We start from the raw sequence: 57,346 nt of genomic DNA on the forward strand, positions 1-57,346 counted from the left end.
CACGTAGAGTTTCTCGGCGAGCTGTTCTTGGGAGAGCCCCATCGCCTCGCGCCGCGTCTTGATCTGGTTGCTGATGTCCATCGTCACCTCCCGGTCGTGAAGGAGCGTCCCGCGAACACGCCGGGTGCGCTATCGAATCTGTTGTACATCATATGCGGCAAGGCTTGCCGGGCGCTGCAAAAACTGTTTTGCACGGGGTTTACCTGCATGATTGTTGCTGCGATGGCTTAGCGATGTTGTCGAGCAGTCATCCAAGTGTACAGGCCCATGGCGGCGTAGCCGATTGCGGTATAGGCGACCCCATGGAACGCAAGGTCCTGGCTGCCCTCGACCTTGAGGGGAAACAGGACCGCGGGTCCGATTCCGAGCGCCGCGGGTATCCAGAAGAGCGTCCTCGCGGAGTTTGCGGCGAGCAGGCCGAGGGCGATCGCAGTTACGGGGAGCACGAGGTAGATCAGCGCCATCATGGCGATCATGCCGGCATCGGGTGGGACGACCCTCACCAGGAGGACGGGGATTGCCCAGCAGGCGCCAACGATTGCGATCAATGCGATGAGGGACGCGCGTACGGTGACGTTCATGGGGCACCTCCTAACGGGAATCGCCCCCATTCTGGCATACATCTTCAGAATGGGGGCTAAGGGGGATACCATTTCGGGGAACGGGTGCGTACCCGCGCTTTTAACTCAGCATCTTGGCGAGCATGCCGATACCGACGCCCACCAGTCCGCCGGCGATGGCGCCGATGATGATCTGCACCGCGTTGCGCGTGCCCTTGACCCAAGGGTTCATCTCGCGCTCACGGCGCCCCTCGAGCGTGTCGCGATCGACCTGCTCGCCGCGGCTAAACGCCAACACCTCGCGGTACGTGACGAGGTCGTGCTGCTTCTTCATGCGTTCCATATACACGAACGCCATGAGCATCACGACGAGCGCCACGGCGGCAAACGCCGCGGTGGGCGCGATGTGCATGCCCCAGCCCCATTCGAACTGGAACGCCGCCCACGCGCTCAGCACCAAAAACACGACCGCACTCACGACCGTGATTGTGGATAGGGCGTTGTACTTCTTGACCGCTTCGTTCATTACCTGTGCCATGGTTTCCACATCTCCTTTGATGAGGGAGTCCACGGTCACCCCGAACACGTTGGAAAGCAGCAGCAGGCTCTGGACATCCGGATACGTACGGCCGCACTCCCAGTTGCTGATGGTCTGGCGCGACACGTAGATGCGCTCCGCCAGATCGTCTTGGGACAGTCCGAGCTCCGTGCGATGCTCCTTGATGTGCGAGCCCAGCTCCATGCGTTTGCTCCCTAGAGGGTCGGGGTGACCCCTGTCGAGAGCCACCATGTCATTGACGCGAGCATCGTACCATCAAAGGTCTTTATATTTGACCCCCACGGGGCAAAATCGAGCTGTCAAAAGGCTTTATATACGACATCTAGCTGGGAAAAGAACGGTCCCCAAAGGCGGATGCCTCCGGGGACCGGTTGGTGCGTATAGAGGGGGCGAGCTTGCTTTGGGTTGGTGTTGGCCCCGCCGCTCGGCTCGACTTTGGAGCGGCGGGGCTCAGCTCTGCCTCGGCGCTGGCGAGGCAGAGCGCGGCTTTGTCCCGACGTCGGCCGCGCCCGAGCCCTGTCTTCCCGGCTTAGCCCTCCTCGCCTTTGGGCGCGTCCTTGAACGAGGGCTCTTTCTTTGGCAGCCTTCCCGCGCGTTTGAGGGCGTCTCGCAAGATCCATTCCACCTGACCGTTGGCGCTGCGCATCTCATCGTCCGCCCAGCGTTGGACGGCCTCCCAGATAGCGGGGTCTATACGGAGTGGATACTGCTTGCGTGCCATGACGTGCCTTCTTGTCGAATGTGCAATTCTGCACCCGTCCCCAAATTACTCATTGGTGTTGGGGTTAGTACAGCGAGCCTGCGTTGAGCACCGGGTGCGCCTCGGATTCACCGCAGAGCACCACCATGAGGTTGCTGGCCATCTGCGCCTTGCGCTCGTCGTCCAGCTCGATGGTGCCGCCGGCGGCCATCTCCTTCACGGCCATGTCGACCATGGAAACCGCGCCCTCGACGATCTTCTTGCGCGCGGCGATGACGGCCTCGGCCTGCTGGCGGCGCAGCATCGCCTGGGCGATCTCGGGGGAGTAGGCGAGGTGCGTGAGACGTGCATCGTCGACCTCGACGCCGGCGGGCGCCAGGCGCATCGCGAGCTCGCGGCGCAGGGCTTCGGAGACCTCTTCCACATTGGCGCGCAGCGTGATGGCGCCGGCGGCATCGGACTCGTCCTCCAGGTGGTCGTAGGCGTACACGCTCGCCACGTGGCGCAGCGCCGTCTCGGCCTGCATGGCGACATAGCTCTGGTAGTCGTCGACGTCGAAGAGCGCCTTGGCGGTATCGGCGACGTGCCACACCACGACGGTTGCGATCTCGATGGGGTTGCCCATTTTGTCGTTGACCTTCAGGCGCTCGCCATTCAGGGTGCGCACGCGGGTGGAGATAGTGGTGGGGTTGCCCTTGGCGGCCTTCTGCGCCGCGGCCTTGGCGGCCTTGGAATCGCTCATCTCGAGCTCGATCATCTCGCCGATCCCGGCCGATCCGCCCATGCTCTTGCTAAAGAACGGGTTGGCCCAGAAGAAGCCCTCGTCGCGGACGGTGCCCACGTACTTGCCGAACAGGATGCACACGCGCGCCTGGCCGGGCTGCAGCGAGAAGAATCCGTTGAGTGGGATGAACCACAGGCAAAACGCGAGGATGCTGAGGCCGAGCCCCCATCCGTAGACTGCGGGCGCGTCGACGCCGTCGGGCGTGCTCGCGAGCCCGATGGTGCTCCAGATAAAGAGGCCGATGATGACGATGAGCGCCACCGCCACGGCGACGAGCATGCCGTAGCCCGACTTGGCCTTGAGTTGCTTTTCCACGCTCATTGTGAGTTCCTTTCATGACTGCGCCGGCGTTTGCGTGACGTCCCTGGCGCCGCGCTCCAGATTGCGATGGGGAGGAGGCGAGTCCCCGAGCAGTCCGTGCGACTGCTGATTGCATTGTGATATCACATTGAGACCAAGTCAAGGAGAATCGGATGCCGTCTCTCATGGCATAAGTGGTTCGGGGCGCCCGGCATCTACGCTCCGTAGAGGTCTTCCTGTTGCATCTTGGCTCGCAAGTCCCTATAATAGCCCCACTCACGGCTGAAGGTTTACCTCTAGATTTGGAAAGGGGAGCTGCACCATGCTTGCTTCCATGAGGATTTGGCTCTAGCCACGGTCGCGTGAGCGACCGGTACTTCGCTGCATACCACCGATCGCATCAAAGGATTATTCCATGACACAACCGAATCCCTGCGCTTCTTGGAAGCGCTCGCTCGCCATCGTCTGGATCGGCGAGTTCTTCTCCGTGCTCACGAGCTCCATTCTGCAGATGGGTCTCATCTGGCACGTCACCCTCACCACCGGCTCCGCGAGCGCCCTGTCGTTCGTGAGCCTGGCGGCCTTCTTGCCCATGGCGCTCCTCGGCGCCTTCGCGGGCACCATCGTGGACCGCACGTCCATCAAGCGTCTCATGATCGGCGCCGATCTCTTCATCGCGGCCGTGAGCCTCACGCTTGTCTTCGGCTCGCTTCGGGGCGACCTTTCTGTCGCCGTTGTGGCGGCGGTGCTGTTCGTCCGTGCGCTGGGCAGCACGCTCCATACGCCCGCCTTCAACGCGCTCACACCGCTCATCGCCCCGCCCGAGGTGCTCGGCAAGCTGGCGGGCATGCTGCAGTTCATGCAGTCGGGTAGCTATATCATCGGCAACGCCATCGCCGCGGCGGTCTACCCGGCGTTTGGTCTGACTTTCATGATCGCGCTCGATGTCGCCGGGGCGGTGCTCGCGAGCATCGCGGTGGCGACCTCCGGCATCAAGACGCCGGCGCCCGAGCGCCATACGCCCGAGGAGAACGCCGAGGCGTCGCACCGCGCGGTGCGGGCCTTCCTATTGGAGACGGCCAACGGGTACCGCGAGCTCAAACGCCATCACGGTCTGTTCGCCATGCTCTGGATCGGCTTCGCCTTCTCGGTCCTGTTCTCGCCCATATCCGCGCTGTTCCCGCTCATGGTGTTCGACCATTTTGGGGGCACCACTACGCAGTCGGCTATCGCGGAGATCGCGTTCTCGGTCGGCATGATCGCGGCGAGCGGCTGGATCGGGGCGACGGGTGGCCTTAAGAACCGCGCGCTTTCGTGCACGCTGGCCATCGGCCTCTTCGGAGCGGGCACGCTCGCGGGCGGCCTCGTGCCCCCTTCCGCGCTCGTTGTGTTTCTGGGGCTTACGTTCGCGATGGGGGTCTCGAGTCCGCTGTACAGCGCGCCGCAGATGGCGCTCATGCAGGAGCGCGTCGATCCCGAGTGCATGGGCCGCGTCTTCGGTCTGTACGGAGCGGTCTGCAGCTGGGCTATGCCCGTGGGGCTCGTCGCATCGACCTTGTTCGCGGACGCCATCGGCGTAAGCGCGTGCTTCGTGCTTATCGGTGCTGCAATGGTGATCCTAGCAGGCATCACCTGGGCGATCCCGAGCATCCGCAAGATTGGGTAGCGCTCTGGCGGAGTGCGTTTCGTTTCGGACGGCTCGTAGGGTCGCTGCGACGTGAAGGGTGGTCGACGGTGCGCCTGCGAGGGCGCCGTCGACCACCCTTTTGTTTAATTCGTCTGGCCCGGCGCCGATCATCATCTGTTCGCCGGGCGATTGCGATGCCGCCGCTTGCCGATACGCGGCTCCTTACGTTGTGCGCATCCCATCGTTCTGGCAGCGTTTCCTGCAGTTAATCTCCAGAGCCCAAGGCGGTGGCCCCTATGAGTAATCTGCTCGAATCCATTCTGCGCGTCGGTATGACCGTGTTCATCGTCGGCCCGCTCACTGCATGGGTCGCCCGCCGCGGCGCGCGCGAGCGCAGCGAGGCAACGGACAGCCTCGATTGCTTCACGGTGCGCATGCCCGCAGCCATCCGCACGATCATCGCCTGCTGCGCCGTCGCGTTCGAACTGCTCATGCTGGGTGTCTACGTCTGGCAGGGCGTCTCGCTGGGCGAGTGGGACCACGAACTTGTGTGGTTCGGTCATGCCATGGCGCTCGCGGGTATGGCTATCTGGGCCTTGCTGAGCATCCCGCGTATCGACGTGGACGGTGGGCGCATTCTCTCGCGTAACGCCTTCGGCATCCGCAAGGAGACGACGTTTGGCAACATCACCCGTGCAACGCTTCACGCGCAGATGATGAGGGTCGACCTGTTCGAGGGCGACCGGAAGTTCTGCTCGATAAGCCTCGAGGGGGTGTGCTCGCTCAACCTCCTCGCCCGTCTGGAGGAAGAGGGCATCGAAGTCTCGGACGCCGTCGACGGTCCCATGACCAAGGCGGGCCTGTGTTGGTCTGCCATCAAGCCGTTGACGATTGTTTTCAACGGCATGGCCCTCGTCTTCTCGCTCGTCCTCGCCTTCATGGCGGTCTTCACCGACGAGGGTGCGCGCCTGCTCGTGCTCATCCCGTTCCTGTTCCTGTTCATAGGGGGGTTCCTGCCCCTGCTCATGCTCGGCATGCCGGCCCGCGGCATCCTCGAGATCGGCAGGCAGGAGCGCGCGCTCGGTTTCTCCTTCTCCGAGGAGATGGCAAGCCGAGGTGCCACGGGTACTTCGCTTGTCGATGACGATTGGTTCATCGAGATCAGCAACGCCCGCGTCGTGGCGTTTCGCCGCGATTACCTCAAGAAGATCACGGCGCACGAGAACAGCGAGAGCGGCGACCGCTGCACGGTGACCACGAGGGGTGGTCGCAAAATCAAGGTGTATGCAAGCGGGCAGCACGCTCGAGGACCTGCGCACGTGGTTCAAACAGGGTGCCAAGGTCAGAAGCACACTCGACCGCGCGGGGGACGCACTCGAGGCGACCGTTTGATTGGGTTGCCTGCCAAGGATCCAAAACGGGAAGGGGCGCTGTCGGCGCCCCTTGTCATACCAGGCCCGCTGGCCAGCGAGAGGCCTGCAGGTCGACATGTCCGTTGGCGAGGAAGGCAACGCCTTCGTCCTCGAGCAGTGTGCGCTGCGCCTCGGGCCCACCGAAGGCGAACCCCTCCGCGAGGCGTCCGTCGGCGAATACGATGCGATGACAGGGGATGGTGCCGGGTTCCGGATTGACGTGCAGGGCGTATCCCACGTATCGGGCTCGACGGGGCTCACCAACGAGCTTGGCGATCTGACCATATGTGGCAACCATGCTGCAGGGCACCTGGCGTACCATGTCGTATACGCGGTTGAAGAATCCGTCGGTGTCCCGGTCTGCCATGCCGCCCTCACTTTCAATCGATATCGCCATTGTAGTCAAGAAAGGCGCCCCACATGCGCGGGGCGCCATTCCAAAGAGGTGTTGCGCGAGGGGAGGGAAGGCGCAACGTTCGTGTCGAAGGTCTTTAATTCGCCTGTGCCTTCATTAAGTTAACTATAGCTAATTCTCTGAGACCCAAGTCGTAGACCGACGAGCACACAGCCTCTCCATAAGTTAATCAAGGGTTACAAATAGAAAGACACAGTGACATGTGGTCGTTGGGGTTCAAGGAATCGCTCGATGAGTTCGGAGAACGCACCCTCAGTCCCAGCCGTTTCAAGGACGACATCGCAATACGGCCGCACGTCGTCGGTGACATTCGCCACGCCGACGCCCAGTCCCGCCGCCTTGATCATGGAGAGGTCGTTTGCGGAATCACCAACGGCGATGACCTCGGACATCGGAATTCCCAGCATATCGGCAAGGCGCGTGAGCCCCGTCCCTTTGTCAACGCCTGCGGGCATGAGTTCGAGGTAGCGCTTGGAGGAGAAGGTGATGTCAACGCCGAGTCGCTCGGCCATCGGCGCGAGCTTGCGGCCCAATTCCTGCAGCTCATCGAAGTCCCAGTCGACGTACAGGATCTTCACGATGCCACGGCCTTCAAGGAATGAGAGGTCGGGATGGTCAGATCCGCGAAAATGAGTGACCCCGGTGATCGATTCCAGATAGTCGCGCTCCCGTGTGGGTGCGTCATTCACGAACACGTGGCCGTCGGCGACGTTGACGTGCATGCAGAGTCCGAGTTCGAGCCCCTTTGCATAGATCGCGTTCGCGCATTCGTTGGAAAGGCCGCAGGTGGTGAGCGGGGTGGGGTCTCCCACGCGGTTGATGAAGCCGCCGTTATAGGAGAGCACATAGCCGTCTTCGATCAGCTCGCGGGCCTCCCCCGAGAAGTTGTCCATGATAGAGGAATACCATCGCCCGCTCGAAGGGACGAACAGCACACCGAGCTCCCTCATGCGTTTGAGTGCTCGGAGATTGGACGCCGGGATGGCGTGGTCGGCATCGAGAAACGTCTCATCCATATCGCTGGCAACAAGTCGGTACATGCAATCCCCCATACAACGTAAAAAACGAGGCGGGCTTATTATCGCCCACCTCGTAAGACCTTGGCTATGTCGAAGGCGTGGACACGTGAAGATGGCCCATTCGCGTGTCGCGGCGCGTTTCCGCGAGCCGGATGGCTTAGTACACCATTCCCATGGCTTCGCGTACCTCGGCGAGCGTGGCCTCGGCGACCTCGTTAGCGCGGCGGTTGCCCTCGCGTAGGACGTCCTTGACGTAGTCCATATCCTGCACGAGCTCCTCGCGGCGCGCGCGGATGGGGGCAAAGTACTCGTTCACGCTTTCGGTGACGTACTTCTTGAGCTGGCCGGAGCCGCCCATGCCGATCTCTTCGGCGATCTCGACCTCGGAGCGGCCGGTGCAGATCGCGGCGGTGGAGAGCAGGCCGGACACGCCGGGGCGGTTCTCGGGGTCAAACGTGATCATGCGCTCGGAGTCGGTCTGGCTCTTCTTAATGCGCTTGGCCGTCTCCTCGGCGGTCATCGAAATATTGATGGCGTTGCCGTAGGACTTGCTCATCTTGCGCCCGTCAAGGCCGGGCAGCAGCGGCGTGTCGGACAGCAGCGCGTCGACCTCGGGGAACACCTTGCCGTAGCGGTTGTTGAACTTGCGTGCGATGGTGCGGGTGAGCTCGATGTGCGGCAGCTGGTCGCGCCCGACGGGCACGACGTTGCCCTTGCAGAACAAGATGTCGCACGCCTGGTGCACGGGGTAGGTGAGCAAAAGGCCGGTGAGCTCATGGCCGCTGGCCTCCATCTCGGCCTTGACGGTGGGGTTGCGCTGCAGCAGGGCCTCGGAGACGAGCGACAAGAACGGCAGCATGAGCTGGTTTGCCGCGGGCACGGCGGAGTGCGTGTAGATCATGGTCTTGTCGGGGTCGATGCCGCAGGCAAGGTAGTCCATGACCATGTTGTACACGTTGTCCTGGATGTGCTCGGTGGTGTCGCGGTCGGTGATGACCTGGTAGTCGGCGATGAGCACGTTGGTCTTGGCGCCCATGTTCTGCAGCTCAACACGGCCCTTGAGGGTACCGAAGTAGTGGCCCAGGTGCAGACGGCCGGTGGGGCGGTCGCCGGTGAGCATGGTGAACTTCTCGGGGTGCTGCGGCAGGTCGGCGCGGATCTGGTTGCTGCGCTCGAGGCTGACCTCATAGCTGAGCTCGTTGGGCATGCTGTCTCCTTTTGGGTTGAGTGCCTGGCCGGCATTGTCGGTCTTGGTTGAAGATGAAGCTACCAGAGAAACGGCGTCTCTTGCCGGAATCAACGATGGTTTTCGCCGTGTCGTCCCGCAGGGCCGTTTCCCTTCTTGGGAAGGAGCCCCTCGATATGCTCGAGCCGCTCCTCATGGGCCACGTGCGCCGCGCGCTCCTCGGCGGCGAAAGCGGGGTCTTCGGGCGTGACGGTCTCATCTCGCTGTCGACTCTGGTACCACCGCGACGGCGCTCCTGAGCCTGCTCGTCGACAAGCCGGTGACTATCTACACCACCAACGGCTATGCATGTCGGTTTACGGGCGAGCTTGCTGCTAAGGTGGTGGTAATTGGCGGCGACTTCAACCCCGTTACCTGCTCGCTCACCGGTCCTATGGTTGAGAGCGCGCTGCGCGAGCTGTACTTTGACCGGGCGTTTATAGGTGTCAACGCGGTGGACGAGGACCGCGGCATCATGACGCCAGGTTATCCCGAGGCTATCAAAAAACGTATCGTGATGCAGAATTCCCAGGCGAGTTACGTACTCGCCGATAGCTCCAAGTTCCACGTGTTTTCAAATGTAAAGGTGTGCGACCTGGAGGGCTTTACTGTTATTTCCGACAGGCGCGACTCCAAAATCGGCGAACGCGTCAAAATGATCACGGCCTAGGACACTGGGGCATCGCATCTTGCCCTCAAGCCGTTGCCCACGTAACGAAGCGTGGGGCAAATGTGCGCCCCATTCCTGATTTGGGGACTAGCTTAGTTCGTCGGCTATTTGGTGCTCGTAGAAGGCTTCTACTACGGCGTTAAAGTCGCGGGCGAAGTCTTCCATGGTTCCACGCCAGGTGGCTCGGCCGGGCTTTCCTTGGCCCACATAGGCGGTTTGAATGCCGCAGTCGGGGCTGGGGAAATCGCGCTTGGGGTCGTTGCCCACCATGAGGACCTCATGTGGCTCGAGCCCCATGACCTGCAGCTGCTCTAGATAATATGTGGCATCGGGCTTGCAGCGCGTGGCGTTGCCCATGTGCGTTACGAGCTCGAAGGGCGCGTCTGTCAGCTCGCCCCAGCCCATGCGGCACTCGATGGCCCCTTGGGGAAAGCTGGGGTTGGTGAAGAGCGCGCAGCGCAGCCCCGCGTCCTGTACGGCTTGAAGCGCGGCGTGCGCACCCGGCATGGCTTTTGCGTTGATCATGTCATCGTTCTTGTACGGCAGAACTTCGTGATCGTAGTAGGTAAACGCCTCGTAGATAAGTGGGTCCGAGAGGCAAATGCCGCACCGGCGCTCGACCTCGGTCTGGTAAAACTCAAGATTGGTGCGATTGTCCGTGCTGCTGCGGCGATTGGCGTTGAGGTCGACCAGGATGGTGCCGAGGCGCGCCATCGTGCCCCCGCGGCTGCGACGTCCGATATCCGCGAGCATCGACGAGACATCCTTAAAATAGCGAAGGATGAACGCGTTGAGGTTGATGCTAAGAAGCGTCTCGTCCATATCGAAAACGACTGCTTTGAGCACGCGGGCACCTTTCTCGAAAAATCGTTCCAGAATCGTATGTCTGGGATACTTTACCCCAAAGCAGTGTGCCTAGCTGCTCATCGTCAACTTGTGGAGACAGTCGTTCACAAGATTGCGAAAAAGTCTCCATACGAGTAAAAAATCGCAGTTCACGCTTGAAATCGAAGCGATTTCCCCGTAATCTATACGGACGTGATTGCATAAGCGTCACATCAGTATCTGTCGGCTCCCGAGTGTTCCTAAACGTTGTGTGCTTGTCGCACCCATCTGTAGGTCCTAGCAATCGGGGCCCCGTAGTTCGAAAGGGGTCCACCTTTGAGTGAGATTCAGAACTCGTCCATTTTCTCTCTTGACGATGTCAACGAGGAGGAGATGAACAACCTCATCGACGGTACGATTACCGACTTTGATGAGGGCGATCTCGTTAACGGCACTGTCGTTAAGATCGAGCATGACGAGGTGCTCGTTGACATCGGATTCAAGTCCGAGGGCGTTATCCCGGTCCGCGAGCTGTCCATCCGCAAGGACGCTAACCCTGCAGACATCGTTGCACTCGGTGATCCCATCGAGGCCCTGGTTCTCCAGAAGGAGGACAAGGACGGTCGTCTGGTCCTGTCCAAGAAGCGTGCCGAGTACGAGCGTGCTTGGAACCGCATCGAGGAGAAGTTCAACTCCGGCGAGAACGTCGAGGGCGAGGTTATCGAGGTTGTCAAGGGCGGCCTGATCCTCGACATCGGCCTGCGCGGCTTCCTGCCCGCTTCCCTCGTCGACCTCCGTCGCGTCAAGGACCTCACCTCCTACATGGGCACCCGCATCGAGGCCCGCGTCATCGAGATGGACCGCAACCGCAACAACGTCGTCCTCTCCCGTCGCGTCGTGCTCGAGGAGTCCCGTAAGGCCGAGCGCTCCGAGATCCTGTCCAAGCTCAAGTCTGGCATGCGTCTCCAGGGCACCGTTTCCTCCATCGTCGACTTCGGCGCCTTCGTCGACCTCGGCGGTATCGACGGCCTCATCCACATCTCCGAGCTCTCCTGGAACCACGTCAACCATCCTTCCGAGGTTGTCAAGGTCGGCCAGGAGGTCGAGGTCGAGGTTCTCGACGTCGATCTCAACCGCGAGCGCATCTCCCTGGGTCTCAAGCAGACCACCGAGGATCCGTGGCGCGCACTGGTCAAGAAGTACCCCGTCGGCGCTATCGTCGAGGGCACGGTGACCAAGCTTGTTCCGTTCGGCGCTTTCGTCGACCTGGGCGAGGGCATCGAGGGCCTGGTGCACATCTCCGAGATGGCCAACAAGCACGTCGATCAGCCTTCTCAGGTCACCCACGTGGGCGACAAGGTTCAGGTCAAGGTCATGGAGATCGACCTCGACCGTCGTCGTATCTCCCTGTCCATGAAGTCCGCTGCTGAGACTCTGGGCGTCGAGATCGAGGTTACCCCGCTGCCTTCCGAGAAGAAGGACGAGGAGACCGACGCCGAGTAAATCGGTTTGACGATCACTTGTTTTAAGGGATCCGTCCGTAATGGACGGGTCCCTTTTTGCATTTACTGCCGAGATGTTCGGTAGTGCCTGCGCGTAACGCTGCTTGGGCTATTCGCTTGCTATTGAGTTGTCGGTGCATGAAAAAACGCCGACATCCCGCCTCGGGGAGGAGGCGGGAACGCACCGAGTAGACGGAGCGGTGCGGAGCGCGGTCGCGTCTCGACTGACGACGTTGCCCATCGGCGTTCCTATTGTACTGCATGACATGGTTCTTGGTTTATCGTGTCGAGCGCTTGTGTTGTGCCGCTGCCTATGCTGACGGTGTGCTACACTCTTGCACTGCTGAGTGGGCCAGACGGTCGCGCGATGTGCTGCTTGCAGCACGCGTGAGGAAAGTCCGGGCTCCAGAGGGCGGGATGCCGGCTAACGGCCGGGCGGAGTGATCCGACGGAAAGCGCCGCAGAAAAGAAGACTCCCACCTGCGCCGCAAGGCGTAAAGGGAAAAGCTGAAACGGTGGTGTAAGAGACCACCAGCGTCGTGGCAACACGGCGGCTTGGCAAGCCCCATCCGGAGCAAGCGCGAATAGGAACGCTATGGGCCGGCCCGGTCCGCGTTCGGGTAGCGTGCGTGGAGCTGCACGGTAACGTGCAGACAAGATAAATGACCGTTCACGACAGAACCCGGCTTATAGGCCCACTCAGCACTTTGTTGACGCTGCGAACCCGTCAGCGCGGCAATCTGCCTTTCAAGCCTTCGGGCATGACCATAAGGTCAATGCCCTCAGCTTTCAAGGCACCTTGCTCGCGCTGACGGGTTCTCGCCTTCGACGGCGTCAGCTGGCCGATTTAGCGCTCATTCGTCGGTCGCCGCCATAAGGCGTGCTCCCTCCTCTTTCGGGCCAAATCGACTTAGCTGACGCCGTCTCGCTGTTTTTGCCTGGTCATCGGCGTCGCCGTTCTATTTACCGGGGTAAACGGTACGGCCTTTGCCGTATTATTGAGGCTGTTTGTTGCTTTGCTTGTTGTTGAGGGGCTTTGTTGGACAGCTATTTTACTCTGCAATCGAATATTGAGGCTTCGGGCGAGTTTGTGGACCGTAAGAGCCGGTTTATTGCCCAGCTGGTCCATATTGAGTCTGAGGATGAGGCGAATACCTTTATCGAGATGGTCCGCAAGCGTCATTACGATGCTCGACACAATGTTCCCGCTTGGATTTTGGTCGATGGACGCGAGCGTCAGAGCGACGACGGTGAACCGAATCGAACCAGCGGCATGCCGACGCTCGAGGTGCTTCGCGGTGCTGGGCTCAAAAATGTTTGCTGCGTGGTAACGCGCTATTTTGGTGGCACGCTGCTGGGGCCTGGTGGCTTGGTGCGCGCCTATACCGCGGCGACGCAGGCGGCGGTGGCGGCGGCTCAGGAGTCCGGGCAGATCGTCGAGATGACGAGCGTCGTGCCTGTTGACGTGCGTGTGGCCTATCCACAGTATGAGCAGGTGCTTCGCTTGGCGCAGGATTGTGGTGCCAAGGTTTCGGATACCGATTACGCGGATGCCGTGACGATTCATTTGGTGTTTAAGGCGGGGGAGCAGGAGTCGTTTTGCGCCAAGATGCGCGAGCTTATGGCCGGTCGCGAGGAGATCGAGGTCGGCGCTCCCGAATTTGCTGAGTTCTAACGGCGACGGCCGGCGTGCTTTTGGATGGATCCCAAGCGTGCCGGCCGTCGTTTTCTGTTGCTGCCGTTTACTCGGCGAGCTGCTTTAGCATATCGCAGGCGATCTCGACGGCATCGTCGATGCAGCCGGGGCAGCTGCGGAGCGGACCCTTATCCGATCCGATGCCCTTGAGCGTGCCGCAGACGGTCGTCGTGTTCTTCTCGCCAAAACGCTTGGCGATCTCGCGCGACAGCTTGTAGGTCTTGCCCTTGGACTTGGGGTTTTCCATGCCGTCGCTCATTACAAAGCCCATGATGGCCACGGCGCCCGAGATGGCGCCGCAGGTTTCGGTCATACCGCCCATGCCGGCGCCAAAGCCCTCGGTGAGGGTAAAGGCGACCTGGGGGTCGAGTCCGACGGCAGGCGCGAGCGTGCAGGCGACGGCCTGTGCGCAGTTAAAACCGCGGGCGTGGTATTCGGCAGCCTGAGCTTGGCAGGCGGCGGCGTCGAGCTGGGCAGTATCGATTTGCTTCATCGTTGTCTCCTTGATCACGGTGTACCTGCCTATGGTACCCTTGCTGGCGCACGCACTCATCGAGACCCCAGCGCATATCTTATTGTTTTTCGCCATCGAACGCTTTCTTAAGATTTGGGACAAATAAACCTGATTAATTTGTCCCATAACCTATCGGCGGGATGGGTTGAGAGGGGTGCGGGGTAGCGGTATCGTGAACCGAATAAAACAAAACCCAAGTAAGGGAGTCGGATATGAGCGAGCAGACCATCGGTACTACATGTGTTCAGGGCGGTTATCGCCCGGGTGATGCGGAGCCGCGTCAGGTGCCTATCTACCAGTCAACCACGTGGAAGTACGACACGTCCGAGCACATGGGCAAGCTGTTTGACCTGGAGGAGTCGGGCTACTTCTACAGCCGTCTGCAGAATCCCACGTGCGATCTGGTTGCCGCCAAGATTTGCGAGATGGAGGGCGGTACCGCCGCGATGCTCACGAGCTCGGGCATGGCTGCTAACTTCCTTGCGATTTTTAACGTGGCCGGCGCCGGCGATCACGTGGTCGCCAGTTCTGCCATCTACGGCGGTACCTACAACCTGCTCGCCCATACCATGGGTCGTATGGGTGTCACCTGCACCTTCGTCGCTCCCGATTGCACCGACGAGGAGCTCGAGGCTGCTTTTGAGCCCAACACCAAGCTCGTCTTTGGCGAGACGATCGCCAACCCCGCCCTTGCCGTGCTCGATATTGAGCGCTTTGCCAAGGCTGCGCATGACCATGGCGTGCCGCTGATGGTCGACAACACCTTTCCGACGCCCGTGATGTGCCGTCCCTTTGAGTGGGGCGCTGACATCGTTACGCACTCTACCACCAAGTACATGGATGGACACGCTGCCTACCTGGGCGGCGTGATCGTCGACCACGGCCAGTTTGACTGGATGGCCCATGCGGACAAGTTCCCGGGTCTCACCACGCCCGACGAGAGTTACCACGGCGTGACGTATGCCGAGAAGTTCGGTCGCGAGGGTGCCTTCATTACCAAGGCCACCGCGCAGCTCATGCGCGACCTTGGCCCCATGCAGAACCCGCAAGCGGCGTTCTTCTTGAACAGCTCGCTCGAGAGCCTGCATGTGCGCATGCCGCGTCATTGCGAGAACGGCCTAGCGGTCGCTAAGTTCCTGCAGAGCCATCCCAAGGTGCGCTTTGTGAGCTATCCGGGTCTGGAGGGCGACAAGTACTATGACCTGGCTCAGAAGTACATGCCCAACGGTACTTGTGGCGTCGTGAGCTTTGGCTTTAACGGTGGTCGCGCGGCGGCCGAGACCTTTATGAAGAGCCTCAAGCTCGCCCAGATTGCCACGCACGTGGCCGACGCCCGCACTTGCTGCCTGCATCCCGCTAACGCCACGCATCGTCAGATGAACGATGAGGAGCTCATCGCCTGTGGCATCTCCGCCGACATGGTGCGCCTTTCGTGCGGCCTCGAGGACACGGCGGATCTGATTGCCGACCTTGAGCAGGCGCTCGAGCAGTGCTAGGCTAGCGTTCGCATAAGTCGCCGATACTGGCAGAAAGCTTCGGCGACCTTTCGTTCCGATTCCGTAGGCGGGACCCCAATCGCGGCTGTTTGCAGGCGATCGGGGCCCCGTTTTTTGCGTTGGGCCACTCGAAAGGATGGATATGGAGAAAACTGCAGGGCAGCTGCGCCGCGAGCACATTGCCCTAGAAGGCGACACCCATGGCAAGAACAAATGGGCGATTCTGTTTACCGTGCTCATCATGACGTTTATGTCGTGTCTGGATTCGACCGTCGTGACCGTGGCGTTGCCCGTGATGCAAAAGGAGCTGGGCGTGGGCCTCGACCACATCCAGTTGGTGAGCTCGGTGTACCTGCTTGCGACATGCGTGGCTATGCTGCCGTTTGGCCGCTTGGGCGACGTGCGCGGCAAGGTGGGCGTATTCCAGCTGGGTGTAATCGTTTTTACGGCCGGCTCGCTGCTTTGCGGCCTTTCGAGTTCGCTCGAAGTTCTTATTCTGGCACGCATTGTGCAGGGCGTCGGCTGCGCGGCGGCAATGGCCAACAACATGGGTATCATCACCGAGTCGTTTCCGGCGCGCGAGCGCGGTCGTGCCATGGGTATTCTCGCGACCTTCGTGGCCCTCGGCATGATGTGTGGCCCCGTGCTGGGTGGCATGCTGGTGGCAAGCTTTCCCTGGGAGAGTATCTTCCTCATCAACCTGCCCATTGGCGTCATCTCGTTTATCGTGGGGCTCTACACGCTACCGCATGTTAAGCCGGAGGCCGGCGAGCGTCCCATGTCGCTGGCGGAGGCCGCGCGTCGCTGCTTTGCAAATTCGGCCTTCACCATCAACCTCGCCTGCATGCTCATCGTGTTCGTTGGTATTGGCGCATCAGAGTTTATCCTGCCGTTCTATTTTCAGGATGCCCACGGCTTTGGTTCCGGCATTTCCGGATTGCTCTTTTTGGCGCTGCCGATGGTGAATGCCTTTATCGGCCCGCTTTCGGGTACGGTTTCGGACCGTGTTGGCTGCGAGGGTCCCACGGCGGTCGGCCTAGGCGTGTACGTATGCGGTCTTTTTGCGGTAAGCACGCTCGACGAGCACTCTTCCATCCCTGTGATCGTGTGTTGCGTCGCGTTTATGTCGTGCGGTACGTCGATTTTCCAGAGCCCCAATAACTCGCTGTATATGGGCTCGGCTCCGCGCGAAGCGCTCGGCTTTGCGGGCAGCCTGGGTAGCCTGGCGCGCTATGCGGGTATGGCAGTGGGCATTACAGCGGCATCGCATATCCTGTATGGGCAGATGAGCGTGGCGATGGGCGAGGCCGTGACCAGTATTGTTGCAGGTCGTCCGGATGTGTTCCTGTTTGGTTTTCGCTCGGTATTCTACGTGCTCATGGCTGTGGCGGCAGCGGGCTTTGCGCTCGCCATGGTGCGTTTGGTGAGGATACGCGCCCGCCATTAGTGTGTTGAGGGGCTGTCTGCCACGATTCGCGCCGTCCCAAAAGACTGGTTTGTGGTGCGATGTGGCTTGTGGGGCGGGCGGGGGTCGGTCCGTGGTAGACTACCGAACAACGTTTATTAATCGCGCGGCATCCTTGCCGCGAGAAGGGGTTGCCTCATGCAGGAGCTTGAGGATCGTATTCGCCATGACGGCATCGTAAAGGCCGGTAACGTCCTTCAGGTTGATGCCTTCCTCAATCACCAGTGCGACGTTGAGCTGTTTGACCACATGGGCGCCGAGTGGGCCCGTCTGTTCGAGGGCGTCGAGATCAACAAGATCCTGACGATTGAGGCTTCGGGCATTGGCATGGCCTGCATCGCGGCTCAGCATTTTGGCGGTGTGCCGGTGGTCTTTGCCAAGAAGGCGCAGTCCATCAACCTCGACGGCGAGCAGTATGCCACGACCATCTACTCCTTTACCAAGCAAAAGGAGTACCCGGTCATCGTTGGTAAGCGTTTCCTGTCCGAGGGCGACAAGGTCCTGATCATCGACGACTTCTTGGCCAACGGCTGCGCGCTTGAGGGTCTTATCAAGATCTGCGAGGCTGCGGGTGCCGAGGTATCCGGCATTGGCATTGCGGTGGAGAAGGGCTTCCAGGGCGGTGGCGATAAGCTCCGCGAGCGTGGCTTCCGCGTTGAGAGCCTGGCCCGTATCGCCGATATGGACTGCGAGACCGGCGAGATCACCTTCGCCTAAGCGCGCAACACAAGCGATTGGTATGCGATGTGACAAAGGGACTGTCCCTTTGTCACATTTTTTTGTATGAGGGGAGGTGTTGATATGGATGAGAACAAGATGGGATGGCGCGAGTATGCGGGCTATGCCGCGATGTCGGCTGAGGAGTTGGCGCGCGATTGCGAGGTGCAGGTGTTTCGCGCGACAGGTCCGGGCGGTCAGGGCGTGAACACGACGGACTCGGCGGTGCGCATGAAGCATGTGCCCACAGGGATTACCGTGACGGCGCGCGAAAGCCGTAGTCAGTTCCAAAATCGCGCGAGCTGCCTGCGCAAGCTGCGCGCCGAGCTTGAGCGTCGCGGGCGTCCACCGTGCCGGCGCGTAAAGACCAAGGTGCCCCAGCGCTCTCGCCAGCGCAGGCTCAACGATAAGCACTTCAATGCCATTAAAAAGGCCAACCGACGCAAGCCGGGCAGGGACGAGTAGTCGCTTGTTCCACTGGTCTTGCTAGCGGGTGGGGTGCCAAACTTGGAGGGCGCCGCCGAGGACGTCGACCTCGATGCGCGAGGCGACAACGGGCTCGCCGTCAGCTTGGATGGGGTAATCGGGCTGCTCGAAGGTGAGCTCGGCATGGCAGCAACGGCGCATACGAACCGGCGGCAGCTTGGTGTGGTGGCCGTCCTTGGCCGAAAGAAACATGGGTAGGGCAACCGCGCGGGGGACGGGGCCGCAGGCGTAGCATACGTCGAGTATGCCGTCGCAGGGGTCGGCATCGGGACAGATGCGATAGCCCGAGCCGTAGGTGGGGCCCAGCTGAATCGCCATGATAATCGCCCGCACGCGCTCGGCGGGGGCGCCGTCAAAGGTGACCGTCATGGGGTAGTTATGATAGCGCAGGCCAAACTGTTCAAGCCCTGAGAGAGTGTAGAGCGGAGCACCCGTCAAGCCGGTCTTCTTGCGCAACTCTGTGGTGCCCAGGCCAATAGCGGCATCGATGCCGACCGAGAGCGTCTGGTCGTAGTACTCCACCGAGGCCTCGCCGCTTCCGCTTGCGGGATTCCATGAGCGAATGCGCCCGATGTCCTGGCGCTGTAGCTCGCAGGTGAGCAGCGCGCCAAAATCCTTACCTGAGAAATCGTCGATCCCGAGCGTCTGGGCAAAATCGTTGCCGGAGCCCACGGGCAGGACGGCAAGGGCGGGACGGATGGCCTCTTCCTGCGCCATGAGCCCATTGACAACCTCGTGGATCACGCCGTCGCCGCCGAGTGCGATAACCGTGCGGTAGCCCTGGGCCTGTGCGGCAAGTTCCTTGGCATGCCCCATGCGCTCGGTCAGCACCAAGTCAAACTGGGACGCGCGCGCCGTCATGTCCAAAAAGCGTTGCAGGCGCTCGGCAACCTCGCGCGCCGCGCCCGACTGGGCAGCGGGGTTGGCGATGATGAGCGTGCGACCAAAATCAGTTGCGTGCATGGGGCGACTCCCAGCGTGTAGCGTGACGGTGCTGCCGCGTTCAGGTCGAATTGCCCGATTGTGGCTGCACGGTGATTACTACGTCTACTCTATCAGGTCGTTGTGGCGCTCGATAGCATCTGCCACCGTGCCGCCCTCGTCCACAATAAGCGAACGGCGTTTGGGTGAGATGATGCGCTGCGCGGGATATACGCCGCGGTGTCCGCCAACGAGATAGCTAATAAACGAGACGATGACAAAGAAGCCCGCGGCCGTTCCATGGAACAGGTCGATAGCCATCATGCAGGTGGTGATGGGCACGTTGAGGCCGGCGCAGAAGACGCCGAGCATGCCGAGGGCCGCCATAAAGCTCGGGTCGAGTCCGGCGAGGCAGCCAATCCATCCGCCGAGCGCCGCACCGATGCCAAACAGGGGCGCAACCTCGCCGCCTTGGAAGCCCGCGCCCAGGGTAAGCGCTGTGACGACCAACTTGATGACTGCGTCCGCCAGGGTGGTGTTGCCTGCAAATCCGGCGCCGGAAAGCCACGTGGAAAGGCCGGCGTAGTCCCAGGCGTCGAGTATCGCGTAGGCCGCGAGCACCACGAGCGCGCCCACGAGTGCGCGAGCAAGGTAGTTGGTGATAAAGCGACCGTACAGGCTTTTGACGGTTCGAACCGACCAGGCAAAGAGACGTGCCGTCAGGCCAAAGATAATGCCTCCGATAACGACGATGGCAACCGTTCTGGGCGTCATGTCGGGAACGCTGGCGATGACGTTGCTCTCGTACTGGGTGCCCATAGCGAGTGACGTAAAGTAGCCGGTAAACGAGGCGACCAGGCAGTAGATGCCCGCGGTGTAGTCGATCTTGCCGATAAAGCACATCTCCATGCCAAAGAAAGCTCCGGCAAGGGGCGAACCGAATACGGCGCCAAAGGCCGACGAGATGCCGGCGAGCATGAGGTCATGGTGGTCATGCTTTTTGAGGTGGGCGAGGCTCGAGATGTTGCTGGCGATGGTGCCGCCAATCTGCACTGCGGCTCCCTCGCGACCGGCCGATCCGCCCGTTAGGTGCGTGAGCGTGGAGCAGACGAAGGTGAGGACGGCCATGCGCATATGGATGAGGCGTGTGCCCAGAGCGGAGTCGATGACCAGGTTGTTGCCACGCTTGGCGGCAAGACCGTGGTTCTTGTAGACCCACGCGGTGGCCACGCCCACGACGGGGAGCAGGGCGTAGACCCACGCATGGTGCTCTCGATAATCGGTCGCGATATCCAGCGAGGCCAAAAACGCCCAGGCGGCAACGCCCATGGCGAGCGAAACGAAAACGACGAGCGCGAGCAGCTTGGCACTCGCGAGCATGTTACGGGCATTGCGGCGCGTGTCGGCGGCCAAGAGCTGCTCAGAGCGGGTGAGCTGGTTGCGACCGCTGATGATCAAGTCGGCCGGAGAGAAGGTTCTGCCGTCTTTGTCCTGACGGGCGTCATCAGGCGGGTCGAGTGTATTTTCACGTTTATCGATAAAAGCCATAACGTCCTCTTATTTGTTGTGATGCATGCATTATAGGACGGCGCCCTCAGTCTCAAGGCGATTGGCAGGTTTCGGATCTGTTACGAGAGGCGCGTAGCCGACAGGTGTATTTGCCGTTGCGGGCCATGTCTTGAGCGGGCAGCGGGGGATTATACTGAACCAAACATAAAGAATCGGCGCCGCCGTTGCGCGCCGTGGCATGTAAGATCGCATCTCGATGCGTCCCGGCAAGGCCATCACGTTTGGCCTGCTTGGGGGCAAGCCGGTTTTGGGGCTTTCGGGCAATCCCGCGGCGGCGTATGTGGGCTTTGAGATGCTCGCCCGCCCCGCGATCCGCAAGATGCGCGGCTTTGCCGAGGGTACGCGTCCCGTGCAGCAGGCGATATTGACGCACGGCGTGAAGAAGCGCCAGGACCGACGCTTCTTCGATCGCACCACGGTTTTGCGCGACCCCGAGACCGGTGAGCTGCTGGTGACCGAGGCCAAGACGCAGAATTCGGCGCTACTCGGCACGATGCAGCGGGCCAACTGCCTGCTGCGTATTGACGAAGGGCCGTGTGAGCACAAGGCGGGAGATGTCGTGGATGTTGTCCGCGTCGATCTGCCCGAGGGTACCGTGCTGCAGGAGGAATGCTATGGAGTTGAAGATTTCGATCGTGACGTGCTCGGATACGCGCGACCTTGCCCAGGACGAGGCAGGTGCCGCACTCGAGGAGCTTATCGAGGCGCAGGGATGGAGGGTCGCCTCACATGTGGTTGTGCGCGACGACGTCAGCGAAATCGGTGATGCCATTGTGGAAGCCGCCGATGAGTGCCACGCCAATGTCGTGCTCACCTGCGGCGGAGTAACCTTACGGGCTGCTCCGCCTTTTTATGCAGCGACAGTGCGGGCCGTCTCGTGGTTATTGGTAAAAGAAAATTATCAGGCGAGAGATATTTATCATAAACATTATTCGCGCGAAAGCATAATCTAGTAACGGTGAAGGTTGACGACACCGAGCGCTTCGAGGGAGAGACGAACCCAGCGTTTACCTCGAGCCTGGAGAGTGCGGTTGACACTTCGGGCGTGAAGGTCGAGTACTCCTGCGTCGCCGATGAGAGTTCCCCGGCGGGCGAGTACCAGATCGAGGCGACGGTCACCGACCCGAACTTTGATGTCACGGTTTAGCTCGGTACGCTGACGGTGAAGAAGAAGCCGGAGCCCGGCAACCCGGACCCGGATAAGCCCGGGACGCCCGATTCCGAGCGGCCGGATTCAAAGGATCCGGCAAAACCAGGTAGTTCGGCTGACTCCGCAGCCGATAAGGCAAGGGGCGATGGTGCGGAAAACCCCGGACAGAAGGCTTCGTCCAAGTCGGGCGCTCAGCAGCTCGCCGATACGGGCGATCACGCGCCATTGGCAGTCGCCGTGGCTGCGGGCGCCGTTGCGCTTATCGCAATAGCGCTCGAGCTGCTGCGTCGTCGTCGCTCGGACGCGTAACGGCTCAAAAGGGGTGGCTAGATTGAAGCTTTGCACGATTTAGTCTGCTAAAGCATATATACTTGCGGGACGGGTCTTTTGCCCGTCCCGTTTTTGTCTCGACTCGAAAGGTGGTCCCATGGCCTCATCCGCTCCCCGCGGCCTGCGCTCCGACCATGTCCTCACTGTCGGCATTGCCCTGTTCTCGATGCTCTTTGGTGCCGGCAACCTCATTATTCCGCCGCTGCTGGCGCTACAGGCAGGTTCTGCCACGCCGGTCGCCATGCTCGGCTTTCTCATCGCCGCCATCGGCCTGCCCGTCATGGGCTTTATCGCCGTGGCACTTGCCGGAACGGCGCGCGAGCTTGCCGGCCGCGTGCACCCCAAGTTTGGCGAATTCTTTGTCGCGGCGGTGTATCTGGCCATCGGCCCGTGCTTGGCCATTCCGCGCACAAGCTCAACAGCCTTCGAGATGCTGGTGCCGCTGCTGCCCGAGGGCGTCTCGCTCGCCACGGCTCGCCTGGTGTTCGCTGTCGGATTCTTTATCGTCGCATTTGCGCTCACGCTGCGTCCCGGCGTCATCACGCGCGTGCTCGGCCGTATTACGGGCCCCGCGCTCATCGCCCTTATCGTGTTGGTCGTGGGTGCCGCCGTGGTCTCGCCGCTGGGTCCCGCTGCCGCGCCGCAGGCTCCCTATAATGCCGGCGCTGCCGTGCAGGGCTTTTTGACCGGCTACCAGACCATGGACCTGCTCGCCTCGCTCGCCTTTGGCATCATCATCGCCGAGACTATCCACGAGCTGGGCGTTACCGATGACAAGCGCGTTGCCTTCGAGATTTCGCGCTCCGGCGTGATCGCCGGTGTGCTCATGGCCATCATCTACTGCGGCCTAGCACTTGCCGGCACGCAACTCAGCACCGTGATGCCCGATGCCACCAATGGCGCCGCCATCCTCGCTCGCTCTGCCTCCATGCATTTTGGCCTTGCCGGCACGGTCGTGGTCTTTGCGATCTTCTTCCTCGCTTGCATGAACGTGTGCATCGGGCTCATCAGCTGCTGTTCGCGCTATTTCTGCGAGACGTATGTGGTCAAAGGGGGAGCGGAGGCTTCCGAGGAGGCCATGCGCCGTCCCTTTGCGGTTCTCGCCTTTGTGTTCGCGGCGTTTTCGTGCGTGCTCTCCAACGTGGGTCTCGACGTAATCCTCTTGTTCTCGGTGCCCATGCTCAACGCCCTGTACCCCGTCGCCATCGTGCTGGTGCTTATGGGTCTGGTGCACGGTTTTTGCGACGCGCATCCGCAGGTGTGGGTCTGGGTCGGCGGCGTTGTCGCGGTCCAGAGCGTGATCACCTCGGTCCGCGATGCGTTCTTTACGGGCGCGTGGCTGCCGTTCGATGCGCTGCCGCTGGCAGACATTGGAGCCGCGTGGGCGCCGGTTGCCGTGGTGGCGTTTGTGATCGGCCTGCTCCACAGCCGGTTTGTCGCACATTCGAGGAGCTAGGGTATCGTCACTTGCACAGGCGGGGAGTCTCCCCTATAATTTCCTTCGCTTTGGGACACGCAAGGTTTAGACCTTAGCTGCTCAACACCTTCGGGACGTGGCGCAGTTTGGTAGCGCGCCTGCTTTGGGAGCAGGATGTCGCAGGTTCAAATCCTGTCGTCCCGACCATATCTTGCGGGCGTAGTTCAATGGTAGAACCCCAGCCTTCCAAGCTGATGACGCGGGTTCGATTCCCGTCGCCCGCTCCAAGTAATATAATCGCAGGTCAAAGTACTTATTTGGCTTGCGATTTTTTATGCCGAAATTAGCTCATGACACACGCCCATGACACAGATATGACACACCTTCGGGCTGTTAGACGGTCGATATGGAGCCGTGAACGGTCTGGGCGCGATGATAATTAGCTAGATATTGTGGCGCAATGAATCGGGACGGTTCCGCTCTTGCCCCTTCTTTGTGTCATACGTTGTGTCATGGCTGTGTCATATGCCGTCCGTTTGCGATTGGGCGCGGGTGGCGCTGCCCTCGATAGCCGCTTGGCTTGCCCTCCAGGAGATGAATCCTCACCGACCCATAGACCCATCAGAGCGCGGCTGAACGGCTGCTCTGCGCCGCCCCGATGGGTGGGAGGGGTGGAATCACGAGACAACATCACGGCTACCCAGCATCCCGCCCTGATTTTTTTATCGCTACGAAAATGGAAGTCGGTAACGCAACTGTTACGGAACGCCCCGATAGGTCATTGGGGTTTTACCGTTACGTGTAACGCTATTTTCCTTACAAAGTGGCTAAAACGGGCGTCGGGTTTTACCGTCGCAGCGACGCTAATTCCTTTACAAAGTACCCCAGAACGGGCTAACGCTTTACCGTTTCATGAAACGCTAATTCCCTTACAAACGGGCGACCTGTAACGCGACTGTGACGCGGCGGGGGAACGCGGCCATATCATCCAAGCATCTTGTAACCGGATGGATTGGAGACCTCATGACCATAGTGAAAAGGTGCGCATACTGCGGGCAACTGTACAAGGCCAAGCGCCGAACGTCGCTGTACTGCGGTGGGAAATGCCGGACGGCAGCCTATAGGGACGGTATCCTTGTCGAGTACGTTGCCCCTCATGGCAAGGAGGTACTAGCGGCAACGGCCCAACTAAGGTCAGACGTCAACGCCTTTAGGGACCTAGCGACGAACGCCCCGCGTCGGTGGCGCGAGACTTGCAGTCGTATTGCCGACGGCCTAGACGAGCTGCTAGACGGTATGGACCTGTACGACGAACCCGCAAACGATTGAACCCCGCGCCGCTTGGCGTGATTGGTATAACGATAGCCCCATTCGTAACCGCCGCGTGCCGCGGCTTTTAGACCCCTTCTGTGTGTCAGTATGGGGTCTTTTTCAGCAAGCTGTCGCCATAGAAAAACGCCCCCGCTGTTGCTGCGAGGGCGCGATAGGGCTTTTGGTCGGGCTTGAGCTAAAAAAGCGTCACACCTAAAAACGGCTATCTACCTGCGAAGATAATAAATACTGTGACGCTTTAGATATATAGCGGTCATTATTCAAAAGTAATTTCTTATAGGGTTATGACCGAAAAGCGGGTTTATCGCGCACATCGTCACAGCCGCCATATCTGAGCGTCAGCCCATGTATACGATTGCGTACTGACTTCGTTCCCGAACCAGTCTCAACCCTTCCGCTGCTCCTTCGGTATCCCCTTCTAACCAACCTCTTATAGAAGTTGTTGGCACTGGCTGGCTGATAACCGTTATCTATGCTCCACGCCCTATATCTGCTGTATATCATCGAGCCATCTGTCATAATCCCGTCAACTTCGGTGCATTCGTCCTCGATGAACGCGCCGATAATATCTTCGTCCCTTGAATAGTCGTTTGCGAGCTCTTCGCATATGTCGGGAACCTTGCTGCCAATTGTCACAGCTCTTTGGTATCCCTCGATAATCCAATTGAGGACACTGCTTGCAAACTTGGGTTCGCACATCCTCTGTTCAAGCCCGTAATCCTGTTCGTTTTCGCCCCGCGTGTTGTAGAACGGTAGGATCACCACGCGCTTTGAGGTGAACAGGGTTTCATCCTTCATACGCGGCTTGAAGTTTGTCGGCATGATTAGTGTGCATATGGGCGTAAAAGTAATGGGGTCTTGCCTGAGCGCTCGCGCGGTCAGCTCATCGCCGCCTGTGATTCGCTTTACCAAGGCAATATCGAGTATCATGCCTTCTGCGAGTTCGGGAACGTCTACTAGACGCGCGCCGCGCAAACAAGCGTAATCTGGCGATGCGTTTTGCGCCCTTCTGCTGCTTTCCGTGAACGTTGCCGCGTCAGCTGTTGTCTTGTATTCTCCGAACACGTTTTTGATTGTGTTCACGGTCGTGCTCTTGCCCGTTCTGGTCTGACCGATTGCAAGATAGAAACAGTCACGTGAGGTATCACCTGCGAGGGCTAGACCCATACGCTCCTGAAAAAACGGTATGACTTTCTCGCGTCCTTTGAAAGTCTCTGATAGGAACTTGTCCCATTGCCCGTGTCCCGCGTCTTTGTCGTAGTCACACCCCGCTACTTTCGTGAGCATGTCTTTAGGCGTATGCGGATGGGTCTTTATCACAGCCCCAAGTTCTACGGTCACGTTGCGGCAGTTTATGAGTTTGAGGTCGGTATCGAACTCTTTGATACTGGTGCTAAGTTCGTTGTGACTGTCCCTTAGCAAGTTTCGGCGTTTGGTGCTGTCGTTATACTTGGCTACCGCTTTCATGTTGACAACGCGTTGGTCTGGGTCGCTGCATGTTGCCGCTGCTATGCACAGGTCACCCACGAACTCTTTCATCATGCCCTCGGCAAGCTCGTTGCCGCCTGACGTGCCGTCAGCCCAGCGTGTTCCATCGTAGCAATACCAGCATCGCGTTTCTTTAACCCATCGCAGACGGTCGCGGTAGCGCTCGCCGAACAGCCTTGATAGCGACCTGTCGTTAATACTTTTGGGTAGCTCTAGCCCCGCTTGTTTCGTATCGCTAGAACCCTCGTTGCGTTTTTCGTATTCGGGGTCACGACCCTTGGGGTGGCTTGTTGCGTTTCTCACGATACGCGCGACTTCGCACTCTGTTACAGGCGGGTTGCACCTCTCGCCGTTAGCCTGCTTTACCATCCGTTCTATATCATCATCGCTATACTCTTGGGCTTGGAGCTTGCTGGCATAGGAATAAAGTTGCCGGTTGCGTTCGCCCTCTGAAATACGCTCGGGCAGTTTGTATCCTTGGTAGTTTGGGCTATGGGTCGGCTCTAAACCAGTGGTCGATTCCAAGCTATGACCTCCTTATCGGTTCCGAAAAACAGTCTGTTTGATTGCGCGGTGGATTGGTCGGCTTCTGGGTACGTTGCCAACAGCGCCGCGCCGAACGCCGCCGCTTCTTCTGGGTCGCTCGTCTCCGTGCCGCGTCTGAACATGAGCCTGTATCGCTCACTATCGGCGGGGGCGTAGGGGTCTGGGCTGCTGCTGAAAGTCAGATAACTAATGACCAAAGGCAAGTTAGCCCTGAACGCCCTTAGTACGGCTTCTGTGTAGGGCAAGGGGTCGTAACCCCGTTCTTTTGTTGCTGCGTCATTGTCTATGTCTATGCACCACACCTGCTGTGACTTCCAGCAATTAGGGGAACGCTTGCCAACGCATATGCCGCCGCATACCGTATAGCCGCACGAAATTGCTTTTGCTAGTGTCTCAACGTTCGGGCGGTATAGGTTAGCGGGTTGGATTATTCGCCTGCTGATAGCCGCCACCTCGCCGCCTGTGGGCTTGCTGCTGTGTCGGGTGGGGTCTAGAAGAACAGGGGTCTGTAGGTCGAGCGTTTTGCGGTCGGTCCCATCGTCCTCGCCGTACGTCGCTATCTTCTCCCCGCGATAGTATGCGACCCCGTACAGCTCTGCGCTACTCATGGTCGGTAGCGCCTGCCGTGATGGGCATACCCGCCAACTCGAACAGAGCCGCCTTGTTGACGCGCCACATGCCCATGACCTTTAACGACTTCAACTTACCCTGCTCGCACATACGGCAGACGGTGCGCGGGGAACAAGCCAAGATAGCCGCCGCCGTGTTTGCGTCTACTACGGGCGCGTTGCCCTCGATTGCAGCCGTGATTAGGTCGGCATCGGTGATTCCTTTTTTCGGCGTTCGCATTGCTATTAGTCCCTTCGGATATGCGCCGATGGAGCCGCGTCCAGCGTTCTCGGCTTCTGTTAGCTGCGTCATGACAACTCGGACTATAGACAAAGAAACGGACATGTTTAGCTGGGGATATGCTGCGCCTGGTAGGGGTTGGCGAAAGAAATTAGGGTTGTTTAGTTTCGTCCTCTTGCCCTGCCCCGTTGATTCCTTGGAGCCGCGAAAGAAAAAAGCGCCGCCCTCTTTCGGGGACAGCGCCTGAGCCGCTAAAAAGTATTTTTGGGGTTCAACATATCTTCATATCGGCGTGGCTAGAACGGAATATCGAGCGACTTAGTCTTGTTCGCCTTTGCCCAGTCAACGGACGATTGCGCCCATTCTTTCAGCGGTGGTAGCTCGCGTTCGATGCTTTCGAGCGCATGGGGGAGAACTTCAACAGCCGCCCCGCTCATAGTTACGCCCTCGTTTGTGATGGGGTTAGCTGGGTAGTCGCTCCGCTGCGTGGGCATAAGGCGCACGGTCGCGGTCAGCGCGTCCAATTCCTCGGTGCTGCAAGTCAGCGCCGCCCTGATTAGTTCCAGGCGCTTAATCTTCTCTAGGTCGATAGGGGTCAGTCCAAACAGGTTGGATATGAACAGCCGATAACCCATGTCGTAGCGCTTTTGCTTGGTGGCTTCAAAGCCGAACATAGGGGTATCGGTAGCGTTAATCAGCTCGTCAGCATAGTTCGATTCATTCATAACCTGCGCTCTAGCCGCCCAGTCTGCTATTTGTGCAAGGCGTACGTTTGTTATGCCCGTTGAATCGTTTAGGTATCCGCGCATGGCTTGAACGCTAACGTCGATGAACTTGGCGAAATGTTTAACTAGATCCGAACGCTCTGAATCGCCAAGCGTCCAGCAGAGCGCGTCATACAATCGGTCTTTCGGTTGGTCTGCCAAAGGGTGTCTATCGTCCCTGATTGGGTAGCCCGAAAGCGCCGCCGCGAGCCGTTCCGTTAGTTCCTTGTCGCTGCCCTTCTGCATGGCTCCACCTCGTAAAACCCATGTCCGCGTGGTGGAGTACAATGGGTCCATACATCCCCGCTCTTTTCTAGAACCTCGCGCGGGGGTTGTTCCTAAGTAATGGGGCGCTCGGTTCCTTTCCCCGAACGCCCCTTTGCGTTATCTATTCTATATCCTGCTTGGCGCTCCCAGCGCGTTCCAGCACGTCTAGGATTGCGTCCGCGCTCGTCATTAGGTCTGCCCCCAGCGCCTTAACGCTGACCTCGCCTAGCCCCCCCTGTTCTGGGGAGTAGCCCCGCATTAGCTCCGATAGGGCTTCGAGGTGGAGCGCCGCGCCCATCAGTTGAGCCGCATCCTTTTTCGTGAGTGTGCTTGCCGCCTTGGTTTCCATGTCTTTCCCTTCTTAGTTTGCCTTTGCGTTGTCTACCGCTTCTCTGACGCGCCTTAGCTCCCTGTCTATCAGTTCCGCTATATCGCCCAACATATAACCTTCGAGCGTTACGCCGCTGTCGAACCCTCCAAGAAGACGGCTATCGTCTCCAAGCTGTGCAGGGAACCCCGTAGCTCTTTCATCTCGGTATCGTCTAGAACCCACGCGGTAGCGCTCGCCGCCTTGCTATCCATGATGCTCCCTGCCTAGTTCTCTGTTCCAGTCTTGCCGAACTCGATAACAGAGCCGTCCTTAGCGTGCTGGGCAACGTCTGCCATGTACGCCTGCTCAACTACAGCCGCGCCGCGCTTCTTGGCTTCTTTGTCGGCGCTCGCGTATATGTTCAGCGTCATAGCTGCGTTGGCGTGCCCCATCATGCTCGCCACGGTCTTAATATCCGTGCCTGCCGTAACCGCCGCCGTTGCGAACGTGTGACGCAGGTCATGAAACGTTGGGCGGTTGCCCTCCGTACCGATAAGCTCCAGAGCGTCAGCCGCAATCCTCCACCTATGCGAAAGATAGTGGGGTTGCATAAACGAGCCGTCAGCGCCACCCGTCACGTACATGTTTTCATCGAACGGAACGCCCAACTCTAGGCACTCGGCTTTGGCGTTGGCCAGGCGCGCCGTGAGCATGTCGGCGATGATAGAGGGCGCGTACAGCTCGCGCCTGCTGCCACCCGTCTTGGGTTCCTTTACGTACCATTTGGAGCCGTCACGCCCTATGGTGCGCTCGATGCTTACGGTTCCTTCGTTCAAGTCAACGCACTTCCACGTTAGACCGCATATCTCGCCCTCGCGCAAACCCATATACATTGCTAGGGCAAACCCAACGTTAAGCGGCTTCGCGGGGTCTAGGGCGATGAACTGCGCTGCCTTGGCACGTCCCTTTGCATCGAGGGCGTTGGGGTTCCTATGCGCCTGCTGAGGGTTCTTAACGCCGCGCGTGGGGTCTTTAACGAGCCTGTCGCGGTCTACAGCCTGTTTCATGGCAGAACGCAGGTTGGTTAGGCACTTCTTCACTGTGGAGGGTGCATAGTCCTTGCTGAGCTTCGTAACCCACGCCGCCACATCGTCTGGGGTCAGCTCGTCCAGCTCGATTTTACCGATGCTGGGCGCGATATAGCTTTTGAGTATGCGCCTTAGCTCGTTGGCTGATGAACGCTCGATGCTGTTTGCGCGTTCCTCCACGTACTTCCCGAAATACTCGGCTACCGTCTCGCCGCTGTGGGGGTCTTTGGTTACCTGTTCGTTGAGCTGTTGGCGGATTGCTTCGGCTTCTTGGTTCGCCGCCTTTTCGACCTGCTTTGAGCGTCCCTTGTCGCGCCCCTCGGTCTTTAGGGTGACGTTCTTTTGGTGGCGCTTTCCGTCCTCTCCTTTGTAGTAGTAGACAGCACGCCACTTATAACCCGTGATTGTTCCAGCTCTGTCCTTAGTTTCGTACTGTTTCAGAGCGTATCCGTAATACGTTTCCGCAGGTGACAGCTCGCACATATCCAGTCCTCTCATGACACAACGTATGACACACATATGACACAACATGCGTTGACTGGACTATAAAACATAGACGAATTAGACGCAATAGACAGAGAAATAGCAGGTAGAGCGTCCGCGTTTGCGCAGGTAGACGGCTTGGTGCAAAAAGTCGCAACACTTCCAAGCTGATGACGCGGGTTCGATTCCCGTCGCCCGCTCCATAAGAATTGTTTTAACGGCTTTGGTTTCCTTTGGGAATCAGAGCTGTTTTCGTTTACGCGCCGGGCGACGGGAATCGAACCCGTCAGGGTGCGGAGCTGAGAAAATGCGTGAGCATTTTCCAGCGCAGCACGCAAGGGCCGAAGGCCCGCAGCGAAACAAGGATTTGCGAAGCAAATCCTTGGACTTCCCGTCGCCCGCTCCAAGCTATATAATCGCAGGCCAATATGCTAATTTGGCTCGCGTTTGTTTTTGCCCATCTTCGCGGGACATGTTTATGACCAATGTTAGTCCCACATCGTACGAAAGTAGTGATTGCCATGGCACAAAGTAAGGCAGAATATCCCACTCCCGACTGCCTGGCGCCCGCCGCAATCGAGGCCAAGACCGAGGCTGCCGGTGTTGCCAAGGCCAGCCTGCCGGTCTCGAAGGCCATTTTGCTCGCCATGTTCGCCGGCGCGTTTATCGCCTTCGGCGGCCTGTTCTTCACGGTCTTTCTGAGCGACCCCACGCTTGGCTGGGGCGCCCAGCGCTTCGTGGGCGGTTTTGCTTTTTGCCTGGGACTGGTGCTCGTGCTCATTTGCGGCGCGGAGCTGTTTACCGGTAACTCGCTTATGGTCTGCGCGCTTAAGAGCAAAAAGATCACGCTCGTCCAGATGCTCAAGGCTTGGGCTATTGTGTGGATCGGCAACTTTGCCGGCGCCCTGTTCGTTGTCTTTTTGATTTACATGGCAGCTATTTATAAGCTCAACGGCGAGGCCGTCGCCAACACCATGGTGAGCGTCGCCGCCGGTAAGGTTACGATCGACGCCGTTACCATCTTCTTCCGCGGCATTCTGTGCAACATCTTTGTCTGCCTGGCCGTATGGATCGGCACTGCTGGCAAGACCGTGGTCGATAAGGTCGTGGGCATTTTGCTGCCTATCGCTGCCTTTGTGGCCTGCGGTTTTGAGCACTGCGTTGCCAACATGTACTTTTTGCCCATGGGCATTTTGATGCATTCCTGCGGCTATGGAGCCGATGTCGCCGGCACCGATGCCCTCAACGCCGCCGGGCTGGCGCTCAACCTTTCGGTCGCCACGCTGGGCAATATCGTGGGCGGCGCCCTGATCGTGGCGCTGGGCTACTGGTTTATTTACACCAATAAAGAGGCCTAAAGGACCCAACCCATAACCGACCAAAAAGGGACAGGTTTATTTTGGCAGGTTTTGGACGAGGCGCTTCGCCGTCTTGTCGCGAGCTGCCATAATGGACCTGTCCCTTTTGCATACGTCTCGTCACATTTTGGCCGATGACGACCAAAGGGGACCCGCTTTTTATTGAACATGTCGAAAGGCTTTCCATGAGCGACTGCGAATCCATGCCTGCCGAGGTGCGCGACCGCCTGCGCTCCATTCCCGCCGCTCACGAGCTGCTGGCCGAGTGGCCGGTTATGAAGGCTGCCGGCGATGCGGGCGACATGATTGTGCGCGAGGCGATTGATGCCGAGCTCGATGCCGAGCGCGAGGCGATCCGCTCTGGCACCCCCGCTAGGAATAAGCGTGAGCTCGCCTTGGCCATCGAGCAGCGGTGCCACCGACTGTCGCTGCCGACCCTGCGCCCTGCCGTCAACGCGACGGGCGTTGTGATTCACACCAATCTGGGCCGCGCTCCGCTTGCTCCCGCAGCGGTGCAGGCGGTGACCGATGTCGCCCGCGGCTACAGCACGCTTGAGTATGACGTCGCGACCTGTGCCCGTGGGGGCCGCAAAGAGCACGCCGCGTGTCTGCTGCACAAGCTTCGCGAGGCTCAGTGCGAAGAGGCCGTGGAGCTGCAGGTTGTCGAGGGCGCCTCTACTCCCGGCGGCGGATCGCTGCCGACTGTCGAGCCCCCAACATTTTGCGTTGCCGTCTGCCCTGTCGATGGGCGCCTATCCGCCGATGGCCTCAAGCGCGCCTTGGTTCAGGAGCCCGATACGCCGGTCGTGACACGCGTGCGGCACGACCAGGTGCTGTTTGACGTTCGCACGCTTTTGCGCGACACCGACCTTGACCTGTGCGCGTCTGCGTTGGCGGATGCCGTGCGGGCAGGTTTGCGCCGATGACGGCGCGCGAGCTTGTCGAGTGTCCCGTTGTCGTTGGAACAGCGGGACACGTCGACCACGGAAAGTCGGCCCTTATCGAGGCGCTGACCGGCAAAAATCCCGACCGTTTGGAGGTCGAACGCCGCCGAGGCATGACTACAGAGCTCGGCTTTGGCGAGCTCGAGCTTCCCGGTGGCAAGATTGTCGGCTTGGTCGACGTGCCCGGGCATGCGCACTATCTGCGCGCTATGGTGCAGGGCGCCACCGGCGTGGACGTTGCGTTGTTGGTGGTTTCGGCCGTTGAGGGCGTGATGCCGCAGACCCGCGAGCACGTTCGGGCTCTGGAGCTGTTGGGTGTGACGCGCATGGTCGTCGCGCTCACGATGCGCGATTTGGCCGACGACGAGATTGCCACGCTGGCGGAGCTCGATGTCGAGGCGTTTCTGGACGGGACCGTGTTTGCTGGGGCGTCGATAGTGCCGGTGTCCTCCAAGACGGGCGAGGGCCTGGACGAGCTGCTTACGGTGCTCGATAACGCGGTTTGCTCGTGCTGGTCGGAGCACCTGGAGGCAGTCGTGGGCTCGGGCGCCGCGCCCCGTCTTCCCATCGACCGTTGCTTTAGCATCCGCGGCACCGGAACCGTCGTGACGGGTACGCTGCACGACGGTCCCGTTTCGGTTGGCGATGAGCTCGTTGCGCTGCCGTCGCAAACGTGTTGTCGCGTGCGCGGGGGGGGGCAGGTTCACGGGGATACCCAGTGCGCGGTTCCCGGCCAGCGCGTCGCCCTGAACCTGGTGGGCGATGGTGTGGCGGGCCTCAAGCGCGGCGAGATGCTCGGCGTCGAGGGTCGCGTGGGCCAGACGCTGCGCTTTTTGATGCAACTGACATATGTGGGGCGCGATGGCGTGCGATCCGGCGTTCTTGCTTCGGGTACGCGCATGCACGTCATGGCGGGCACGGCCGAGGTGCTCGGCCGCATTATGCTTTTGGACGACGAGCCGCCTATTGCGGTCGGCGAGACGCGTGTGGTGCAGGTGCGCCTGGAACGGCCGCTGCCGTTGCGCGTCGGCGATCAGGCCGTCATTCTGTCGTATTCGCCAGTTTCGCTGCTTGGTGGCGGACGCGTCCTGCTTTCGCACCGTCGCCGCGCGCGGGCTCTGTCGGCGGGGGAGCGCGCGGCGTGTGCGCCGTCGACGGCGCCGAGGTGTTCGACCCGCATTCCGCTGCTGCGGCGATACGCGTGGTACGCGAGGCTGGCCAGCGTATCGTTGCCCTGCTGGACGAGGCTGGTCTTAATGCGCCGACGCTTCCCGAGGTGGGCGAGCAGCTTCAGCTCGATCGCGACACCATGACGCGCGCCCTGCGCGAGCTTTCGCTCAACCGCTCGATCGTTAAGGTCGAGCGTGACGTTGCCTTGTCCGCCGCCGCCGAGGCTCATGCGCGTGGGGTTGTTGCGACGGCTATCGAGGCTGCCAGCGGCGCTGCCACCACGAGTGTGCTGCGCGAAGCCCTGGGCGTATCGCGCAAGCGAGCCATTAGCATCTTGGAGCACCTGGATGCCGTGCGCTTTACAGTGCTCGACAAGGAGGCCGGCGGTCTGAGATCGCTGCGCTAGCGGTTTCCGCATCGCTCTTTTCGGTTGTGGTCTGTTCGGTTTGGTAAAATACCGCCACGCTTGGGAACGGATGGGCCCCGGTTGGCCCCGCGGTCCTCAAAACCGTTGCGAGGCGTGCAAAACGTCTTGGATGTGTTCGATTCGCATACGTTCCCGCCAACGCATCTCGCCAAAACCACCACAAAGGTGCCTGTCCCCTTTGTGGTGGTTTCGAAACGTGCGAGAAACAGCTTTGAAACACGCGATTTGCACGTCAGGCGGTCAAAAACCCATCTACCTGCATCGTAATCAAAATGAAACATCCGCCTGCGGTCTTATTCGTAACTTTGCCGCAACAGTGCGATATTATCCATACACGATAAAGCTCGCGGCGCATAGGGTGCCGCGACCGACACTTTTCGTTTCCCATCATTGGAGGAAGCATGAGCTACACGCAGAAAGTTCTCGAAGAGCTCAAGGCTCGCTATCCCGAGCAGCCTGAGTTCATCCAGGCCGCGACCGAGATCCTCGGCACCATCCAGCCGGCGCTCGACGCCCACCCCGAGTACGAGGAGGCCGCCCTGCTGGAGCGCCTCGTCGAGCCCGAGCGCATCGTTATGTTCCGTGTTCCCTGGGTTGACGACCAGGGCAAGGTCCAGGTCAACCGCGGCTATCGCGTCGAGTTCAACTCTGCCATTGGACCCTACAAGGGCGGCCTGCGCTTTAACCCGACGGTCACCCTGGGCATGCTCAAGTTCCTGGGTCTGGAGCAGATCCTCAAGAACAGCCTGACCACCCTTCCCATGGGCGGCGGCAAGGGCGGGTCCGACTTTGACCCCAAGGGCAAGTCCAACAACGAGATCATGCACTTCTGCCAGTCCTTCATGACCGAGCTCTATCGTCACATCGGCCCCAACACCGACGTTCCCGCCGGCGACCTGGGCGTTGGCGGCCGCGAGGTTGCCTACATGTTCGGTCAGTACAAGCGCCTGACCAACGAGTGGACCGGCGTCCTCACCGGCAAGGGCCTCTCCTTTGGCGGCTCGCTCGCCCGTACCGAGGCCACCGGCTACGGCCTGGTCTACTTTGTGGACGAGTACCTCAAGAGCCGCGGCGACTCCTTCGAGGGCAAGAACGTCGTCGTTCACGGCTCCGGCAACGTCGCTATCTACGCCGTCCAGAAGGTTTCCCAGCTCGGCGGCAAGGTGCTGGCCTGCTCCGATACCCACGGCTGGGTCGAGGATCCCGACGGCATCGACTACTCCGTGCTCGAGCACGTCTACAACCAGAAGCGTTCCGGTCACGATAAGGGCGTCACGCTCGCCATGTATGTTGACGAGAAGCCCAACGCCGTGTGGCACGAGGGCGACGGCCGCGGCGTGTGGCAGCTGCCCTGCGACATCGCGCTGCCCTGTGCTCGCGAGAACACGCTGCTGCTCGAGGACGCCCAAGCGCTCGTCGCCAACGGCTGCAAGGTGGTCGGCGAGGGCGCAAACATGCCCACGACCATCGAGGCCACGACCTACTTCCAGGAGAACGGCGTCGCCTTTATGCCTGGTAAGGCTGCCAACGCCGGTGGCGTGCTCGTGTCCGGCCTGGAGATGAGCCAGAACGCCGAGCACCTGTCCTGGACCTTCGAGGAGGTCGACGGTAAGCTCGAGCAGCTCATGCGCGGCATGTTCCACAACGTGGACGACACCGCCAAGGAGTATGGCCAGGAGGGCAACTTTGTCATGGGCGCCAACATCGCCGGCTTCCTGAAGGTCGCCGACGCCATGCTCGCTCAGGGCGTCTGCTAAATCCAGCTCAACATAGCTCCGTTCAGCACCAGCTGATGCACCTAAGGCTCTCGACCATATCGGCCGGGAGCCTTTTTCTATGGTGGCGAGGGTCGTGCGCCCTCGTTTGGTACACTTAGAGGTACTGGACAAGTAAAGAGATGGGGGAGAACTTGCTCAAGTTCGGTACCTACGTCCGTGTTGGAAACGCGGCCGAAGCCTATGAGCTCTTGCAGTAAAACCGCAACAACAAGATTGTGGGCGGCGGCATCTGGATGCGACTGGGATCGCGTCGCGTGGCGACGGCGATTGACCTTTCGGCCTGCGGACTCGATCAGATTGAGGAGACCGAGACCGAGTTTCGCATCGGTGCCATGTGCACCCTGCGCCAGCTCGAGCGCCATGCCGAGCTCAACGCGCTCGTCAACAATGTGTTTGAGTTTGCCGTCCACGACATTGTGGGCGTGCAGCTGCGCAATACCGCCACGATGGGTGGCAGCATCTACGGCCGCTTTGGCTTCTCGGATGTGCTCTCCGCCTTCCTCGCGCTCGATTCCTATGTTGAGCTGACGGGTGCCGGCCGCGTGCCGCTCGCCGAGTTCGTGGACATGGGTTACGTGCGTGACGTGATCGAGCACATCGTGGTCGTCAAACACGACTACCGCGCGAGCTACGAGGCCGTACGCTTTAGCTACCCACACTTCGAATTCGACCCCGAGCTCGAATGCCTTGGTGGGGTAGATAAAATAGCCCCGTCCCAAATTAGCTACCCTGAGCCATCGGCAACTCGTGGTGAGGTCGTGAGCCTGTAAAACGTGTGCGTGCGCTTGCCGTTCGTATCTGCTATCATTCCTAGTCTGTGCGCTCATGCGGGCGTGGCGGAATTGGTAGACGCGCCAGATTTAGGTTCTGGTGGGATTCCCGTGAAGGTTCGAGTCCTTTCGCCCGCACCAACGCACCTGCGTCGGCTTTCGCCGTCGCGACTCTTTGTTGCATAAAGGTACCAGCACCTCAGATAAGCTGGGCAGTATGAGGAGGAACGTGTTGAACATCACCGCTTCTGACGTCAAGGACGCCAAGCTCACCGCTACGGTCACCATTCCGGCCGCCGACGTCGACGCCGCGATCAAGAAGGCCTACAAGGACACCGCCAAGAAGTACCGCTTCCCGGGCTTCCGCGCCGGTAAGGCTCCCCGTCCGGTCATCGACTCTGCTCTTGGCGCCGAGGCTACCCTCGCTCAGGCCACCAACGACCTGATCGCCGCCAACGAGCCCGTCGTCCTCAACGAGCTGGACATCGTCCCCACCAAGAACGGTGACTACAAGGAGCTCGACCTCGCCAAGGATCACGAGGACTACACCTACACCGTCGAGTTCTCCCTGCGTCCTGCCGCTGAGCTCTCCTCCTTCGACGCCGTCGAGATCGAGATGCCTCCCGCGGAGGTCACCGAGTCCGAGATCAACAACCAGGTCGAGATGCTCCTCAACTACCGTGCCACCTTCGAGGACGTCGAGGGTCGCGCCGTCGAGGCTGACGACTACGTGACCGTCGACCTCAAGGCCGTCGAGAACGCCGACAACTTCGCCGCCGAGGGCCGTATGCTCATCGCCGGTAGCGACAGCAACCCCAAGGAGTTCAACGAGGCCCTGATCGGCGCTAACGTCGACGACGTCAAGACCGTCACCTGGACCGACGAGGTCGAGGAGGGCGAGGAGGCCGAGACCCACACCGTCGAGGTCACCGTCAAGGGCATCAAGGTCCGCAACACCCCCGAGCTCACCGACGAGCTCGTCAAGTCCGACTTTGGCTTCGACAGCATCGACGCCATGCGCGACGCCATCAAGATCGAGATCGAGCAGGACAAGGCTTCTCGCCTCCCGGCCGAGAAGGAGAACCGTTGCGTCTCCGCTCTCGCCGAGCGTCTGCAGCTCGACGAGATGGACGCCGACTACGAGCAGTCCGTCTTTGAGGAGCTTGGCCAGAACTTCCTGTCCAACCTCGCTGCCCGCGGCATGACCCTGGACACCTGGCTGCCCGCTTCCGGTCTGACCATGGAGCAGTTCATCGGCGACCTGCACAAGCAGGCCAACGACGTTGCTCGTGAGTCCCTGGCTCTCGACGCTCTCGCCCGTGAGCTCAAGATCGAGGTCACCGAGGACGACATCAACGCCGAGTTCGAGAAGGCCGGCGTCAAGGACGTCGAGGCTTCCAAGGCCGAGTTCATCGCCGATGGCCGCATGCCTGCCGTCCGCGAGTCCATCCGTCGCTCCAAGGCCGTCGACCACCTGGTCGAGAACGCCAAGGTGACCGAGGTCGACGAGACCGCCAAGGACGCCGAGTAATTCTCGCCACCTTTTCCGCGAGCGCATGGATGCGCCCGTGATGGGGTAAAGTTATAAGCCGGTTATCCGGTTGCTTCGTACGGTGCCAGCCAATGCATAGCATGCGGGCACCGTACGTTTATCTAGAACCAATTTGGTCCGCAAGAGAGAAATGGAGATGCGTATGATCGCTAAGTTCGATTCCGCCCTCGTGCCATACGTTATCGAGCAGACGCCGCGCGGCGAGCGCAGCTACGATATCTATTCGCGCCTGCTCAACGACCGCATCATCTTCTTGGGCGAGGAGATCAACTCTGTCAGTGCCAACCTGGTCGTTGCCCAGCTGCTGCATCTTGAGAGCCAGGATGCCGAGAAGGATATCTCGCTCTACATCAATTCGCCCGGTGGCGAGGTATACTCTGGCCTGGCGATTCTGGACACCATGAACTTCATCAAGCCGCAGGTCTCGACGATTTGCGTCGGTATGGCCGCGTCTATGGCCGCCGTGCTGCTTTCGGCCGGCGCCAAGGGCAAGCGCTTCTGCCTGCCGCACTCTAAGGTCATGATTCACCAGCCCAGCGGCGGTGCCCAGGGTCAGCAAACCGAGATTGAGATCGTTGCCGAGGAGATCAAGAAGACTCGCCGCGAGCTCAACCAGATCCTGTCCGACGCCTCGGGCCAGCCCATCGAGAAGGTCCAGGCCGACACCGAGCGCGACAACTACCTGACCGCTGCTGAGGCCCTTGACTACGGCCTGATCGACCGTATCGTCACCTCGCGCGATCTCGCCGTGAAGGATGCCTAGGATGGCAGGAAACATGCAGGACAACTTTGACGAGAACGGCAACCCCATCCGCTGCTCCTTCTGCGGAAAAGAGCAGGGCCAGGTCCGTCGCCTCGTAAAGGGCCCGACCAACATCTTTATCTGTGACGAGTGCGTCGCCGCCTGCTCCGAGATTTTGGAGGAGTCGCTGGCTTCGGACTTTATGGACGCTGCCCGCAACGGCAAGCTGCCGGGCTTCCTCAACGACCACGGCCAGGCAGCATCCCAGCCCGCCGTGGACCCCGAGACCGAGGGCTTTGAGCTCGAGGACGACCGCCAGGTCATCACGCACGTGCCGACGCCGCACGAGATCTATGACGAGCTCTCGGCCTATGTAATGGGCCAGGAAGACGCCAAGCGCGCCATGTCGGTGGCCGTGTACAACCACTATCGTCGCGTGATCGAGGGCGGCGCCGCGGTGTCTGCCTTTGACGACGACATGGGCTCGCAGTTCGACGACGATATGGACGAGGTGGAGCTCGCCAAGTCCAACATTTTGCTGCTCGGTCCCACCGGTACCGGTAAGACCCTGCTCGCCCAGACGCTCGCGCGCATCCTCGAGGTGCCGTTTGCCATCGCCGACGCAACCGCGCTCACCGAGGCCGGATACGTGGGCGAGGATGTGGAGAACATCCTGCTCAAGCTCATCAACGCCGCCGATGGCGATATCGAACGCGCGCAGGTTGGCATCATCTACGTTGACGAGATCGATAAGATCGCCCGCAAGGCCGAGAACCTCTCCATTACTCGCGATGTTTCGGGCGAGGGCGTTCAGCAGGCGCTGCTTAAGATTCTTGAGGGCACGGTGGCAAGCGTTCCGCCCACCGGCGGCCGCAAGCATCCCCAGCAGGAGCTGCTGCAGATCGACACGACCAACATCCTGTTTATCTGCGGTGGTGCCTTTGTGGGTCTGGACAAGATCATCGCCGACCGCGTGGGCAACAAGGGTGTGGGCTTTAACTCCGAGATCGCCGGCCCCACCTCGGTCGACGAGAACGACCTGCTGCGCCAGGTGCTCCCGCAGGACCTCAACGCCTTTGGCATGATCCCCGAGTTTGTGGGACGTACGCCCGTCGTCACCCAGACGCAGGCGCTTGACGAGGACGACTTGGTGTCGATTCTGACCGAGCCCAAGAACGCCGTGGTGCGCCAGTATCGTAAGATGTTTCAGCTCGAGGACGTTGAGCTTGAGTTTGAGGACGCGGCTCTGCACGAGATCGCCCGCATGGCGCTCGCCCGCAAGACCGGCGCCCGAGGCCTGCGCTCCATCTGCGAGGACGTGCTGCAGCAGACGATGTTCGACCTCCCCAGCGAGGAGGGCGTAGCCAAGGTCGTCGTGACCGAAGCTTCCGTCAAGGGCGAAGAGCAGCCCCAGCGCATCTACGGCTAAACCAGCCAAAAACGTGCTTGCAAATAGCCTCCGACCACCCGCGGTCGGAGGCTATTTTATATATACGCAATAACCCCAACTACCTGTGCTATTCTGTGTGTTTGTTTAAGCCAAAGCGAAGTCAATTCAGACTGAAGTAATCGATACCTAAGGGGAGGAATGTAGGCCCGTTTTTCGTAGATTCCGCACGAGCCGAAGACCACTTAATGTGGTCTTCGTGCGAGCCCAGGACCTGACCGAACGAAAATCGGGCCTACATTCCTCCCCGGCGGGACAGGGAGAGATATATGGAAGAGATGCCCAAGAACTACGATCCGTCGACCAACGAGCCGGCGATCCTGCAGAAGTGGCTCGACGGCGGCTACTACAAGCGCCGTGAGGGCGTGGGCGACTGCACCGTCACCATTCCGCCTCCCAACGTGACCGGCAAGCTCCACATGGGCCACGCTACCGACGACTCCATCCAGGACGCCATCATCCGCATGGCCCGCATGCGCGGCAAGTCCACGCGCTGGGTGCTCGGCACCGACCACGCCGGTATCGCCACGCAGACTAAGGTCGACAAGAAGCTCAAGAGTGAGGGCATCAGCCGCCTGGAGATCGGTCGCGACAAGTTTGTCGACGCCTGCTGGGACTGGACCCACGAGTACGGCGGCATCATCGTCGAGCAGATCAAGCGCATGGGCTGCTCCGTCGACTTCGACAACGAGCGCTTCACCATGGACGAGGATTACGCACAGGCCGTGCGCAAGGTCTTCTGCGATTGGTACCACGACGGCCTGATCTACCGTGGCAAGCGTATCGTTAACTGGTGCCCCAACTGCACCACCGCCATCTCGGACGACGAGGCCGAATATAAGGACGAGAAGGGCCACCTGTGGCACCTGCGCTACCCGCTGACCGAGCCGGTCAACGGCCAGGATTACATCGTCGTCGCCACCACGCGCCCCGAGACCATGCTCGGCGACACGGGCGTCGCTGTCTCCCCGAAGGACCCCGAGAAGGCCGCCTTTGTGGGTAAGACCGTCAAGCTCCCCATCGTCGACCGCGAGATCCCCATCTTTGAGGATTGGCATGTCGACGCCAACTTTGGCTCCGGCTTCGTTAAGGTCACCCCGGCCCACGACCCCAACGACTACGCCATGGGTCAGGCCCACGACCTGCCGCAGATCAACATCTTCGACGAGCACGCGGTGGTCGTCGAGGGCTATGGCGAGTTCACCGGCATGAACCGCGACGAGTGCCGCGAGGCCGTCATCAAGTGGTTCGACGAGCACGGCCTGCTCGACCACGTCGAGGACCTCGATCACTCCGTCATGCACTGCTACCGCTGCGACGCTGCGCTTGAGCCGTGGCTGTCCGAGCAGTGGTTTGTGGCCGTTGACAAGCTCAAGGGGCCGGCGCTCGACGCCGTCAACTCCGGTAAGGTTACCTTCCACCCCGCGCGCTGGACGCAGACCTACACCACCTGGATGGAGAACCTTAAGGACTGGTGCATTAGCCGCCAGCTGTGGTGGGGCCACCGCATTCCCGTGTTCTACTGCGAGGACTGCGGCTGGGAGGACGCCCTCACCGAGGACACCGATGTGTGCCCCAAGTGCGGCGGCCATCACGTGCGTCAGGACGAGAACGTGCTGGACACCTGGTTCAGCTCGCAGCTGTGGACCTTCGCCACGCAGGGCTGGCCGCAAAAGCCGGAGCTGCTCGAGGGCCATCACCCCACGACGGCGCTCGTCACCGCGCGCGACATCATCGCACTGTGGGTTGCCCGCATGGTCATGAGCTCACTGTACTTCCTGGACGAGGTGCCGTTTAAGGACGTCGTCATCTACCCGACGATTCTTGCCAAGGACGGCAGCCGCATGTCCAAGTCCAAGGGCAACGGCGTTGACCCCATGGACCTTATTGGCATGTATGGCGCCGACGCCATGCGCTACAACCTGCTCACGCTGTGCACCAACAATCAGGACGTTAAGTTCGACGCGAACATCGATAAGAAGTCCAAGAAGCTCATCGACAGCCCGCGTACCGAGCAGGCCAAGTCGTTTGTGACAAAGATCTGGAATGCCAGCCGCTTCCTGCTCATGAACATGGAGGGCTACACGCCCGGCGAGCCCGTCGTGGAGACGCCGGCCGACGCCTGGATGTTCAGCCGTCTGGCCAAGGCCGTGAAGATGGTCACCGAGGGCATCGAGAACTACACCTTTGGCGACATGGCCCGCGGCGTGCAGCAATTCTTCTGGAACGAGGTCTGCGACTGGTACGTCGAGGTCACTAAGGCCCGCCTGAAGGGCGAGGGCCGTCTGCAGGCTCAGCGCAACCTGATCTTTGTGCTCGACACCTCCATTCGCCTGATGCACCCGCTCATGCCGTTTGTCACCGAGGAGATTTGGGACAACATGCCGGCGAGCGTGCTCGACCTGGACGCCGAGGGCAACGTGAACCGCGCCGAGGCGCTCATGATCGCCAAGTGGCCCGAGCCCGCCGACTACGCCAAGTACGTTGACGAGCCCGCCGAGCGCGCGTTTGAGCTGTGCCGCACCGTTGTGTCCGCCGCCCGCGCCACGCGTTCGCGTTATCGCTTGAGCCCCAAGGCCGAGCTCGACGTGGTCGTGCGCGCCGGCGCCGAGGACATCGAGAAGCTCGAGAGCCTGCGTTCGACCATCGAGCCGCTGGCGAACACCGCTTCGCTGGCCATGGGTACCGACGTCGAGAAGCCGGCCGCGAGCATTGCCGTGGTCGATAGCGGCGTCGAGGTCTTTGTGGTGCTCGAGGGCAAGGTTGATCTTTCGGCCGAGAAGGCGCGCCTGGAGAAGGAGATCGCCGCGGCTCAGAAGGAGCTTGCCGGCTGCGAGAAGACGCTCGCCAACGAGGGCTTTGTGGCTAAGGCCGCGCCTGCGGTGGTCCAGAAGAAGAGGGACCGTGCAGCTGAGCTCAAGGAGATTCTGGCGGCGCTGACTGCTCAGGTTGCTGACTTCTCGTAGGCGGTACTGGGGGACGCGGTTTGGGGCATTGTTCGCTACTGCGGACAGTCCTGCTCGCACGAAGGCCACATTAAGTGGCCTTCGGCTCGTGCGGAACTTGTATCGAGCAAAGCCCCAAACCGCTCCCATGGCGGTTACGTGGTTGTTTGCAGCTGGTGGGTTAGGGCAACTTGGTTGTGGCCTTTAGCTCGCTGCAAAGCGGTGTTTGGCTGATATTTTGAATGGGAGGGGCTCGTTGTTGATTCGGGCCTCTTTTTATGTTGAGGGGACTTTGGGTTATGGCTAAGCGTTCTGGGTCGTATGTCGTTCCTTTCTCGTTTGATTTGCTTTCGTTTGATGAGGCTGTGGGGCTTGCTGCTGATACGGGGCGGATTTCGGGGGATGCTGGGCCTCTGCTTGAGACGGTTGTCGATATGCTCGATGAGCTGGGCCGTCCGGATGAGTATTACGATTGCATTCAGGTTGCCGGTACCAATGGCAAGACTTCGACCACGCGTTTTTCGGCTGCTATCCTTCGTGGTGAGGGGTTAAAGACTGCGCTGTATACGTCGCCGCAGCTTGTGCGCTATCCCGAGCGCATGGAGGTCGACGGGCGCGTCGTGAGCGATGAGGCCTTTGCTCGTGGCGTTTCTGCCGCCGTCGAGGCGGGGCATCGCGTGAATGCCCGTCGTGTGGCGGCGGGGGAGCGCGCCTATACCATCACGCCGTTTGATCTGCTGACGGCTGCTGCTCTTGTGGTGTTTGCCGAGGCCGCGGTGAACGTTGCCGTGCTCGAGGTTGGCATGGGCGGCCGTTGGGACGCCACGAGTGCGACCGATCCCGTCGCCGTTGCCATCACCGGCATCGGGCTCGACCACACGCGTATCCTGGGCGACACGCTCGAGGCCATTGCGGGGGAGAAGGCTGCGGTTATCAAACCCGGGCGCTTGGTTGTTTTGGGCGAGGGCACGCACGAGGCGAGCGTTCAGCGCGTGATGGATGCCCGTTGCCGCGAGTGCGGCAACGTGCCGCTCGTGGTGAGCCACGCCACGACTAAGGTGCCGGCGCATGTGGGCGACACGGTTGAGTTTAGCTGCACCACGCCGCGTGCGATCTATACGACGAGCATGGTGAAGCCGGCATACCAGCCGCAGAATGCCGCGTGCGCGATTATGCTGTGCGAGGGCTATCTGGGCCGTGAGCTTGACCACGATGCGCTTGATGCGTCGCTTATGGGTTGCCCCACACCGGGTCGCTTTGATGTGCTGGGAACTGATCCGCTCAAGCTGATTGACGCCTGCCATAATCCCCAGAGCTGCGAGAACTTTGTGAGCGCGCTGGACGAGATCGATCCGTGCGTGGAGAATCGCCCCACGCTGCTGTGCGCTGCGCTGGCCGACAAGGATGTGGCGGGTATCGTTGACGTTCTGGTTCCGGCGTTCCCCCGCGTGGTCGTGACCCAGACCGATTCCGATCGCGCCCTGCCGGCAGAGGAACTCGCCGCTCTCGTTGATGCCGATAAGCTCGCGGGCGTGTACCCCAGCGTGCCCGAGGCCCTCGCTGCCTTCGATGCCGCGGGCGAGCCCTTCGTAGCAGCCGGCACCATCACCCTAGCCGGCGAAGTAGCCGGCCTGCTCCGTTAACCCATCCTGGAGGGTAGCTAATTTGGGACGGGGCTTTTTTAGCTACCCTACCCGGAGTCTTCGAAGCAGGAAACCACATTTGACATAGGGCAGCAAAAAAGCCCCGTCCCAAATTAGCTACCCAAGTTTCCTCTTCAGTTGGGGATGAGCCTAGTCCAGGCGCATGGCGTCGTGGGGGTAGGCGTTGAGAATCTCGACGCCGTTCTCGGTCACCAGGGCTAGGTCCTCGATGCGAACACCGGTGCGGCCGGGGAGGTAGATGCCCGGCTCGATGGAGAACGTCATGCCCGGCTCTACGACCTGCTCGTTGACCAGCGAGACGTCGCCCGGCTCGTGGTCCTGCAGACCGATCGAGTGGCCCAGGCGATGCGTAAAGTACTTGCCGTAGCCTGCGTCCTCAATCACGTCGCGTGCGGCGCGGTCCAGGTCATACATGCGCACGCCCAGTGCGATGAGCGCCTCGGCGGCCTCGTTGGCACGGCGCACGATGTCGTAGATGCGCGCCGTCTCCTCGTCCGGCTCGCCCCAAAAGAACGTACGCGTCATGTCCGAGCAGTAGTTGCAGCGGCGTCCGCCAATGTCGAACAGCACCACGTCGCCGCGCTTGAGTGCAGTGTCGTCGGGTTCGTGGTGCGGATCGCCGGCGTTGGCGCCAAAGCTCACGATGGGCGGAAAGCTAAAGCCCTCGCAGCCGTGATTGCGGTACAGGCCGAGCATCTGGTCGGCGATTTCGCGCTCCGTCACGCCTTCGTGGACGAGTTTGATGGCATCGGCCATCACGGCGTCGTTGGCGGCCGAGGACACGCGCATGAGCTCCTGCTCGGCGGCATCCTTGTGGGCGCGCGCGGCGGTCACGGCAAAATCACCCAGGAAAAACTCGCTGGCGGCATGGCGCTCCATGAGCGGCATCAAAAAGCCAGAGCGCATGACGGTGTCGATGCCAAGGGGCTTGGTCGGATCGATCTCGCGAGCGATGGCATCGGTCACGATATCGGTATCGGTGTGGTAGGCAACGCGGGCATTGTCATACTCTGGCAGCTGGTGCAGGGCGTTGACTAGGATCACCGGCTCGGCACCGCGCGCGAGCAGCACGCCACAAAAACGCTCGAACATATCGGCATAAAAGCCGGTCAGGTAATAGATCGACCACGGGTCGTTTACGAGCAGCTGTGCGCCGGGGTGCTGCGCTTCGAGTGCATCGAGCACGCACGCCACACGCTGGTCATCGACATGTGCCATGAAACATCCTTTCGCTAGACTGCCACCATGGTATCCCAAGCCCGGCACATAGGGACGTTCCTTTTATGCCGGCACTTCGGGACACTCCTTGGCATGACCAGCCTATCAAGCAGTAAAAGATGTCTAAAGAGGCCCGTCCCAAATGGGCTGGTTTCAAAAGTATGGTGGATTACGGGGCTGGACCTGTATTACTTGACCATGGGAAAAATCGCGAAATTAAAACCGCAGGTAGACGGCTTATCAAAAATCTAAAAGTGTCGGCAAGGATGGGGGTCTCCGAATTAGCCCCGTAATCCGGCATAGTTTTGAAATGGCACTAAAGTAGGCACAATCTAAATACCGATTCCAAGGATAGTTGCGGTGGAATAATTCCTGGATGCCGGGGTTTTGGCGGAAATCAGGAACTATTTCACCGCAATTGAGGAGGGGCGGGGTGGATGGCGGGGTAGCTAAAAGAGCCCCGTCCCAAATTAGCTACTCGATGTCCATGCTGGCGATTAGGTTGATGTTGGTGTCTAGGAGGTTCTCAAGCACGACGTCTCCCATGCGGATGGGGGCGTTGACGACTAGGCCTCGGATGAGATTCATGGCTTGGGCGTGGAGTTCTAGCGTGATGGCTTCGGATGTGCGCACGGGGAGCAGGGCTTCGTCGCTGCCGGAGACGGCCACGGTCGTCGTGAGCACGCGCATAGGGCAGGTGAGCTCCTGATGTGCGAACTTATCTCCGCGCGGGCAGTTGTTGCCGATTACGGAGCGCACTTCCACCACGGCGCCATTGGCGTCGCGCTCCACCTTTACGGTCAGAAGGCATTCGGATGGGCAGGTCGTGCAGTTGAAATGCAGCGTTTCGATCACGTTATCGCTCATAGTCTATGCCTCCTCGACGGGATCGACGGACAGGACTATCTCGTTGGCGCCCAGGTCGAGCGCTTGCTGGATGACTTTCGCCGGTAGTGGGAAACTCTCCATAACGCTCGGCTTAAACGCGCGGACCTTGCCTGCAAGCAGTTCCTCGTCGCCTGCCAGAATACGCACGCGGGCGGTATCGACCGGTCGGCGTACGCGGAAGTTGAGCTTGGTGAATGCCACGGCCGTAATGCGTCCCGGCAGCGCGTATCCCGCAATGCCGGCAGGGGAGACCGTGAGCTCGCAGTCCGGAACGGCGCCCGCGCCGGTTCCCAGCGCGTACGCCGCTGCAGCTGCGCCAGCCCTTTCGGACTCGGTCGTCACGTTGTCGGCCAGGTCGTGCACGTGCAGCACGTTGCCGCACGCAAAGATGCCCGGCACGCCCGTCTGCAGGCTCTGGTCCACCACGGCGCCGCGTGTGCGTGGGTCCAGCTCCACGCCAGCGGCAACCGAAAGCTCGTTCTCGGGAATCAGGCCCACCGAAAGCAGTAACGTGTCGCACGGAACAACGCGCTCGGTCCCCGGAATGGGCGCCAGGCGCTCGTCGACCTGACTCACCTCGACGGCTTCCACGCGATCGTGCCCAATTACACGCGTCACGGTGGTGGACAGGTGCAGCGGAATGCCAAAGTCGTCCAGACAGTTCTTCACATTGCGGCGCAGCCCGTTGGCGTACGGCATGAGCTCGTATACGCCCTCGACCGAAATCCCCTCGAGCGTGCAGCGACGTGCCATGATCAGCCCGATATCGCCCGAACCCAAAATGACGGCGCGCGAGCCGGGCTTGAGGTTCTCGATATTGATGTATCGCTGCGCCAGGCCGGCCGTAAACACGCCGGCGGGTCGGCTACCGGGGATCTTGATCTCGCTGCGGGTGCGCTCGCGGCAACCCATGGCAAGGACGACCGCGCGTCCGGTGAGCCGTAGCATGCCGGCGGGGTTCATGAGCGTGACGGTATGGACCGCGGTGTCTTCCGTAGGCTCGCCCGAATCAATCCAAATCACCATGCTGTTCAGGAACAGCGCGATGTCGGTCGCGCGAACCTGGTCGATAAAGCGCTGCGCGTACTCGGGACCGGTGAGCTCCTGCTTAAAGTGCGAAAGCCCAAAGCCGGGGTGGATGCACTGGCGGAGGATGCCGCCCAGGTGCTGCTCGCGCTCCACGATGGCCACGCGTGCTCCTGCCTTATGCGCGGCCAGCGCGGCCGCCATTCCGGCAGGTCCGCCGCCGATAACGACCACGTCGAAGGCTTGCGTTTGTACGGCTTCTACGACGCCGCAATCAATCGCGCTCGATTTGAATTTCGCCATCCTAGCGCACCCCCTTCAGCGGTCCCTCAACCAGCCAAGATCCGGCGTCCTCCAACAGCACCTCGCTGGGGTCGCAGTCCAGCTCTCGGGCAAGAATCGCCACCACACGGCTCTGGCAAAAACCGCTCTGGCACCGACCCATGCCGGCGCGGCAGCGGCGCTTGACACCCTCGACCGAAACTGCGCCCGGCTGGCGTCGGATCGCGGCCACAATCTCGGCCTCGGGCACCGTCTCGCAGCGGCAGACAATCTGTCCCCACGTGGGATCGGACTCGATGAACTCTTCCTTGCGCGCAAGCGGCGCGTGGTCAAAGTCGTCCGGCGCGCGGCGAATTGGGTTCCAGTCCGTCCGCTCGTGCAGCTCCACGCCCGCCTTGCGCATCACGTGCTCCATGCGCTCGGCAATGGCCGGCGCGCTTGCCACACCCGGCGACTGAATGCCCGCCGCCTGGAAAAGCCCCGGCACCATGGCCGACTGTCCAATAAAGAAGTCGTTCGTTCCCTGAATGACCGGACGCCCGCCGGCAAATGCGCGCACCACGCGGCGCGTATCCAGATCGGGAATCAGCTTGCGCGCTCCCGTCAGCAGCGCGTTCACATCGCTCGCATAGGTCTGCGTGTCGCCCGGCTCACGCACGGCAGCCGTGGCGGTGATCACGGTGTTGCCGTGGACCGTGCCCGTGACGATAACGCCCTTGGACAACGGCGTGGGCACGGGGTAGAGCGGCATAAGCGCACGCGGCTCCTTGTCCAGCACCACGATGTTGCCCTGACGCCAGACCATCTGGAATTCCTCGGCGCCCGCCATATGCGAGATGTCGGCGGCGCCGTTGCCCGCGGCGTTGATCAAGTAGCGGCAGCGCACGTTGCCAGCGGGGGTCGCCAACGTAAAGCGCGAGCCGTCGCCCGAGCCAGCAACCTCAATCGCCTCCACCGGTGCGGAGCGCATAAGTGTCACCCCGTTGGCCACGGCATTCTCCAGCGCGGCGATGGCAACCTCAAACGGGTCGACAAATCCAGTCGAGGGGCACCACAACGCGCACGTTGCATCGGCACTGGCGCGCGGCTCTAATTCGTGGATGCGGTCGGGTCCGATGATCGACAGCTCGGGCACGCCGTTGGCAAGGCCGTTGCACCGCAGCTGCTCCAGATGCGCGCGGTCCTCGTCGTTAAAGCCCAACACCATCGATCCGGTGCGACGGAACAAAAAGCCCAGCTCCTGTGCCCACGTACCGTACAGCTCACAACCACGAGCGTTGACCTGGGCCTTAACCGTGCCCGGCGCCGGATCGTAGCCAGCGTGCACCAGGCCGCCGTTGGCCTTCGACGCGCCCAGCGCAATATCGTTAGCCGCCTCGACCACGCAAATGGACAGGTCATAGCGCGCGAGCTGCCGCGCGATGGCGCATCCGGTGATGCCCGCGCCGACAATCGCGATATCAAACGATTCTGTCACAGTGCCTCCCAGACGAGTTGACAGGCTGTCAATAAGACTATCCTACGGTCTGCACACCCTTAGTGCGGCGGCAATGCGGCGAACAGCCCCGCTGTACCCGCTAACGGCAGACGAGGGGAGACTCAGTAACGTCGATAACCTCGTCTGCCGCCCCTGGCGTCAGAGGTTTGTCTCGTTCTGTAACATCTGGGACTGTTTTTGCCGAGTAACTGTTACAGATTGAGACATTCGGTTCGGACGGTTTCCTTTGTCTCGACCTGTAACAGGTAGACGAGGATTTGGGTTCTAGATGTTACAGATCAAGACAAACCTTCCGGCGGATTTTGAATGTCTCGATTTGTAACAGTAAGAGGGGTTTTGGGGCCCAAGATGTTACAGATTGAGATTGAAGTCGGGGAGGGCCCCCTGTGTCTCGTTCTGTAACACCTAGGCCCGGATTCTGCTCCTAGATGTTACAGATTGAGATGTTTGTGTCCGCGCCAGCCCCGTACCCAGCCGTGGTCCCATATAAACAAACCCCGTGGTAAACTTGACCGAACTGTTAATATTCCGAAAGGTACCCGTAATGTCCAAGTACATCTCCGAGCTCATGTCGCCGCAGCTCATGGGCGTCGTCTATGCCTTCGTTGGCTTTATCATCGCCCTGTATGTGCTGTCGGTCGTCTATGTGTTCATCGACGCTCGCCGCCGCGGCGCCAGCGCCTACGTGGCATGGGGCATCATCGCCCTTATCCCGTTTGTGGGCCTCGTTGCCTACCTGGTCCTGCGCCCGCACTCCTACGCGTCCGACCGCGAGGAGCAGGAGCTGGACATGGCCCTGCGCGAGCGCCAACTTGCCCAGTACGGCACCTGCCCGCAGTGCGGCGCGCCCATCGAGAAGGACTTCGTCGTCTGCCCGGTGTGCGATACCCAGGTTCGCAACGTATGTCCCAGCTGCCATCGCCCGCTCGATGCGCACTGGAAGGTCTGCCCCTACTGCCGAACTCGCATCCAGTAACGCATCCATCGCCGGGCTGGTCGCAAGCCGCAGGCACGCCGCAAGCCACGCGCGTCCCACACCCCGCCCCACACGATGAAGCATGCGTAGAAAATCGCCCGCCGTGCCATTAAGGTGCGGCGGGCGCTTGTATACCAAGGCAACCTGCCTATAATGATGCAAGTCAAAAACGCCGAGCGCATCGCACGCACTTGCATCAGGCATCCGAGAGGAGAAAACATACCCATGAAGGCACTCTACAATGACGGTTCGGTGGCCGAGCTCCCGCAGGACGAGGTCACGCACGTCATCCGCCACTCCGCCGCGCACATCATGGCGCAGGCCATCAAGCGCCTGTACCCCGAGGCCGACTTTGCCTACGGTCCCGCGACCGACAACGGCTTCTACTACGACGTCGACCTGCCCGAGGGCGTCAAGATCAGCGAGGACGACTTCCCCGCGATCGAGGCCGAGATGAAGAAGATCGTCAAGGAGAACCTCAAGTTTTCCGTGTACGAGAAGCCCCGCGCCGAGGCCATCGCCCTTATGGAGGAGCGCGGCGAGAAGTACAAGGTCGAGCACATCGGCGACCTGGACGACGACGCCCGCATCACCTTTTACCAGCAGGGCGACTACATCGACATGTGCGTCGGCCCCCACATCTGCTACACCAAGGCGCTCAAGGCCTTTAAGCTCACCGGCGTCTCGGGCGCCTACTGGAAGGGCGACAAGGACAACAAGATGCTCACCCGCATCAACGGCGTCGCCTTTGCCACCAAGGAAGAGCTCGACGAGCACATGCACATGCTGGAGGAGGCCAAGAAGCGCGACCACCGCAAGATCGGCCGCGAGATGGACCTCTTTATGATGCGCGACGAGGCCCCCGGCTTCCCGTTCTTCCTGCCCAACGGCATGATCCTTAAGAACACGTTGCTGGACTACTGGCGCGAGATCCACCACAAGGCCGGCTACGTGGAGATCTCCACGCCGCTCATCATGAACAAACAGCTGTGGAAGACCTCGGGCCACTGGGACCACTACAAGGACAACATGTACTCCACCGTCATCGATGACGAAGAGTACTGCATTAAGCCCATGAACTGCCCGGGCGGCGTGCTGGTGTACGCCTCCAAGCCGCACTCCTACCGCGAGCTTCCCATCCGCGCCGGCGAGATTGGCTTGGTGCACCGTCACGAGCTCCGCGGCGCCCTGCACGGCCTGTTCCGCGTGCGCTGCTTTAACCAGGACGACGCCCACCTGTTTGTGCGTCCCGACCAGCTGACCGACGAGATCGTGGGTGTGGTCAACCTGATCGACTCCGTGTACCAGAAGTTTGGCTTTAAGTACCACGTTGAGCTTTCCACCCGCCCCGAGGACTCCATGGGTTCGGACGAGGACTGGGCTCGCGCCGAGGAGGGCCTGCGCACCGCTCTGGAGAAGCTGGGGATGGACTACGAGGTCAACGAGGGCGACGGCGCCTTCTATGGTCCCAAGATCGACTTCCACCTGGAGGACTCGCTCGGGCGTACCTGGCAGTGCGGTACCGTGCAGCTCGACTTCCAGATGCCGCTCAACTTTGACCTGGAGTACGTGGACGCCGACGGCACCAAGAAGCGCCCCATCATGCTGCACCGCGTATGCTTTGGCTCCATCGAGCGCTTCATCGGTATTCTGATTGAGCACTTTGCGGGCAAGTTCCCCACTTGGCTGGCTCCCGTGCAGGTCAAGGCACTTCCCGTCTCTGAGAAGAGCCGCGACTACGCTCACGAGGTGTGCGCCAAGCTGGAGGAGGCCGGTATTCGCGTGGTCTGCGACGACCGCGACGAGAAGATCGGCTACAAGATCCGCGAGGCCCGCTCTATCGACCGCGTGCCCTATATGCTCATCCTGGGCGAGAAGGAGGTCGAGGCCGGCAACATCTCCGTTCGCGATCGCTCCAATGAGACCGTTCTGATGAGCGTTGACGAGTTTGTTGCCAAGGTGCTCGAGGAGATCAAGACCCGCGCCTAAGGCAAACTTCACAACAATTAACAAAGGCGACCGTCCACATAGGGCGGTCGCCTTTTTTCATGCCCAAATAAGAAAAGCCGCTGGTTGAGCGGCTTTTTTTGTTGCACAAAAAGGTACAGCTTCCCGGACACCTCCCGCCAGCCCGTCGCCATCTCGCCTTTGTCGTTGAACAGGTACCAGGAGTTGTTTACTTGGCGCCATCCTGTTGCAACCTCGCCGTCATTGACTACGTAGTACCAGATGCCGTCAAGCCGCAGCCAGCCCTTGGCGGCGGGCCTGCCTGTGCTCGTGAGGAGGTGACGCTTCCCGTCGATTGCCTTCCAGCCGGTTGCCATGGTGCCGTCGTCTTCAAAGTAATAACGCGAGCCGTCGATTGTTTGCCAGCCGGTTGCGTAGGTACCGTTAGCGTTGAAGTAATACCAGATACCGTTTTCTAGCAGCCAACCTTTGGTTGTTGTTGACGTATATCTGGCTTCAAAGTCGTATATTGCGCTCCATTTACTGCTGGATTGGGCGGTCACGTTCGAAGTCACAGCTAGCTCAACCTTGGCGCCTTGGACTTTCCACTCCCTCAAATTCATCGCATGCGCAATAATCCCATTCTGAATCCCCGAGATGCTCGGCGGAAACAACTTGTTGTCGGCATCGATGGAAAAGCTCTCTTCCTTGGCATCTAAGTGCTGTTGAATTCGGTCGGCATACTTCTCTGCCCATTCATCGGCTTTGCCATTTCGCACAAAGTAATTGTTGGATAGGTCGGTTGAGCGGTAGGCGTAATCGGCCTTCTGGTAGTTAGCCGTGTGGTCGGAGTGGGCGATTGCCATGAGCTCGTCGGTCAGGCCAAAGTACAGATGGCGCTGGTCCAGATCTCCGTACCAGTTTTCGCTGGTGTCGTCCCAGGTTAGGTCCATCTGACACCATTTGCCGTCGATCTTTACGGCGTTCCAGGTGTGGCCGTTGCCGGTGATGCGGCCGTTGGCGATGCCCGCTGCGTTAAGGAGCTTGGAGTAGATGCGCTGGTAGCTCTCGCAGGTGCCCTGGTGGCGTGTGAGGCCGCTTTCGGCCGAGCACCAGTTGAGGTTGTGGTCGTACTCCAGCTGGTCAAGCGTCCAGTCGTGGAGCCACAGCGCCATGTCGTACTCCGAGCCGTTTGTCTCTTGCCTGCACAGGTCCACGGCGTTGTTGACGATCTGCGTGACGCTTGGGCGGGCGGCGTCGTTGACGGTCACCTCCGCCGTGGTGCGCAGGTAGTAGATCCCCTTGTCGTTTTGGGGGTCGTTTCTGTCGTTGTCCATAAAGTAGAAGTGGATGCGGTACGTGCCCGATGCCGTGAAGTCAAAGGTAAAGTCGTGGCCCGAGGTGCCCAGGATGTAGTAGCTGGCCCATGCCGGGCGCGACGGGTCGCAGACGCTTTCCTGGCTGCCGCCGTCCCAGTAGGTGGGCACGTCCATGCGCGCCTTGGCCTGGGACGAGCCGTTGGTTTGGGTTACGTGGAAGGTCGTTGCGGCGCCCGCGGGGGCATCGTTCCACGAGACGGTGAAGGTGACGCCGTTTTGGGTTGCCGTGGCGGAGTGTGCGTAGTCGGTTTGTGACGTGGTGGAGATTGCCTCGGGTGTGCCGTTGGCTTGGGCGCGGAGGGATGGGGCGGTGGTGCCGGTTGCGGCGGTGGTGCCGTCGGCGCTTTCCGTGTTGACGGCGCTGGTGCCGGTGGATGTTGCGGTGCTGTCTTCTGCGGTATCTGCTGTCGCATTTGTGTTGGTGCCGTCTTCAGCCTTGCCTGCGTCTCTGCTCGTGGCGTCGGCTTGCGCCTGCTGCTCGGCTGTTGCTTGAGGCTGGATGGCTTCCGCGATGGCTGCCATGGGCATCGTCGAGCTGACCATGGACGTGCACGCGATCGCGCAGAGCAGGTAGTAAAGGGGTCGTTTCATAGCGGAGCCTCTCGGTGAGCAGTCAATAGGGTCCGAAGGCAGCTCCAGGCCAGCACTCCGCACATATTTTGTTGGGGATTATTTTACGGGAACCCCAGTCAACAACAGCGAACATTCTGGATTTTGTTGGGGAGGGGAAAATCGTAGTTCGTTGGCGACGTTGTGAGTTGTGCCGTGAGGCTCGAAACAGGTACCTTCCAGGAAAAGTCCGTAAGGCCGTTGCCTATGTCTAGCTCCGCACGCCCGTGCTCTTTGATTTTGCGGTCAGGGTTGTTCTTGTCGGGCCTAAGACGCCATCCGATCGATCGCTTACGTTGGTGCGCTGAATGTAGTTGCCAATTGGCGACTATACGAATATAGTTAGCATCATGCTAACTAAGGGGTGCTCATGAACCGAACCAAGTTTCGGCCGACATATTCTCTAGACGAGGCCAAATCCTTGGCCTGCTCGGGAGAGATGGTTGTAAACGGCAAGGTGCGCAGGCACCTGATCAACCACTATGGCTATTTGGATATTGATCGTTTTCTCGCCGATCTATTTGATTACCTAAAGCCCAGCGATTTCAGGAAATCCATCGCACTCGATATGGATGGGCCTTTGCACGATGTTTACGCAGACGTCTATGTTTGTCGGGATTTTGAATGTGAGGATTGGTACGTTAAGTTTTCAATCGATTCTGAAGGCAAGGCGCATTTAAACGTCTTGTCTGCGAACATCGATGGATATATTCATTAAAGGAGGAGTCATGCGTTGCATGGAATGTGGCAAGGAAATGCAATTTACCACGGCGCCAATGACTGAAATTTACCGTGGCGAGAAAATTACTGTTGAAGGAATTGGGCATTATATTTGTGAGTGCGGCAATGATGAAATGACCGCTGCGGAGGCGACTAAACTCGCCCATGCGCTTGCCGCGCAATACGCCAAGGCTCATGAGCTTCTATCTCCCTCGGAAATAAAGCATTTGCGCTCAGATCTAGGCTTAACTCAGCATGAATTTGAGTCACTTTTAGGAGTTTCAAAACCAACGTCATCTCGATGGGAGAACGGAGCGTCTCAGCAGACTGTTACTGCCAATATCCTTATGAGGCTCATTCGCGATGTTCCCGAGGCGCGCGAATACCTGGGCTTGGCTCTCCATGAGAGGACCGCAACTCTTAGCTCGCCGCTTTTGTCTGTAATACCAGGAGGAAAAGCCCCTGCTTATAGGGATTCTGATCCTTTGGTTGATGAGAATTCCTTCCGATTGGAGATGTAAATGGACTCGTTGAAGAAGCAGCGCATTGAGTCTTCGTCGATTACATGCGTGTCTAAAAAAGTCGATAGGTTTTCATTTGATGGCGGAATGGCCCCGAAGGAGGGAGTTAATAAGTCAGACGGTGAGTTTAACGTTAGAAATGACATAACGAGTGCCTTCTCTGATGAAAACGGAGTTAGATTTCGGCAGCTCAACCTTGTCATAGAGCTCATTCCCAGTGATGAGGGCCACTATTATCGTTCCGAAATATCCGTGTCCGGTATCTATCGTGCTCCGTCTGATTTAGACGATGAGGCATTTGATAGGGAGGCGCTTAGCTTCGGCATGCAAGACCTGTATTCCTTTGCAAAGGGCATCATTGAGAATGTTGCTGCCGGTGGGGTATGGGGGCCGCTTTATCTGCCACAGATCAGCTTTTCTATGTAGCTCGACCTTTGTCCCCAAACCTGAAAAATGATTGACCACAGCCTGACTCTTCCGTAAAGTAACCCTTGATGAGGCCTAGCGACGGTACGTCCGGCTTGGTCCGTGGGAACCGCCGAAAGGCGGTTTTTGCGTTTAAAGAGCCGTTTTCCAAGGGGCGTTCTGTGTATTCTTCGCTTCCGGACGCTTGGTTTTAGCGCGTTTCCAGAAGTGCGGGAAAAATCAGAAACCGCCGAGCACAATCCATTTTTCGGCAACAAAACCGCAGGTCACCGGACCTTAAAATAGGGGCATGGTCGGCAGCCCTCGGATTTCCCCGCACTTTCGGAATCGCCTGCCGGAAGTATGCGGCAAATCCCGAAACCCTCGAGCACACCACCCTTTTCGAACAAAGAAGCCGCAGGTAGAAGCGTTGGTACTTTGTCGTGTGCTCGGCATGTTTGATATTTGCCGCATACTTTCGGATTTGACGTCCGTAGTGTGCTCCGTAAAGACGGGACCTCTGCAAAATAATGGACAAAAGCGAAGGCTTCGTCTCCGTACTAAAACGCCGGCAGAGGCGAAGTTGCTCCTGCC

Annotated in this window: 51 protein-coding genes, 4 tRNA genes, 1 other RNA gene and 2 pseudogenes; 36 read left to right on the forward strand and 22 right to left on the reverse strand. The window is 60.1% G+C overall.

The window, feature by feature from the left end:
* Positions 1-231, forward strand: a 231-nt coding sequence (locus tag DW029_RS11700; RefSeq protein WP_233543836.1) for a hypothetical protein, incomplete at its 5' end; no start/stop codon positions are given.
* On the opposite strand, the gene DW029_RS07345 is transcribed toward DW029_RS11700, so the two are convergent.
* The 4 genes from DW029_RS07345 to DW029_RS07360 all read right to left on the reverse strand — a co-directional run bounded on the left by DW029_RS07345 (position 228) and on the right by DW029_RS07360 (position 2,924).
* Positions 228-581, reverse strand: coding sequence for a hypothetical protein (locus DW029_RS07345; RefSeq protein WP_118345659.1), 354 nt, complete (start codon positions 579-581; stop codon positions 228-230). The two genes, DW029_RS11700 and DW029_RS07345, sit on opposite strands and share 4 nt — an antisense overlap.
* A gap of 100 nt (positions 582-681) precedes the next feature.
* Positions 682-1,302: a helix-turn-helix domain-containing protein gene (locus DW029_RS07350; protein ID WP_118345660.1), complete on the reverse strand. Its 621-nt coding sequence runs from the start codon at positions 1,300-1,302 to the stop codon at positions 682-684.
* Positions 1,303-1,648: 346 nt separating this feature from the next.
* Entirely contained in the window at positions 1,649-1,840 is a 192-nt protein-coding gene (locus tag DW029_RS07355; protein WP_118345661.1) for an Arc family DNA binding domain-containing protein, read from the reverse strand.
* A 64-nt stretch (positions 1,841-1,904) separates the two neighbouring features.
* Positions 1,905-2,924 (reverse strand): SPFH domain-containing protein, encoded by a 1,020-nt coding sequence (locus DW029_RS07360; protein ID WP_118345662.1) that lies wholly within the window; start codon positions 2,922-2,924, stop codon positions 1,905-1,907.
* 394 nt (positions 2,925-3,318) lie between these two features.
* Here DW029_RS07360 and DW029_RS07365 point away from each other — a divergent pair, with 394 nt between their 5' ends.
* Positions 3,319-4,569 carry an MFS transporter gene (locus DW029_RS07365; protein WP_117799207.1) on the forward strand — a complete coding sequence of 417 codons (1,251 nt, stop codon included), beginning with the start codon at positions 3,319-3,321 and terminating at the stop codon, positions 4,567-4,569.
* A gap of 1,407 nt (positions 4,570-5,976) precedes the next feature.
* Here DW029_RS07365 and DW029_RS07375 read toward each other — a convergent pair.
* The 3 genes from DW029_RS07375 to trpS all read right to left on the reverse strand — a co-directional run bounded on the left by DW029_RS07375 (position 5,977) and on the right by trpS (position 8,583).
* Positions 5,977-6,339 (reverse strand): MGMT family protein, encoded by a 363-nt coding sequence (locus DW029_RS07375; RefSeq protein ID WP_195838530.1) that lies wholly within the window; start codon positions 6,337-6,339, stop codon positions 5,977-5,979.
* A gap of 194 nt (positions 6,340-6,533) precedes the next feature.
* On the reverse strand, positions 6,534-7,397 hold the full coding sequence (locus DW029_RS07380; protein WP_233540280.1) for an HAD-IIB family hydrolase: 864 nt from the start codon (positions 7,395-7,397) through the stop codon (positions 6,534-6,536).
* A gap of 136 nt (positions 7,398-7,533) precedes the next feature.
* Positions 7,534-8,583: a tryptophan--tRNA ligase gene (gene trpS / locus DW029_RS07385; RefSeq protein WP_118345663.1), complete on the reverse strand. Its 1,050-nt coding sequence runs from the start codon at positions 8,581-8,583 to the stop codon at positions 7,534-7,536.
* Between the two features lie 298 nt (positions 8,584-8,881).
* On the opposite strand from trpS, the gene DW029_RS07395 reads away from it, so the two are divergent.
* Entirely contained in the window at positions 8,882-9,271 is a 390-nt protein-coding gene (locus DW029_RS07395; protein ID WP_233543837.1) for a hypothetical protein, read from the forward strand.
* Positions 9,272-9,358: 87 nt separating this feature from the next.
* Here DW029_RS07395 and DW029_RS07400 read toward each other — a convergent pair whose 3' ends face one another.
* Positions 9,359-10,117 (reverse strand): HAD family hydrolase, encoded by a 759-nt coding sequence (locus DW029_RS07400; protein ID WP_118345665.1) that lies wholly within the window; start codon positions 10,115-10,117, stop codon positions 9,359-9,361.
* Between the two features lie 315 nt (positions 10,118-10,432).
* Between DW029_RS07400 and rpsA the strand changes: the two genes are divergently transcribed.
* The 3 genes from rpsA (at position 10,433) to DW029_RS07415 (ending at position 13,273) form a co-directional block, all read left to right on the forward strand.
* On the forward strand, positions 10,433-11,599 hold the full coding sequence (gene rpsA / locus DW029_RS07405; RefSeq protein WP_022095232.1) for a 30S ribosomal protein S1: 1,167 nt from the start codon (positions 10,433-10,435) through the stop codon (positions 11,597-11,599).
* Between the two features lie 343 nt (positions 11,600-11,942).
* An RNA gene (rnpB, locus tag DW029_RS07410) (RNase P RNA component class A) lies at positions 11,943-12,304 on the forward strand.
* Positions 12,305-12,634: 330 nt separating this feature from the next.
* Positions 12,635-13,273, forward strand: coding sequence for a YigZ family protein (locus DW029_RS07415; protein ID WP_199582599.1), 639 nt, complete (start codon positions 12,635-12,637; stop codon positions 13,271-13,273).
* Between the two features lie 67 nt (positions 13,274-13,340).
* On the opposite strand, the gene DW029_RS07420 is transcribed toward DW029_RS07415, so the two are convergent.
* A complete protein-coding gene (locus DW029_RS07420; RefSeq protein ID WP_117734986.1) occupies positions 13,341-13,787 on the reverse strand; it encodes a C-GCAxxG-C-C family protein in 447 nt (148 codons plus the stop codon).
* Positions 13,788-14,020: 233 nt separating this feature from the next.
* Between DW029_RS07420 and DW029_RS07425 the strand changes: the two genes are divergently transcribed.
* The 4 genes and pseudogenes from DW029_RS07425 to DW029_RS07440 all read left to right on the forward strand — a co-directional run.
* Positions 14,021-15,304, forward strand: coding sequence for an O-acetylhomoserine aminocarboxypropyltransferase/cysteine synthase family protein (locus tag DW029_RS07425; RefSeq protein WP_118258969.1), 1,284 nt, complete (start codon positions 14,021-14,023; stop codon positions 15,302-15,304).
* Positions 15,305-15,446: 142 nt separating this feature from the next.
* Positions 15,447-16,751 carry an MFS transporter gene (locus DW029_RS07430; protein ID WP_118345667.1) on the forward strand — a complete coding sequence of 435 codons (1,305 nt, stop codon included), beginning with the start codon at positions 15,447-15,449 and terminating at the stop codon, positions 16,749-16,751.
* A gap of 156 nt (positions 16,752-16,907) precedes the next feature.
* Positions 16,908-17,486 carry a xanthine phosphoribosyltransferase gene (locus DW029_RS07435; RefSeq protein ID WP_118345668.1) on the forward strand — a complete coding sequence of 193 codons (579 nt, stop codon included), beginning with the start codon at positions 16,908-16,910 and terminating at the stop codon, positions 17,484-17,486.
* A 156-nt stretch (positions 17,487-17,642) separates the two neighbouring features.
* Positions 17,643-17,951, forward strand: a pseudogene (locus DW029_RS07440) (peptide chain release factor-like protein); the annotation flags it as partial.
* 21 nt (positions 17,952-17,972) lie between these two features.
* Here DW029_RS07440 and DW029_RS07445 read toward each other — a convergent pair.
* Both DW029_RS07445 and DW029_RS07450 read right to left on the reverse strand, forming a co-directional pair.
* Entirely contained in the window at positions 17,973-18,935 is a 963-nt protein-coding gene (locus DW029_RS07445; protein WP_118345669.1) for a diacylglycerol kinase family protein, read from the reverse strand.
* An 84-nt stretch (positions 18,936-19,019) separates the two neighbouring features.
* Positions 19,020-20,441 carry a chloride channel protein gene (locus tag DW029_RS07450; protein WP_118345670.1) on the reverse strand — a complete coding sequence of 474 codons (1,422 nt, stop codon included), beginning with the start codon at positions 20,439-20,441 and terminating at the stop codon, positions 19,020-19,022.
* A 340-nt stretch (positions 20,442-20,781) separates the two neighbouring features.
* Here DW029_RS07450 and DW029_RS11705 point away from each other — a divergent pair.
* From DW029_RS11705 to DW029_RS07490, 8 genes and pseudogenes are all read left to right on the forward strand, one after another.
* A pseudogene (locus DW029_RS11705) lies at positions 20,782-21,021 on the forward strand (molybdopterin molybdenumtransferase MoeA); the annotation flags it as partial.
* Positions 21,022-21,076: 55 nt separating this feature from the next.
* A complete protein-coding gene (locus tag DW029_RS11710; protein WP_233543838.1) occupies positions 21,077-21,415 on the forward strand; it encodes a molybdenum cofactor biosynthesis protein B in 339 nt (112 codons plus the stop codon).
* A gap of 5 nt (positions 21,416-21,420) precedes the next feature.
* Complete coding sequence (locus DW029_RS07465) at positions 21,421-21,609, forward strand: MBG domain-containing protein (RefSeq protein ID WP_118345671.1); 189 nt, start codon at positions 21,421-21,423, stop codon at positions 21,607-21,609.
* Between the two features lie 15 nt (positions 21,610-21,624).
* On the forward strand, positions 21,625-21,921 hold the full coding sequence (locus DW029_RS07470) for a hypothetical protein (protein ID WP_118345672.1): 297 nt from the start codon (positions 21,625-21,627) through the stop codon (positions 21,919-21,921).
* 118 nt (positions 21,922-22,039) lie between these two features.
* Positions 22,040-23,398, forward strand: a complete 1,359-nt coding sequence (gene brnQ / locus DW029_RS07475; protein ID WP_118345673.1) for a branched-chain amino acid transport system II carrier protein — start codon at positions 22,040-22,042, stop codon at positions 23,396-23,398.
* 91 nt (positions 23,399-23,489) lie between these two features.
* A tRNA-Pro gene (locus tag DW029_RS07480) sits at positions 23,490-23,566 on the forward strand.
* A 6-nt stretch (positions 23,567-23,572) separates the two neighbouring features.
* Positions 23,573-23,646: transfer RNA gene (locus DW029_RS07485), tRNA-Gly, on the forward strand.
* Between the two features lie 736 nt (positions 23,647-24,382).
* Positions 24,383-24,688 carry a hypothetical protein gene (locus tag DW029_RS07490; RefSeq protein ID WP_118345674.1) on the forward strand — a complete coding sequence of 102 codons (306 nt, stop codon included), beginning with the start codon at positions 24,383-24,385 and terminating at the stop codon, positions 24,686-24,688.
* A gap of 285 nt (positions 24,689-24,973) precedes the next feature.
* On the opposite strand, the gene DW029_RS07495 is transcribed toward DW029_RS07490, so the two are convergent.
* From DW029_RS07495 to DW029_RS07520, 6 genes are all read right to left on the reverse strand, one after another.
* Entirely contained in the window at positions 24,974-26,704 is a 1,731-nt protein-coding gene (locus tag DW029_RS07495; protein ID WP_118345675.1) for a phage/plasmid primase, P4 family, read from the reverse strand.
* The gene (locus tag DW029_RS07500; RefSeq protein ID WP_118345676.1) at positions 26,683-27,333 is read right to left on the reverse strand and encodes a hypothetical protein; all 651 of its coding nucleotides are present in this window, start codon (positions 27,331-27,333) and stop codon (positions 26,683-26,685) included. The genes DW029_RS07495 and DW029_RS07500 overlap by 22 nt, the downstream gene beginning before the upstream one ends.
* Positions 27,326-27,574 carry a helix-turn-helix domain-containing protein gene (locus DW029_RS07505; RefSeq protein WP_118345677.1) on the reverse strand — a complete coding sequence of 83 codons (249 nt, stop codon included), beginning with the start codon at positions 27,572-27,574 and terminating at the stop codon, positions 27,326-27,328. The genes DW029_RS07500 and DW029_RS07505 overlap by 8 nt, the downstream gene beginning before the upstream one ends.
* Positions 27,575-27,870: 296 nt before the next feature.
* Positions 27,871-28,584 carry a hypothetical protein gene (locus tag DW029_RS07510; protein ID WP_118345678.1) on the reverse strand — a complete coding sequence of 238 codons (714 nt, stop codon included), beginning with the start codon at positions 28,582-28,584 and terminating at the stop codon, positions 27,871-27,873.
* Positions 28,585-28,726: 142 nt separating this feature from the next.
* Positions 28,727-28,954 carry a hypothetical protein gene (locus DW029_RS07515; protein WP_118345679.1) on the reverse strand — a complete coding sequence of 76 codons (228 nt, stop codon included), beginning with the start codon at positions 28,952-28,954 and terminating at the stop codon, positions 28,727-28,729.
* 245 nt (positions 28,955-29,199) lie between these two features.
* The gene (locus DW029_RS07520; RefSeq protein ID WP_158572636.1) at positions 29,200-30,486 is read right to left on the reverse strand and encodes a tyrosine-type recombinase/integrase; all 1,287 of its coding nucleotides are present in this window, start codon (positions 30,484-30,486) and stop codon (positions 29,200-29,202) included.
* A gap of 521 nt (positions 30,487-31,007) precedes the next feature.
* Between DW029_RS07520 and DW029_RS07525 the strand changes: the two genes are divergently transcribed.
* The 13 genes from DW029_RS07525 (at position 31,008) to DW029_RS07580 (ending at position 45,262) form a co-directional block, all read left to right on the forward strand.
* On the forward strand, positions 31,008-31,844 hold the full coding sequence (locus tag DW029_RS07525; RefSeq protein ID WP_118345699.1) for a formate/nitrite transporter family protein: 837 nt from the start codon (positions 31,008-31,010) through the stop codon (positions 31,842-31,844).
* 185 nt (positions 31,845-32,029) lie between these two features.
* Positions 32,030-32,770 (forward strand): hypothetical protein, encoded by a 741-nt coding sequence (locus DW029_RS11295; RefSeq protein ID WP_158572637.1) that lies wholly within the window; start codon positions 32,030-32,032, stop codon positions 32,768-32,770.
* The gene (selB, locus tag DW029_RS07535; protein WP_118345681.1) at positions 32,767-34,101 is read left to right on the forward strand and encodes a selenocysteine-specific translation elongation factor; all 1,335 of its coding nucleotides are present in this window, start codon (positions 32,767-32,769) and stop codon (positions 34,099-34,101) included. The genes DW029_RS11295 and selB overlap by 4 nt, the downstream gene beginning before the upstream one ends.
* Positions 34,065-34,364: a SelB C-terminal domain-containing protein gene (locus DW029_RS07540; protein ID WP_118345682.1), complete on the forward strand. Its 300-nt coding sequence runs from the start codon at positions 34,065-34,067 to the stop codon at positions 34,362-34,364. The genes selB and DW029_RS07540 overlap by 37 nt, the downstream gene beginning before the upstream one ends.
* 62 nt (positions 34,365-34,426) lie before the next feature.
* Positions 34,427-34,523 (forward strand) — tRNA-Sec (locus DW029_RS11300).
* A gap of 263 nt (positions 34,524-34,786) precedes the next feature.
* Positions 34,787-36,142 carry an NADP-specific glutamate dehydrogenase gene (gene gdhA, locus DW029_RS07545; RefSeq protein WP_117743617.1) on the forward strand — a complete coding sequence of 452 codons (1,356 nt, stop codon included), beginning with the start codon at positions 34,787-34,789 and terminating at the stop codon, positions 36,140-36,142.
* Positions 36,143-36,396: 254 nt separating this feature from the next.
* Complete coding sequence (locus DW029_RS07550) at positions 36,397-36,933, forward strand: FAD binding domain-containing protein (RefSeq protein ID WP_199582602.1); 537 nt, start codon at positions 36,397-36,399, stop codon at positions 36,931-36,933.
* A gap of 57 nt (positions 36,934-36,990) precedes the next feature.
* Positions 36,991-37,074 (forward strand) — tRNA-Leu (locus DW029_RS07555).
* Between the two features lie 88 nt (positions 37,075-37,162).
* Positions 37,163-38,464, forward strand: coding sequence for a trigger factor (gene tig, locus DW029_RS07560; protein WP_227790170.1), 1,302 nt, complete (start codon positions 37,163-37,165; stop codon positions 38,462-38,464).
* Between the two features lie 163 nt (positions 38,465-38,627).
* Positions 38,628-39,248 carry an ATP-dependent Clp protease proteolytic subunit gene (locus tag DW029_RS07565; protein ID WP_118345684.1) on the forward strand — a complete coding sequence of 207 codons (621 nt, stop codon included), beginning with the start codon at positions 38,628-38,630 and terminating at the stop codon, positions 39,246-39,248.
* A 1-nt stretch (position 39,249) separates the two neighbouring features.
* Positions 39,250-40,656, forward strand: a complete 1,407-nt coding sequence (clpX, locus tag DW029_RS07570; protein WP_118345685.1) for an ATP-dependent Clp protease ATP-binding subunit ClpX — start codon at positions 39,250-39,252, stop codon at positions 40,654-40,656.
* A 287-nt stretch (positions 40,657-40,943) separates the two neighbouring features.
* Positions 40,944-43,640, forward strand: a complete 2,697-nt coding sequence (locus tag DW029_RS07575; protein ID WP_118345686.1) for a valine--tRNA ligase — start codon at positions 40,944-40,946, stop codon at positions 43,638-43,640.
* 278 nt (positions 43,641-43,918) lie between these two features.
* Positions 43,919-45,262 carry a folylpolyglutamate synthase/dihydrofolate synthase family protein gene (locus tag DW029_RS07580; protein WP_118345687.1) on the forward strand — a complete coding sequence of 448 codons (1,344 nt, stop codon included), beginning with the start codon at positions 43,919-43,921 and terminating at the stop codon, positions 45,260-45,262.
* Positions 45,263-45,412: 150 nt separating this feature from the next.
* On the opposite strand, the gene DW029_RS07585 is transcribed toward DW029_RS07580, so the two are convergent.
* The 4 genes from DW029_RS07585 to DW029_RS07600 form a co-directional block, all read right to left on the reverse strand.
* Entirely contained in the window at positions 45,413-46,501 is a 1,089-nt protein-coding gene (locus DW029_RS07585; RefSeq protein ID WP_199582605.1) for a Xaa-Pro peptidase family protein, read from the reverse strand.
* Positions 46,502-46,975: 474 nt separating this feature from the next.
* The gene (locus DW029_RS07590) at positions 46,976-47,368 is read right to left on the reverse strand and encodes a DUF1667 domain-containing protein (RefSeq protein WP_118345688.1); all 393 of its coding nucleotides are present in this window, start codon (positions 47,366-47,368) and stop codon (positions 46,976-46,978) included.
* A gap of 3 nt (positions 47,369-47,371) precedes the next feature.
* Complete coding sequence (locus tag DW029_RS07595; protein ID WP_118345689.1) at positions 47,372-48,718, reverse strand: NAD(P)/FAD-dependent oxidoreductase; 1,347 nt, start codon at positions 48,716-48,718, stop codon at positions 47,372-47,374.
* 1 nt (position 48,719) lies between these two features.
* Positions 48,720-50,174 carry an NAD(P)/FAD-dependent oxidoreductase gene (locus tag DW029_RS07600; RefSeq protein ID WP_118345690.1) on the reverse strand — a complete coding sequence of 485 codons (1,455 nt, stop codon included), beginning with the start codon at positions 50,172-50,174 and terminating at the stop codon, positions 48,720-48,722.
* A 565-nt stretch (positions 50,175-50,739) separates the two neighbouring features.
* Here DW029_RS07600 and DW029_RS07605 point away from each other — a divergent pair.
* Complete coding sequence (locus DW029_RS07605; protein WP_118345691.1) at positions 50,740-51,171, forward strand: zinc ribbon domain-containing protein; 432 nt, start codon at positions 50,740-50,742, stop codon at positions 51,169-51,171.
* Between the two features lie 225 nt (positions 51,172-51,396).
* A complete protein-coding gene (gene thrS / locus DW029_RS07610; protein ID WP_118345692.1) occupies positions 51,397-53,160 on the forward strand; it encodes a threonine--tRNA ligase in 1,764 nt (587 codons plus the stop codon).
* 17 nt (positions 53,161-53,177) lie between these two features.
* Here the strand turns inward: thrS and DW029_RS07615 are convergent, their stop codons facing one another.
* A complete protein-coding gene (locus DW029_RS07615; protein WP_118345693.1) occupies positions 53,178-55,088 on the reverse strand; it encodes a transglutaminase domain-containing protein in 1,911 nt (636 codons plus the stop codon).
* A gap of 388 nt (positions 55,089-55,476) precedes the next feature.
* On the opposite strand from DW029_RS07615, the gene DW029_RS07620 reads away from it, so the two are divergent.
* From DW029_RS07620 to DW029_RS07630, 3 genes are read left to right on the forward strand one after another with little or no spacing between them, the layout of a single operon-like run.
* On the forward strand, positions 55,477-55,824 hold the full coding sequence (locus DW029_RS07620) for a type II toxin-antitoxin system MqsR family toxin (protein ID WP_118345694.1): 348 nt from the start codon (positions 55,477-55,479) through the stop codon (positions 55,822-55,824).
* Between the two features lie 10 nt (positions 55,825-55,834).
* Positions 55,835-56,347 (forward strand): type II TA system antitoxin MqsA family protein, encoded by a 513-nt coding sequence (locus tag DW029_RS07625; protein ID WP_158572638.1) that lies wholly within the window; start codon positions 55,835-55,837, stop codon positions 56,345-56,347.
* The gene (locus DW029_RS07630; RefSeq protein ID WP_118345696.1) at positions 56,348-56,773 is read left to right on the forward strand and encodes a hypothetical protein; all 426 of its coding nucleotides are present in this window, start codon (positions 56,348-56,350) and stop codon (positions 56,771-56,773) included.
* Positions 56,774-57,346 lie beyond the last annotated feature (573 nt).

Origin of the sequence: Collinsella sp. AF38-3AC (genome assembly GCF_003474365.1) — a bacterium.
Taxonomy (GTDB): domain Bacteria; phylum Actinomycetota; class Coriobacteriia; order Coriobacteriales; family Coriobacteriaceae; genus Collinsella.

Bases quoted from the DNA above. Each gene is read 5' to 3' on its own strand.
- DW029_RS07380 (WP_233540280.1), bottom strand. From the start codon at position 7,397: ATGTACCGACTTGTTGCCAGCGATATGGATGAGACGTTTCTCGATGCC.
- DW029_RS07430 (WP_118345667.1), top strand. From the start codon at position 15,447: ATGGAGAAAACTGCAGGGCAGCTGCGCCGCGAGCACATTGCCCTAGAA.
- DW029_RS07350 (WP_118345660.1), bottom strand. From the start codon at position 1,302: ATGGAGCTGGGCTCGCACATCAAGGAGCATCGCACGGAGCTCGGACTG.
- DW029_RS07375 (WP_195838530.1), bottom strand. From the start codon at position 6,339: ATGGCGATATCGATTGAAAGTGAGGGCGGCATGGCAGACCGGGACACC.
- DW029_RS07360 (WP_118345662.1), bottom strand. From the start codon at position 2,924: ATGAGCGTGGAAAAGCAACTCAAGGCCAAGTCGGGCTACGGCATGCTC.
- DW029_RS11710 (WP_233543838.1), top strand. From the start codon at position 21,077: ATGGAGTTGAAGATTTCGATCGTGACGTGCTCGGATACGCGCGACCTT.
- DW029_RS07525 (WP_118345699.1), top strand. From the start codon at position 31,008: ATGGCACAAAGTAAGGCAGAATATCCCACTCCCGACTGCCTGGCGCCC.
- DW029_RS07575 (WP_118345686.1), top strand. From the start codon at position 40,944: ATGGAAGAGATGCCCAAGAACTACGATCCGTCGACCAACGAGCCGGCG.
- DW029_RS07510 (WP_118345678.1), bottom strand. From the start codon at position 28,584: ATGCAGAAGGGCAGCGACAAGGAACTAACGGAACGGCTCGCGGCGGCG.
- DW029_RS07345 (WP_118345659.1), bottom strand. From the start codon at position 581: ATGAACGTCACCGTACGCGCGTCCCTCATCGCATTGATCGCAATCGTT.
- DW029_RS07565 (WP_118345684.1), top strand. From the start codon at position 38,628: ATGATCGCTAAGTTCGATTCCGCCCTCGTGCCATACGTTATCGAGCAG.
- DW029_RS07595 (WP_118345689.1), bottom strand. From the start codon at position 48,718: ATGGCGAAATTCAAATCGAGCGCGATTGATTGCGGCGTCGTAGAAGCC.
- DW029_RS07585 (WP_199582605.1), bottom strand. From the start codon at position 46,501: ATGGCACATGTCGATGACCAGCGTGTGGCGTGCGTGCTCGATGCACTC.
- DW029_RS07630 (WP_118345696.1), top strand. From the start codon at position 56,348: ATGGACTCGTTGAAGAAGCAGCGCATTGAGTCTTCGTCGATTACATGC.
- DW029_RS07620 (WP_118345694.1), top strand. From the start codon at position 55,477: ATGAACCGAACCAAGTTTCGGCCGACATATTCTCTAGACGAGGCCAAA.
- DW029_RS07625 (WP_158572638.1), top strand. From the start codon at position 55,835: ATGCGTTGCATGGAATGTGGCAAGGAAATGCAATTTACCACGGCGCCA.
- DW029_RS07515 (WP_118345679.1), bottom strand. From the start codon at position 28,954: ATGGAAACCAAGGCGGCAAGCACACTCACGAAAAAGGATGCGGCTCAA.
- DW029_RS07590 (WP_118345688.1), bottom strand. From the start codon at position 47,368: ATGAGCGATAACGTGATCGAAACGCTGCATTTCAACTGCACGACCTGC.
- DW029_RS07355 (WP_118345661.1), bottom strand. From the start codon at position 1,840: ATGGCACGCAAGCAGTATCCACTCCGTATAGACCCCGCTATCTGGGAG.
- clpX (WP_118345685.1), top strand. From the start codon at position 39,250: ATGGCAGGAAACATGCAGGACAACTTTGACGAGAACGGCAACCCCATC.
- DW029_RS11295 (WP_158572637.1), top strand. From the start codon at position 32,030: ATGAGCGACTGCGAATCCATGCCTGCCGAGGTGCGCGACCGCCTGCGC.
- DW029_RS07605 (WP_118345691.1), top strand. From the start codon at position 50,740: ATGTCCAAGTACATCTCCGAGCTCATGTCGCCGCAGCTCATGGGCGTC.
- DW029_RS07435 (WP_118345668.1), top strand. From the start codon at position 16,908: ATGCAGGAGCTTGAGGATCGTATTCGCCATGACGGCATCGTAAAGGCC.
- DW029_RS07505 (WP_118345677.1), bottom strand. From the start codon at position 27,574: ATGCGAACGCCGAAAAAAGGAATCACCGATGCCGACCTAATCACGGCT.
- DW029_RS07420 (WP_117734986.1), bottom strand. From the start codon at position 13,787: ATGAAGCAAATCGATACTGCCCAGCTCGACGCCGCCGCCTGCCAAGCT.
- thrS (WP_118345692.1), top strand. From the start codon at position 51,397: ATGAAGGCACTCTACAATGACGGTTCGGTGGCCGAGCTCCCGCAGGAC.
- DW029_RS07550 (WP_199582602.1), top strand. From the start codon at position 36,397: ATGCGACTGGGATCGCGTCGCGTGGCGACGGCGATTGACCTTTCGGCC.
- DW029_RS07450 (WP_118345670.1), bottom strand. From the start codon at position 20,441: ATGGCTTTTATCGATAAACGTGAAAATACACTCGACCCGCCTGATGAC.
- gdhA (WP_117743617.1), top strand. From the start codon at position 34,787: ATGAGCTACACGCAGAAAGTTCTCGAAGAGCTCAAGGCTCGCTATCCC.
- brnQ (WP_118345673.1), top strand. From the start codon at position 22,040: ATGGCCTCATCCGCTCCCCGCGGCCTGCGCTCCGACCATGTCCTCACT.
- DW029_RS07365 (WP_117799207.1), top strand. From the start codon at position 3,319: ATGACACAACCGAATCCCTGCGCTTCTTGGAAGCGCTCGCTCGCCATC.
- DW029_RS07615 (WP_118345693.1), bottom strand. From the start codon at position 55,088: ATGAAACGACCCCTTTACTACCTGCTCTGCGCGATCGCGTGCACGTCC.
- DW029_RS07580 (WP_118345687.1), top strand. From the start codon at position 43,919: ATGGCTAAGCGTTCTGGGTCGTATGTCGTTCCTTTCTCGTTTGATTTG.
- trpS (WP_118345663.1), bottom strand. From the start codon at position 8,583: ATGCCCAACGAGCTCAGCTATGAGGTCAGCCTCGAGCGCAGCAACCAG.
- DW029_RS07425 (WP_118258969.1), top strand. From the start codon at position 14,021: ATGAGCGAGCAGACCATCGGTACTACATGTGTTCAGGGCGGTTATCGC.
- selB (WP_118345681.1), top strand. From the start codon at position 32,767: ATGACGGCGCGCGAGCTTGTCGAGTGTCCCGTTGTCGTTGGAACAGCG.
- DW029_RS07520 (WP_158572636.1), bottom strand. From the start codon at position 30,486: ATGTGCGAGCTGTCACCTGCGGAAACGTATTACGGATACGCTCTGAAA.
- DW029_RS07490 (WP_118345674.1), top strand. From the start codon at position 24,383: ATGACCATAGTGAAAAGGTGCGCATACTGCGGGCAACTGTACAAGGCC.
- DW029_RS07500 (WP_118345676.1), bottom strand. From the start codon at position 27,333: ATGAGTAGCGCAGAGCTGTACGGGGTCGCATACTATCGCGGGGAGAAG.
- DW029_RS07445 (WP_118345669.1), bottom strand. From the start codon at position 18,935: ATGCACGCAACTGATTTTGGTCGCACGCTCATCATCGCCAACCCCGCT.